Genomic DNA, 55,164 nt, shown 5'->3' on the forward strand with positions numbered 1-55,164 from the left:
CCGGCGCCCCCGCCCCCCCCGCCCTGCCCCGCCCCGCCCCCGCCGTCCCGGCGCCGCCCACCCGTCTCCGCGGTCCCGCCTTTCGGCAAGATCCGCGCAACATCAGGGATGTTGCTGTCTGTCGGTCGCCGGAGGCAGCAACATCCCTGAACTTGCGCGGATCTTGGCCCCCGGCGGCGCGGTGGGGTGTGGGTTGGACACGCGAGAGCCCCCGGTCCCACGAGGGACCGGGGGCTCCGGACGTCGTCAGCTCAGCCGGCCTGCTCGGCGAGTTGCAGGAACTGCCGCTTGGAGGCGAGGGCCTGCTCAGCCTCCTTGATCCGGCGTGCGTCCCCGGCGCTCTGCGCCCGGGCCAGCCGGTCCTCGGCCTCCGCCACCTGCGCCCGCATCTGGGCGAGCAGCGGGTTGTCCTCCTTGGTGGTGCGACGCCACGCCGAGTCCATCACGTCACGGACCTTGTCGTCGATGGCGCGTAGACGCCGCTCCAGCCCGGCGGCCGCCTCGCGGGGCACCCGACCGGCCTCGTGCCACTGGGCCTGGATCTCCCGCAGCTTGGCCTGGGCGCCCTTCGGGTCGGCGTCGATGTCCAACGCCTCGGCCTCGGCGAGCAGGGCCTGCTTGCGCTCCAGGTTGCCGCGCTGCTCGTTGTCGCGGGCGGAGAAGACCTCGCTGCGTCGGCTGAAGAAGGCGTCCTGGGCACCCCGGAACCGTTCCCAGAGCTTCTGCTCGGCCTCCTTGGAGGCGCGCGGGGCGGCCTTCCACTGGGTCATCAGGTCCTTGAGCTGGTTTGCCGTGGCGGCCCAGTCGGTGGAGTCCTGAAGCTTCTCCGCTTCGGCGACCAGCTCCTCCTTGACGGTCTGCGCCTGCTTGCGCTGCGAGTCCAGGGAGGCGAAGTGGGCGCCACGGCGGCGGGTGAAGCCGTCCCGGGCGGCGGCGAACCGCTTCCACAGCTCACCGTCGGCCTTCTTGTCGACCCCACGGATGGTCTTCCACTCGTCGAGGATCTCCTTGAGCCGGTCCCCGGCGGTCTTCCACCCGGTGGACTCGGCGGCCAGCTTCTCGGCCTCCTCGACCAGGGCGGTCTTGCGGGCCAGGGCCTCGACGCGCGCGGCGTCCCGGGCGGCGCGCGCCTCGCCGGCCTTCTCCTCGGCGAACGTCGCCAGCTTGTCCAGGCGTGCGGCGAGCGCGTCGATGTCGCCGACCACGTTGGCCTCGGGCAGCGTGGCGCGGATCCGCCGGATCGTGCTCAACGAGTGCCCGGCATCAGCCGCACCCGACTTGAGCCGTGCCTCGGTCAGGTCCACCTCGGTGACCAGATCGGCGAAGCGGCGCGCGAAGTGTGCCAGACCTTCCTCCGGCGCACCCGCCTGCCAGGATCCGACCACCCGCTCGCCCTCGGTGGTCTTGACGTACACGGTGCCGTCCGCGTCCACCCGTCCGAAGGCAGTCCAGTCGCTCATGTGCCCATCCTCGTTCTCCCGGCGTCGAGGGAACGAACCCCCGTCGCCGCCACGGCGCAGCCAAGTTACTTCCGGCATTGTCACAGGTCTCACCCGGTCCGCGTCGAGCGCCTATCGCCGACCGTGACCATACGGTGTCCTAGGGGCCGAATGACCGGATCGGCGCGGAGACGCACCGGGGATTCCCGCTACGGTGACAGGGTGCCACTGGTCGCCGCCGCCGTCTGCCCGCATCCGCCCCTGCTCGTGCCCGAGGTGGCCGGGTCAGCGGCCCCCGAGCTGGACGATCTGCGGGCGGCCTGTGACACCGCCGTACGCCGGCTGTTGGCCACCGATCCGGACATCGTGGTGCTGCTGGGCACCGGCCCGGTGACCGGCCCGATCCGCACCCCGGCGACCGGGTCCCTCCAGCCCTGGGGCGTCGACCTGGACGTGCCGCTGGTGCCCGGCCAGCCCGACCGGGGCGCGGTGCTGCCGTTGAGCCTGACCATCGGCGCGTGGCTGCTGAGTCGCCACAACCCTCGGGTCCCGGTGACCGCCGTGCAGGTGGCCACCGACGCCGGCCCGGCCGAGCTGGCCGCGCTCGCCGAGCAGGTCGACGCCGCGGGTGACCGGGTGGCGGCGCTGGTGCTGGGGGACGGGTCGGCCTGCCGGGGAGAGAAGGCACCCGGGTACGACGACGCGCGTGCCCTCCCGTACGACCAGGGGGTTGCCGCGGCGCTGGCCGTCGCGGACCTGGACGCCCTGGTCGACCTCGACCCGGTGGTGTCGGCGGAGCTGAAGGCCGCCGGTCGCGCCTCCTGGCAGGTGCTGGCCGGCGCGGCCCGCGCGGCCGGCTCACCGTGGCGCGGCGAGTTGCTGCACGACTCCGTCCCCTACGGTGTGGCCTACTTCGTGGCGTCCTGGGAGCGGGCGTGACCAGCGGCACGGTCGTCGCGGTGGTCGGCCCGACGGCGGCCGGCAAGTCGGCGCTGAGCATCGCGTTGGCGCACGCCCTGGACGGGGAGGTGGTCAACGCCGACTCGATGCAGCTCTACCGGGGCATGGACATCGGCACCGCCAAGCTGACAGTCGCCGAGCGGGACGGTGTACCGCATCACCTGCTGGACATCTGGGAGGTCACCGAGCCGGCGAGCGTGGCGGAGTACCAGCGGCTGGCGCGCGCGGCGGTGGACGACATCCTGTCCCGGGGGCGGGTGCCGCTGCTCGTCGGTGGCTCCGGGCTGTACGTGCGGGCGGTGCTGGAGCGCTTCGAGTTCCCGGGCACCGACGCGGCGTTGCGGGAGCGGCTGGAACGGGAGTTGGCAGAGGTCGGCCCGGCCCCGCTGTACGCGCGGCTGCGCGCCGCCGACCCGGCCGCCGCCGAGAGCATCCTGCCGGGTAACGGGCGTCGGATCGTGCGGGCCCTGGAGGTGATCGAGTTGACCGGCGCGCCGTTCGCCGCGTCGCTGCCGCAGCCCACGCCGTACTACCCGTCGGTGCAGCTCGGCGTCGACCTGGACACCGGGCTGCTGGACGAGCGGATCGCGCTGCGGGTGGACCGGATGTGGGCCGACGGCCTGGTGCCCGAGACCCGTGAGCTGGTCGGGCACGGGCTGCCCGAGGGGCGCACGGCGAGTCGGGCGCTCGGCTACCAGCAGGTGCTGCGCATGCTGGCCGGCGAGTTGACCGAGGCGCAGGCGCACGACGAGACGGTCCGGGCCACCCGGCGCTTCGTCCGCCGGCAGCGGTCCTGGTTCCGGCGCGACCCGCGCATCCACTGGCTGGACTCGACGACCCCGGACCTGATCGGGGCCGCCCTGCGCCTGGTGCCGGCCGAGACGCGATAATGGTGCGGTGGAGTTCACCAAGGGCCACGGCACCGGCAACGACTTCGTCCTCCTTCCCGACCCGGACGGTCAGCTCGACCTGACCCCGGAGCTGGTCGCGGCGCTCTGCGACCGGCGTCGGGGCATCGGCGCGGACGGCGTACTACGGGTGGTCCGCGCGGCCAAGCATCCGGACGGCGCGGGGTTGGCCGGCGAAGCCGAGTGGTTCATGGACTACTGGAACGCCGACGGCTCGTTCGCCGAGATGTGCGGCAACGGCGCCCGGGTCTTCGTGCGCTACCTGCTCGACACCGGGCTGGCCACGCCCGCCGGCGCGGCGCTGCCGGTGGCCACCCGGGCCGGCGTCGTGCGCGCGCTCGTCGAGGGCGACGCCGTCTCCGTCGAGATGCGCCGACCCCGGGTGTACGACGAGTCGGCCGCCACCCTCGGCGGGCTGACCCTGACCGGCGCGATGGTGGACGTCGGCAACCCGCACCTGGTCTGCGTCCTGCCGGCCGGCGTGGAGCTGTCGACGCTGGACCTCACCAGGGCCCCCGGGTACGACCCGGCGGTCTTCCCGAGCGGGGTGAACGTGGAGTTCATCGTGGCGGGCGACCCGGTCGACGGCACCGACGGGCACACGGTGATGCGGGTGTACGAGCGCGGCAGCGCCGAGACGCTGTCCTGCGGCACGGGTGCCTGCGCGGTGGGCGCGGTGGCCCTGCGCGACCTCGGCCGGGATACCGGAGTGGTAGCTGTCGACGTGCCCGGCGGCCGCCTCACGGTGACCGTCACCGAGAACTCGTGCTGGCTCTCCGGCCCGGCCGTGCTGGTAGCCACCGGCGACATCAACCCCACCGCCCTGCACCCCTAACGCCAACACGCCTCACCTGACGCCGGTCCTGCCCCACCGTTGTTGATCAAGAGGTTTGCGTCGGATTTCGCGTCGTTCCTGACGCAAATCTCTTGATCACCAGCGTGGGTGGGGGTGGGTGCGGGGTTAGGGGGTGGCGCTGGCGTTGGCGGCGATCTCGGGGAGGTCGGCGGGGCCGGGGTCGGCGGCGGGGAGCGGGCTGGGGTTGTGCGCGGCGGCGCGGACGGCGGCGGCGACCGCCGGGGCGACCCGGGAGTCGAAGACGCTCGGCACGATCACCGTCGGGTTGATCTTGTCCTCGCCGACGACGTCCGCGATGGCCTGGGCCGCCGCGATGGCCATCTCCTCGGTGAACTCCTCGGCGTGCGCGTCCAGCATGCCGCGGAACACCCCGGGGAACGCGAGCACGTTGTTGATCTGGTTCGGCTGGTCCGAGCGGCCGGTGGCGACCACTGCGGCGTGCTTGCGCGCCTCCCGGGGGTCGACCTCCGGGTCCGGGTTCGCGAGGGCGAAGACGATCGAGTCCTTCGCCATCTGGGCGATGTCGTCGCCGGTGAGCAGGTTCGGCGCGCTGACCCCGATGAACACGTCGGCACCCCGGATCGCGCCGGGCAGGTCGCCGGAGTAGTTCTCCTTGTTGGTGTTCTCCGCCAGCCACTGCCAGGCCGAGTTGAGCCCGGTGAGCCCACGGTGCAGGGCGCCCTCCCGGTCGTACGCGATGATGTCGCCGACGCCCTGGCGCAGCAGCAGCTTCATGATCGCGGTGCCGGCCGCGCCGGCCCCGGAGACGACCACCCGGACGTCCTGGAGCTGCTTGCCCACCACCCGCAGCGCGTTGGTGAGCGCGGCCAGCACGCAGATCGCGGTGCCGTGCTGGTCGTCGTGGAAGACCGGGATGTCCAGCGCCTCGCGCAGCCGGGCCTCGATCTCGAAGCAGCGCGGCGCGGCGATGTCCTCCAGGTTGATACCGCCGTACGCCGGCGCGATCGCCTTGACGATCTGCACGATCTCGTCGGTGTCCTGGGTGTCCAGCACCACCGGCCAGGCGTCCACCCCGCCGAAGCGCTTGAACAGCGCCGCCTTGCCCTCCATCACCGGCAGCGACGCGGCCGGGCCGAGGTTGCCCAGGCCGAGCACCGCCGAGCCGTCGCTGACCACCGCGACGGTGTTGCGCTTGATGGTCAGTCGCCGGGCGTCGGCCGGGTTCTCGGCGATCGCCATGCAGACCCGGGCCACCCCCGGCGTGTACGCGCGGGACAACTCGTCGCGGTTGCGCAGCGCGACCTTCGAGGTCACCTCGATCTTGCCGCCCAGGTGCAGCAGGAACGTCCGGTCCGACACCTTGCGCACGTCCACGCCGTCCAGCGCGGTCAGCGCGTCGACCACCTGGTCGGCGTGACCGGCGTCGGCGGTGTCGCAGGTCAGGTCGACGATCACGTTGGTCGGGTCCGAGTCCACCACGTCCAGCGCCGTGACGATCGCCCCGGCCTCGCCGACGGAGGTGGTGAGCCGGCCGATCGAGGACGCGTCCGCGGTCACGGCGATCCGGATGGTGATCGAAAATCCGGCGCTGGGCAGTCGGGTGATGGCCACGGGATCCCTCCGTAACGGCTGTGCGGCCGATCGGCCGCCGCCCGCATTTCTACCGGGTTGTCGGTGCCGACCAGCATTCGCCCCCACTTTTGGCGACCTTCACCATGGGCATATAGCAGGTGCGTTCGGCGTTGTGTCATGTCAGGATTACGTTCTACTTATCAAAACGGACAGGAGAACCGCTTGCGAGACCAGGAGAGCTTTGTCCCCGTCGAGGACGAGCTCGACGACGTCACCACCGGCGAGATGGAGCTGTCGGAGCGGCAGTCACTCCGACGCGTCCCGGGCCTGTCAACCGAGCTCACCGACGTCACCGAGGTGGAATACCGCCAGCTGCGGTTGGAGCGGGTCGTCCTGGTGGGCGTCTGGACCGAAGGCACAGTCACCGACGCGGAGAATTCCCTGACCGAGCTGGCCGCGCTGGCCGAGACCGCCGGTTCGCAGGTGCTCGAAGGGCTCATCCAGCGGCGGACCCGACCCGACCCGGCCACGTACATCGGCCGCGGCAAGGTCGACGACCTGGGCGCTGTGGTGCTCTCCACCGGCGCCGACACCGTCATCTGTGACGGTGAGTTGTCCCCGTCGCAGCTGCGCAACCTGGAGCAGCGCACCAAGGTCAAGGTTGTCGACCGAACGGCGCTGATTCTGGACATCTTCGCCCAGCACGCCAAGAGCAAGGAAGGTAAGGCGCAGGTCGAGCTGGCCCAGCTCGAATACCTGCTGCCCCGACTTCGCGGTTGGGGTGAGACGCTCTCCCGCCAGACCGGTGGTTCCGGCCGGGGCGGCGGCGCCGGCGGCGGTGTGGGTGTTCGTGGTCCCGGTGAGACCAAGCTGGAGACCGACCGGCGGCGCATCCGTCACCGCATCTCCCGGCTGCGTCGCGAGATCAAGAGCATGAAGACGGTACGCGTGACCAAGCGCGCCCGGCGTTCCCGCAACGCCGTTCCCGCGGTCGCCATCGCCGGCTACACCAACGCCGGCAAGTCCAGCCTGCTCAACCGCCTGACCGGCGCGGGCGTCCTGGTGGAGAACGCGCTGTTCGCCACGCTGGACCCGACGACCCGAAAGGCCACCGCCTCGGACGGTCGGCTCTACACCCTCTCCGACACTGTCGGCTTCGTCCGGCACCTGCCGCACCAGATCGTCGAGGCGTTCCGCTCGACGCTGGAGGAGGTCGCCGAGGCGGATCTGGTGGTGCACGTCGTCGACGGCACCCACCCGGATCCGGAGGAGCAGGTCCGGGCGGTGCACGAGGTGCTCGCCGAGGTGGGCGCGGACCGGCTGCCCGAGCTGTTGGTGGTCAACAAGACCGACGCCGCCGACGAGGACACGCTGCTGCGGCTCAAGCGGCTGTGGCCGGACGCGATCTTCGTGTCCGCGTACTCCGGTCGGGGCATGGACGAGCTGCGCGCGGCGATCGAGGAGCGGCTGCCGAGCCCGGCCGTGGAGGTCCGGGCCGTGCTGCCGTACGACCGGGGTGACCTGGTGGCTCGGGCGCACCGCACGGGTGAGGTGCTCAGCACTGCGCACCTGCCGGAGGGCACCCTGCTGCATGTGCGTGTCGGCGCGGAGTTGGCGGCGGAGCTGGCGGCGTTCGACGTGGAACGGCAGGAGCAGGTGGCCGGCAGCCGGTCCTGACCGGCCACGGCGTCATCCACTGGAAACGCGCGGCATGCGACACTGGCCGAATGCGCCGCGTTGTTTCCTCGGTCACGGTTGCCCTCGGCCTGCTCGGGGCAACCGTGGCGCTTGCCGGAGTCGCCGCGGCGGCTCCCGCCCCCGGGGCGTCCGGGCCGCCCGCCGCCAATCCTGGCCAGAAGCGATGCACGATCACCGACGAGCGCCTTCGGGAGCTGTCCGGGCTGGTCGCCACCAAGACCGGCTTCATCGTCATCAACGACGGCACCGAGGTCGCGGCACGCAAGCGGATCTTCTTCCTCGACAGCAAGTGCAAGATCGCGAAGGAGCCGGTCCGCTACTCGGGGCAGGGTCCGTCGGACACCGAGGATCTCGCCCTGTCCAAGGACGGCAAGACCCTCTGGATCGCCGACACCGGTGACAATCCCGACTCGAAGGAGCGCCGCAGCCGCATCGCGCTCTGGTCGATGCCGGTCGCGGGTTCCAGGCTGCCGACGCTGCACCGGCTCTCCTACCCCGAGTCGAAGCCGCACGATGCCGAGGCGCTGCTCATCGGCGACGACGGAAAGCCGCTGATCATCACCAAGGTGACCAGCGGCAAGGCCGAGATCTACACGCCGTCGGCGGCCCTGAAGAGCGGGGACACCGACCCGGTGCCGCTGCAGAAGGCCGGCGAGTTCACGCTGCCGAAGACCCAGACGGAAAACCCCCTCAACACGTTCGGCCGGATCGCCATCACCGGCGCGTCCCGGACCGTTGACGGTTCTCGGGTGGTCCTGCGCACCTACGCGGACGCCTTCGAATTCGACGTGACCGATGGTGACATCGTTGCCGCGCTCACCACCGGCAAGCCGCGGGTGACGCCGCTGGCCGACCCGTTCGGTGAGGCCATCAGCTACACCTCGGACGGGAAGTCGTTCCTCACCGTCTCCGATGCGGCCCGGTTCACCGAGGACGAGCCGCTCGACATCCTCAGCTACACCCCGTCCACCTCCACCGCGGTGCCACTGGCCCCTGAGGAAGGTGGCAAGCCGGCCGCCTCGAAGTCCTGGACGGACGGGCTGAGCCTCGACGACATCACGTACATGGTCGGCGCGGTCGGGCTGATCGGCCTGCTGTTGGTCGCCGCTGGCATCTTCGGCATCGTTCGCGCGCGGCGTCGTCCGCCGACCGCCGACCCGTCCGACACCTCGGATCCCGATGACGACCCGTTAGGCCCGCGTGGCGGCCGTGCTGACGACGACCGCAGGGGCGGTGTCTACGGTGGCGGCGCGCCGGCCGGCGGCGCGGTCTACGGCGGGGGCGCGGGTCGCGGCGGCCCGGCCTCGGCCGGTGGCGCCGTGTACGGCGGTGGCCCTCGGCCGGCCCCGGCCGATGGTGGCTACGGTGCGCCAGCACCGGGTGGCGCCGGCGTGTACGGCGGCGGACGTCCCCCGGCCGGTGGCGGCGGTCGGCCCCCTGTCAGTGGTGGCGCTCGCCCACCGGTTGGTGGCGGTCGGCCTCCGGCTGGCGGTGGTCGCCCGCACGGTGGCGGTGGTCGCCCACAGGGCGCGGGCGGTGGTCGTCCCGGCGGTGGCGTGTACGGCGGCGGCGACGGCGGTCAACCCGGTCGCGCGGAGCCGCCCCGACGCGGTGGGCAGGAGCCCGACTACCGGGGTCAGCGGCCCGCTCGCCGACGCGACGACGACGCGCCCAACGACCCGTACCGGCAGTATCCCGGTGGCGGTCGCGGTCACCGGGGCGACCGCTACTGATCAGCGTTGAGGCGCTCACCCGCCCGTGACGAGCGGTGCGGGTGAGCGCCGTCGGCACCCACCCGCCGATCGGTCAGATCCGGCGGAGCACCGCCACGACCCGGCCCATGATGGTGGCGTCATCGCCGGGGATGGGGTCGAAGGCAGGGTTCTGGGGCATCAGCCAGACGTGCCCGTCGCGCCGCCGGTAGGTCTTGACGGTCGCCTCGCCGTCGAGCATCGCGGCCACAATCTCGCCGGAGTCGGCGGTCGGCTGCTGCCGGACGACCACCCAGTCGCCGTCGCAGATCGCCGCGTCGAGCATCGAGTCGCCCTTGACCTGGAGCATGAAGACCTCGCCCTCACCCACCAGCTCGCGGGGGAGCGGGAAGATGTCCTCGACGGCCTGCTCGGCGAGGATCGGCCCACCGGCGGCGATCCGACCGAGCATCGGCACGTACGCCGGGGTGGGTCGTTGTGCCCTCGACAGCTCGTCGTCGATCGCCTCGCTGGGGGCGCGGACGTCCACCGCGCGTGGCCGGTTGGGGTCGCGCCGCAGGAAGCCCTTCTTTTCCAGCTCCTTGAGCTGGTAGGCGACGCTGGACGGCGAGACCAGGCCGACGGCCTCGCCGATCTCCCGGACGCTCGGGGGGTAGCCGTGGCGCTCCACCCAGGTGCGGATGAACTCCAGGATGCGGCGCTGGCGGGCGGTCAGGTCGACCGTCGCCGGGTCGGGGAAGGCGCTGACCACCGGGGTGACCTGGCGCACGGCGGGCTGACCCGTCCGGCTGCGCGCGGCGCTGCGGCGTCGGGTGGCCGGCGGGCCCGCCTCGGTGATCTGCTGCGGGCTCTTCGGCCGGCTGGCCCGGTCCTCGGTCACGTCCGTCCTCCCTGGTCGGCGCTGGGTGCCTCGTCGGCTCGTGGTGCGTGCGGTGGTGCCACGTTGTTCATGACCGTATAGGTGAGATCAGTCATTTTCAAACATCTGTACGACCTCTCACCGGCGTGTCGGGGTGAAAAAGCGCTCCGCTCGTACGGATGTTCTGATAAATGGTACGTCAGGTAGAACTGGTGTTCGATCGTCGGCTGTTTTCCGGCCCGGTTCTGGCTCCCTGGCCGATAACCCGGGCGGGGTCGTGGCGTTGGGTCTTCGGGCGCGTTGCTGGGCGTGGATGGCCGGATGGTCCGTGACGCGCCGGACACGCCGGCCAACTTGACCCGGCTTCCTTGGCGACATACGGTCGACCCCTAGATGTAGTAGTGACACGGGCGTAAGTTGCCTACAGGTTGGGTTCGACTACCGACCGCACTCCCGTAACGTCGATCACGGCGGGCGTCATCCGAGGATGGCACCGTCGCGGTGAGGCGTGCCCGGAAGTGTCCGGAGTGCTCGCAGTTGATCATTTTTTTAGGAGGTGGGCGATGCGGTGTCCGTACTGCCGACACGCTGACTCCCGGGTGGTCGACTCGCGGGAGGCCGACGACGGCCAGCTCATCCGACGGCGGCGGTCCTGCCCGGAGTGCGGCAAGCGGTTCACCACCGTCGAGGAGGCGGTCCTCGCGGTCGTCAAGCGCAGCGGGGTGACCGAGCCGTTCAGTCGTACGAAGATCATCGGCGGGGTGCGTAAGGCGTGCCAGGGCCGGCCGGTGGACGACGACTCCCTCGCGCTGCTCGCGCAGCGGGTGGAGGAGACGGTCCGGGCCAAGGGAGCCGCCGAGATCCCCAGTCACGAGGTGGGCCTGGCGATCCTGGGTCCGCTGCGCGACCTGGACGAGATCGCCTACCTGCGGTTCGCCAGCGTCTACCGCTCGTTCGACTCGCTCGCCGACTTCGAGCGCGAGATCGAGACGTTGCGGGCCGCGGCGCGAGCCCGGGAGCAGGGCCGGGCCGATGCGGTTGAGGCCGCCGGCCGTACCAACTGAGTCTTCACGGTTTTTCGAGAGATTGGGACGCGCGGTGGGGCACCGCGCAGACGAGGGGGGCGACGGCGTGACAACTAGCCGTTCACGAAGCAAGGCAGGCGCGGGGCTGAAGATCGACCGGGTGTGGACGACGGAGGGGGTCCACCCGTACGACGAGGTCTCCTGGGAGCGCCGTGACGTCGTGATGACGAACTGGCGGGACGGCTCGATCAACTTCGAGCAGCGGGGGGTCGAGTTCCCGGAGTCGTGGAGCGTCAACGCGGCGAACATCGTCACCACCAAGTACTTCCGGGGCGCGGTGGGGACCCCGGAGCGGGAGTGGTCGCTGCGGCAGCTGATCGACCGGGTGGTCAACACCTACCGCACCGCCGGTGAGGAGTACGGCTACTTCGCCAGCCCGGCCGACGCCGAGGTCTTCGCGCACGAGCTGACCTGGATGCTGCTGCACCAGGTGTTCAGCTTCAACTCGCCGGTCTGGTTCAACGTCGGCACGCCGTCGCCGCAGCAGGTCAGCGCCTGCTTCATCCTGGCCGTCGACGACTCGATGGACTCGATCCTCGACTGGTACAAGGAGGAGGGGCTGATCTTCAAGGGCGGCTCCGGCTCCGGGGTCAACCTGTCGCGCATCCGTTCGTCCCGTGAGCTGCTCTCCTCCGGCGGCAACGCTTCCGGCCCGGTCAGCTTCATGCGCGGCGCGGACGCCTCGGCCGGCACCATCAAGTCCGGCGGCGCGACCCGCCGGGCGGCCAAGATGGTCATCCTCGACGTCGACCACCCGGACATCCAGGAGTTCGTGGTCACCAAGGCGCGCGAGGAGGACAAGATCCGCGCGCTGCGCGACGCCGGGTTCGACATGGACCTCGGCGGCTCCGACATCGTCAGCGTGCAGTACCAGAACGCCAACAACTCGGTCCGCGTCTCCGACGAGTTCATGACGGCGGTGGAGAACGACGGCGGGTTCGACCTGCGGGGTCGGCTCGACGGCTCGACCATCGAGACGATCGAGGCGAAGAAGCTCTTCCGTTCCATCGCCCAGGCCGCTTGGGAGTGCGCCGACCCGGGCCTGCAGTACGACGACACGATCAACGACTGGCACACCTGCCCGGAGACCGGCCGGATCACCGCGTCGAACCCGTGCTCGGAGTACCTGCACCTGGACAACTCCTCGTGCAACCTCGCCTCGCTCAACCTGATGAAGTTCCTCCGCGCCGACGGTGGCTTCGAGGTGGAGAAGTTCGTCAAGTCCGTCGAGTTCGTCATCACCGCGATGGACATCTCGATCTGCTTCGCGGACTTCCCGACCGACAAGATCGGTGAGACGTCCCGCGCCTACCGGCAGCTCGGCATCGGCTACGCCAACCTCGGCGCCCTGCTGATGGCCACCGGCCTGCCGTACGACTCGGACCAGGGCCGCTCGGTCGCCGCGGCGATCACCTCGCTGATGACCGGCACCGCCTACCGCCGCTCGGCCGAGCTGGCCGGCGTCGTCGGCCCGTACGACGGCTACGCCCGCAACGCCGAGCCGCACAAGCGGGTCATGCGCAAGCACGCGGCGGCCAACGACGAGATCAAGCCGACCAGCCCGGTGGCCACCGCGATCGTCCGCGAGGCGACCAAGCAGTGGACCCAGGGCAACAAGATCGGTGACAAGTTCGGTTGGCGCAACGCGCAGGCGAGCGTCCTGGCCCCGACCGGCACCATCGGCTTCATGATGGACTGCGACACGACCGGCGTGGAGCCGGACCTGGCGCTGGTCAAGTTCAAGAAGCTCGTCGGCGGCGGCTCGATGCAGATCGTCAACCAGACGGTGCCGCGCGCCCTGCGCAGCCTCGGCTACCCCGAGGAGCAGGTCGAGGCGATCGTCGAGCACATCGCCGACCACGGCCACGTGGTGGACGCCCCCGGCCTCAAGCCGGAGCACTACGCGGTCTTCGACTGCGCCATGGGCGAGCGGACGATCGCCCCGATGGGTCACGTGCGGATGATGGCGGCCATCCAGCCGTTCGTCTCCGGCGCGATCTCCAAGACGGTCAACATGCCGGAGGCGGCCACCGTCGAGGACGTCGAGAAGATCTACTTCGAGGGCTGGAAGCTCGGCCTGAAGGCGCTGGCGATCTACCGCGACAACTGCAAGGTCGGCCAGCCGCTCTCGGTGGCCAAGAACAACAAGGCCACCGAGCCGGCCGCCGTCGACACCGCAGCCGCCGCGCCGGCCGCGGTCGAGAAGGTCATCGAGTACCGGCCGGTGCGTAAGCGCCTGCCGAAGAAGCGCCCGTCCGAGACGGTCAGCTTCTCCGTCGGTGGCGCCGAGGGTTACCTGACCGCGTCGTCCTACCCGGACGACGGCCTCGGTGAGGTCTTCCTCAAGATGTCCAAGCAGGGCTCCACCCTGGCCGGCGTGATGGACGCCTTCTCGGTGGCCATCAGCATCGGCCTGCAGTACGGCGTGCCGCTGGAGACGTTCGTCAGCAAGTTCACCAACATGCGCTTCGAGCCGGCCGGCATGACCGACGACCCGGACGTGCGGATGGCCGCCTCGGTGATGGACTACATCTTCCGTCGCCTGGCGTTGGACTTCCTGCCCTACGAGCGCCGCGCCGAGCTGGGCATCTTCACCGCCAGCGAGCGGGCCGCCCAGCTGCGGGCCGAAGCCGACGCGGAGGCCGCCGGGGTCACCGGCGCCGAGCTCACCGCGATGGCGTCATCCGCGCCGGTCGAGGCTCCGGCCAAGACTGAGGCTGTCGCCCAGCCGGCCCAGGAGATGGCCGACGTGGCCGTCGCCAAGCCGGCTCCGACAGTGGGTTCCAGCACCGAACTGCTGGAGGCCGTGATCGGCAAGGCCGCCGACGCGCCGCTCTGCTTCACCTGCGGTACGAAGATGCGCCCGGCCGGTAGCTGCTACGTCTGCGAGGGCTGCGGCTCCACCAGCGGCTGCAGCTGACGTAGGCAATAAGCGCTGCCCCGGCTCCCCTTCTGGGAGGCCGGGGCAGCGCCGTTTCCAGGCTCTTCCATCCCCGGGCGCGTGCAGAGGTAAGCGCCCGGCCAGCGGCTATGAGCGTGCATTCTCACCGAGTCTCGAGTGTCGGTGCTCGGGCGTAGGTTCAGCGTCCTTGGTGAGGAGCGCGGTTCCGTCCGTGCTGGTCGATGGCACGAGCTCGTATCCCTCGCTGTGGTAAAGGTTGATGTTCCGCTGGCTATTGGAACCTGTGAACAGGACGATGCGGCGGATGCCCGGGTCGGCGGCGGCTTCGGCGGTGCGCAGGAGCCACCGGCCGAGCCCGTGACCGCGTAGGTCCGGTACGACGGCGAGGCGTCCCACGTGCCAGTCGGTGCCCGCGCGGCGGGTACGCACCATGCCCAGGAGTCGACCGTCCAGCCAGACGCCCGTGGTGTGCTGGTCCGCCAGCCACTCGCGGACCTGCTCCAGCGACTCGTGCAGGGCAGGTATGGCCAAGGTGTCGTTGACGACGGCTTCCTCTACCCAGCAGCACCGCTGCAGCACGGTGACCTCGGGCGCGTCGTCGGGGGTCAGCCGCCGCGCATACGAGCCCGGCACGGGGCCAGCGACCGTCCCGGCGCCTGCCCGTTCGCGCATCGGCCGGAGGGCGTGGGAGACCCGGACCAGTTCGTTCAGGAGGCCTAGGCTCGCCGCATCGCGCGCGGCGTCGGGGCGCAGCCGTCCGTCGTCCAACGCGTCACCGATGCGGATCGCGACCGTGGCGCCCAACGGGACCAGTCGCAGCGTAGTCACGACCTGCTTGGCGTGCTGGACCGACCGCGTGCCGGCCGACGTGTTGCCGTAGCTGACGAAGCCGATCGGCTTCCACGCCCACTCGCGGCCGAGGTAGTCCAGCGCGTTCTTCAGGGTCGCCGGCATCCCGTAGTTGTATTCCGGTGTCACCACGATGAAACCGTCCGCCGCGTCCACGATCGAACTCCACCGACGGGTGTGTTCCTGCCGGTAGATGCCCGACGACGGATGTTCCTCCTCGTCGAGGAACGGCAGATTCAGGTCGGCGAGGGCCACTGGCACCAACTCGACGCCAAGCTCGGCGGCGCAGGGCGTGATCGCGTCGATCAACCACTGCCCGATCACCGGGCCGAGGGCCCCTGGGCGCGTGCTGCATACCAGGACGAGGAGGCGGAGCGGTTTCGTTGACATGGAAACGAAATATAGGGGTAGGTTGTTTACATGTCAACGAGACCTGAGGTAGCGCAGGTGCACTGGTTGAACCCGGACGAGGAGCGGGCGTGGCGCGCGTTTCTGCGGGTGATGGTGACCGTCCAGGCCGGCACCTCGGGTGACCTGGCGGCGATCGGACTCTCGGAGCCCGACTACGAGGTGCTGAGCACCCTGTCGGAAAGACCCGACCACACCAGCACCCTGCACGCGCAGGCCGACAAGATGGGCTGGTCCCGCAGCCGGCTGTCCCGGCACGCCAGCCGGATGGAGGAGCGCGGCCTACTCCGGCGCACTCCCGACCCGGCCGACGGTCGAGGTTGCCTCCTCGTGCTTACCGAAGAGGGCCTGGGCGCCCTCACCACGGCCGCACCCGCCCACGTCGAGTCGGTACGACGCCATTTCATCGACCGGCTCACGCCAGAGGACCTCACCGCCATCGAACAGATCGCCCGGCGCCTGGAGGCCCCCCAACCGGACAGCGGCCGGTAGGCGCACCCCGCGGGCATCGCCATCCGCTGGGCAGCCGGAACGGGCCTCCACTGCTAGGGGTCGGCCGAGGGCACGGCATGCCTGCTGCTCTGGTATTGCGGCCGGGAGCTACCGGATGCTGCGCACGAACTCGGTCCAGGCGCCTCTCGTGAAGCGAAGGGTCGACCCGTTGGGGTCCTTGCTGTCGCGCACCGCGATGCTCGTATGCAGTTCGGCGACCTCGACACAAGCGCCGCCGTTGTTGTCGCTGTGGCTCGACTTGCGCCAGACCAGGCGATCCGAAGTCTCCATGCCCGATCGGATCAGCTCCTGATTTGCGGGATTAGCGGTCTTCGTCGCCCTCAGTTGGGCGTGGTGGGCGATTGTGCTTGGCCCACTCGTCCACCTCGTCCGCGTCCCAGATGGTCGTCCCGATGAGGCGGGCCACCGGCTCGGGGAAGCCGGGTCGGCGGGTGATCTGGAGTACCCGCTGGCGCGACACGTTGAACAGGGCGGCCAACTCGCCAGGCCCGTACAAGCGCGGTCGCTTCACGACCTGAACGTAGGCGCGACTTTCAGCTGACTATTGTCACTTGCAGATTGACAAGACACGGCTGAGTGGTGTGTGGTGAAGTGGTCACGCCAGGCGACGGCGCGACAACTCGCGCGGAGGTCGGGTGCCCAAACACGTGCCGTACGACGACTACCTGCTGGCGGTGGCGCTGACGTTGGCTCGGCGCCATCGGCCGGTCTGGTCGTGGCAGCGGTGGCGGCGGATCTGCCGATGTGGCGCCGACCTGCCGTGCCGAGCCCGGCACCGCATCCCGATCCGCCGAGGCCACTGGCCAGGGGAGGAGCAGGAGTGACCGAGGATCAGGTCGGACGAATCTTGTCCGTGCACCTGCCCGGCGTTGACGGGCTCTGCGCCGGCTGTCGCTGGTGGTGGGCGCGGCTGTCCCCGTACCCCTGTTATCAGGCGGAATGGGCGGTCCGCTGGCACGCCCGGTCGGCCATCCGGCGCTTCCTGGATGGTCGGCCGTGACCACCCACGGCCCGGTCCTTCCGGTGTGGACCTGCGGCGGCTGCGCTGCACCGTGGCCCTGCCGGACCCGGCGCACCGAGCTGGTTGCAGAGTTCGAGGGCACACCTGTGTCGTTGGCCCTCTATATGGGGTCCTACCTGGTCTGGGCGGCCGAGGATCTGACCTGGGTGCCCGCCGGGCTGCTGCACCGGCGTTTCCTGGGCTGGGTCCGGTGAGTCTGATCCGGCGGGGCGATGAGCGGTTCCACTACAGCGACAACTCGCACAAGTGGATCCCGCCGGACCCGGACTACGACCAGGAGGCCTGGGACGAGATGGTCCGGCAGCACCAGCTCCAGCACCTGGAGGAGATATCCAACCGTAGAAAGCCGGTTGGATCACCTGATGCCGAGTAGCTGTGGACGACCGGGCTGCTCAGCATCAGGCGATCTCGGCGACCGGGTTACTGGCTGGCGCGTTCGGCGGCACGTACCGCGTTGCGGAACAGCATCGCGACGGTGGTCGGGCCGACCCCGCCGACCCGGGGCGTGATGGCGCCGGCGACCTCGGCGCACGCTTCGTCCACATCGGGCAGGAGCCGCCGACCGTCGTAGCGGACGCCGGCGCCGATGACGACCGCGCCGGGCTTGACGTGCTCAGGCCGCACGATGCCGGGTACGCCGGCGGCGGCGACGAGGATGTCGGCGCGGCGGGTGTAGCGGTCCCAGTCGGGCACGCCGGTGTGCACGACGGTGACGGCGGCGTTGGCGGTCGGGCGCTTCTGGGCGAGCAGCATGGCCAGGGGGCGGCCCAGGGTGGCGCCCCGGCCGAGGATGACGACCTCGCGACCGGCGACGGGGATCTCGTGGTACGCCAGGAGGGCTTCGATGCCGGCGGGGGTGCACGGCAGCGGGCCGGGCAGCCCGACGGCGAGGCGTCCCATGTTGAGCGGGTGCATGCCGTCGACGTCCTTGTCCGGGTCGATGGTCTGCAGCGCGGCGTCGTAGTCCAGGTGCCCCGGAACGGGGTACTGCACGAGCAGTCCGTGCACGGCCGGGTCGTTGTTGAACCGGGCGATGGCCTGGTGCAGCTCCGCCTGGGTGGCGGTGGCCGGCAGGTGCGCGTGCGGGGAGTCGAACCCGAGCGCGGCGGCCTGACGCTGCTTGATGGCGATGTAACCGGCGCTGGCGTCGTCGTCGCCGACGAGGATGGTGGCGAGGCTCGGTGTGATGCCGCGCTCGCGCAGACGGGTGGCGGCAGCTGCGGTTTCGGCCAGGACGGCTGCGGCGACTGGTGCGCCCGGCAGGAGTCGGGCCGTGCCCGACGGGTTGCGGTTGTCGACGGATGGGCTGGTCGTGGTCACGATGGTCCCTCGACGCAGGCGCCCAGGCGGTCGACGCCCGCGAGAGGCTCCCCGATGGTTTCACCATCCCCGTGCCGCCAGTCGCCGGTGCTTCGATAATGCCGCATCACCAGGGCGGTTGCCCAACTGGACCGGCAGCGCCGCGTTCCGCGCCGGGCGGGAAGCGGCATTACGGCGTAACACCCGCGCTCCGCCGTACGAAGAAGGGGTGTGAAGGCGCGAGAGAGGACGGCCCGTGAGTGAGCCCGACCGAGCCGATGACGACATTTCCGGCATCGGCACCGATCCGGTGGCCTTCGAGGTCTTCTACCGGCGGCACCTGGAGGCGGTGGGCCGGTTCGTGGCGCGGCGGGTCGACGATCCACACCTCGCCGCCGACCTCACCGCCGACGTGTTCCTGGCGGTGATCGAGTCGGCGGCCGGCTACCGGCCGGACCGGGGTAGCCAGATCGGCTGGCTGTACGGGGTGGCCCGCAACGTCATCGGCGACGAGCGGCGTCGGGCAGCCCAACGGCTGCGGGTCGCCGGTCGTCTGGCCGGACGGCGGGACCTGGGCCCCGATGACATCGCCCGGATCGAGGAGCGGATCGACGCCGAGGAGGCCGCCCGCCGCACGTATCGGGCGCTGGGCGACCTCCCCGAGGGCACCCGGACGCTTGTCGAACTCGTCGCCGTGGACGGCCTCACCGTCGCGGAGGCGGCGACAGTGCTCGGGATGTCGCCGGTCGCCGCCCGGGTCCGCCTGCATCGCGCCCGTCGGCTCGTCCGCGCCGTGCTCGCCCGCCCTGCCACCACCCTCGCCTGAGGAGACGGAGATGACGATGAACGAGACCGAACGGTCGCCGCAGGGTTTCGAGGAGCAACTTCTCAGGGATCTGACCGCACACGTGGCCCATCGGGGCGAGGCGGCGTCGGAGGCCCGTCCCACCGGTCGCCGTACCCGGTTTCTCAGCGGTTGGCGCCTCGCCGGAGCGTTCGGGCTGGCGGTGACGTTGACCGCCGGTGCGCTGGTGGTCCAGACGATCAGACTGGGTGATCAGCCGCCGCCGACGGCCAGCGCGTCGGAGATCTTCCACCTGGCGGCCGACGCCGCCCGGCAACAACCGGAGCTCACCGCCCGTCCCGACCAGTACGTCTTCACGGAGATCCTGGCGACGACCCGGGAGTTGCCGGACAGCGGCCCGTACCTGACGATCCGGAACCAACTGTGGCAGTCGGCCGGCGGAGTCGCGTACACCCAGGGGCGGTACCGACCCGAGGCCGATCCGAACGGGTGGAGCGGGCTGAGGGAGCTCCGTATGAACGATGCCGGCGATCCCGAGAAGAAGCTTGACGCGTTCCAGCCGCCCGCGTACCACGGCGGCCTGCCCACCGACCCGGACGCGCTGCTGCGATACCTCCGGGAGCACCCGGTCGACCTGCACCTTCCCGAAGGCGCCGACGAGGAGGCCGTGTACGGGGACGAGAGCATGGCGTACACCACAGCGCGGTCGATGCTTCGCGGCTACGTGCCACCCCGAGCGCTGGCGGCGCTGTACGAGGTGCTGGCACGGGAGCCCGGGGCGGTCGTCATCTCCGGCGACGTGGTGGACGCCGCCGGCCGGCACGGGGTGGCGATTCGGATGCCCGGTGTGATCGGTGGCAACGTGGACCTCATCTTCGATAGGGACTCCCACGTCTACCTCGGCACCCGCAACTCGGTGATACGCAACGGCAAGGAGTCACTGGAGTCGGCCGCCGCCGTCCTGCGGGTCGCCATCGTCGACCGGCCGGGCCAGGTGCCGTGAGCAGCGCCGGTCAGGGCTGGGCGAACAGCGGCCCGTAGTTCGAGCGGAACATCTGCTCGCCGAGGCGGCGCATCACCAGGTCGCGCAGCGCGGGCGGGAGCCCGGTGGCCTTGTCCCGGCGGTGGGTCTGACTGAGCACCCAGTTCGTCCGTGGCCGCCGCCGCGCCTCGAAATCACGCAGCGCGTCGGCGACGGAATCGGCGACGGCCAACGACGAGGCGAGCACGACAGCGTCCTCCAACGCCATCGCCGCACCCTGGGCCATGTTCGGCGAGGTGGCGTGGGCGGCGTCGCCGACCAGCAGCACCGGCCCCCGGGCCCAGGAGTCGAGCACCACCTCCTGGTTCGGCCCGGCGTGCAGGGTGCTGTCGTCGTAGTCCAGGGCCTTGAGCATGGTGGCCACCGGCTCGCTGTACGTCGCACCCAGTTCGTCGCGCCAGCCCTGCCGCTCGGCCACCGGACCGTCGTTGTAGTAGCAGTACGTCTGCTCGGCGCTGATCGGGATCGTCAGGAACTGCCTCCCGCGCCCCAACTGCACCGACCAGACCGGCTCGTCGTCGATCCGCGGAGCGACCCACCGGTACGCGTACTGCCCGAGGTCGCGGGCGGCCTGGCCGTCGAAGGCGAGCCGGCGGACGGTCGAGTGCACCCCGTCCGCGCCGATCACCAGGTCGTACCGGTCGGTGCTGGTGTCGTCGAACTCGACGGCGACCTGGCCGCCCTCCTGCAACAGTGCGACCGGCTGGCGGCCCCAGCGGATCGGGGCGTCGCCGACGCCGTCGAGCAGCGCCCGGTGCAGCTGCGCGCGGGGCAATGACACGCACGGCCCGACGCCCCGCCAGAGCGCTGCCACGTCGATGTCGAAGAGGCGACGCCCGCGCTGGTTGGCGCTGCGCTGCCGGGTGATCTCCACGGCGACGTCGGCGACCGGCTCGCGCAGACCGAGGACGTCGAGCATCCGCGTCGCGTTGCCGGTGAGGTAGATCCCGGTGCCGGAGCCGGTCGGCCCGGACGCCCGCTCGACCACGTCGATCGTCGCGCCCCACTCGCGCAGCGCGGCCACCGTCGCCAGTCCGGCGACACCTCCGCCGACGATCAGTACCCGGACACCCGCACCCCGCACGACCCGTTCCTCCCGTTGCCCCTGCCCGCTGAGCTGCTGATCAACGGTCCGGCCGCCGCAGAACTCTACGGTGCCGGCGGGCCGGTGCGGGCCAGGGGGCGGGCTCAGGACGTGACGGCCGGGAAGCTTTCCACCAGCGCGGTCACGGTGTGCCGGATGCGTGCGTGCGCCACCTCGTCGGTCGCGTCGATGAGGGCGACGTGGTGCAGCACGCCCACCACGGCCAGCGCCAGCGCCTCGGTGTCGACGCCCGCTGGTAGCCGTCCGCGCTGTCGTTCGGCGTTCAGGTAGTCGACGACGGCGCGTTCGAGGCTCTGCAGCACGGTGCTGCCGGTGCCCAGTACCGCCTCGACCTGTGCGGCCAACACCGGCCGGCAGGCCGTCAGCCGGGTGACACCGCGCAGGACGATCAGCGGGGTCGCGAGGATCGTCGCGCTGAGGTTCGCGGCGATCGTGCCGGTGCCGGCGCGGGCGGGAAGGCCGGCCGCGGTGCCGGCGATCTGGAAGCTGCGGTCGACGGCGTAACCCACCAGGAAGTCGTCGAAGTTCGCGAAGTGGGCGAAGAGCAGCCCGGTGGCGACGCCGGCCTCGCCGGTGACGGCTCGGCTGGTGAGCTGGCCGGGACCTGCGGCGGCGATCAGGCGCTCGGCGGCGGCGAAGAGGTGCTGCCGGGGCTCAGCGATGGGAACTCCGCGTGGCATTCCCTGAGTCTAGGCGGGTTGTGCGGGGATGAGCATCTGCTCATAATGTTTGAGCATATGCTCATTCTGGTCTTGGGGAGTGCTGATGAAACGAGCGGTGATCGTCGGGGCCGGCATAGCTGGTCTCGCGACGGCCCTACGTCTGGCGCAGGACGGGTGGCATCCGCTCGTCGTCGAGCGATCTCCGACCCGGCGCAGCAGTGGCTACCTGGTCAACCTGCTCGGTGCCGGCTACGACGCGGCCGAGCGGCTCGGGCTGGTTCCGGCGCTGTCCGCCCACGCGTTGGGCCCGTTCACCACAGTGCTGGTCCGGGCGGACGGTCGCCCGAAGCTCACGGTGCCCGCCGCGGTCGCCGAGGCGGCGCTGGGTCCCCGAACCATGACGGTGTTCCGCGGCGACCTCGAAACCGCACTGTACGAGGCGGTACGCGACCAGGTGGAGATCCGCTTCGGCACCACCGTGTCCACAATCGACGCCACCGCCGATCGGGTGCGGATCAGCCTCAGCGACGGCACCACGCAGGACGTCGACCTGCTCGTCGGTGCCGACGGCGTGCACTCCACGACCCGGGCGACGATCCTCGGCCCGGACCATCGGGTCGACCTGCCGTACGTCGTGGCGGCCTTCCCGCTGGCGCACCCGGTGCCGGATGTGCCCGAGTCGTCGGCGACGACCTTCATCGGCCCCGGGCGCACCGCGGCGATCGTCAACCTCGGGCCCGGCCGCTCGTCGGCCTTCTTCACCTACCGGTGCGCCGACCCCGCTCGCGAGTTGGCACGCGGACCGGTGGACGCGATCCGCGCGACGTTCGGAGACCTGGCCGGGGGAGTGCCCGAGGCGATCGGTCACCTCCAGACCGACCCGGCCGGGGCGTACTTCGACCGGGTCAGCCAGGTGGACAGCCCACGGTGGAGCACCGGCCGCGCCGTCCTGCTCGGCGACGCGGCCTGGTGCGTCACCCTCTTCGCCGGGCACGGCGCGGGACTGGCGCTCGCCGGCGCCGACCAACTCGGTGCCGCCCTGCGCCGGCACGGCGACGACATCCCGTCCGCCCTGGCCGGCTGGGAGACCGGCCTGCGCCCCGAGGTGACCAGGCGGCAGGCGCTCGCCCGCCGGGGCATGTACCAGTACGCGCCACCGAGCCGGCTGCACGTCTGGATGAACGACCTCACGATCCGAGCGGTCACCCTCCCCGGCATCCGCGGACTCGTCCGACGCGGCATCGAACGGCAGAACCGCTGACCAGCGCCGCGAACCGGGTGCTGGCCGTCATCCCGGGTGCGGTCGCCGCAGCAGCGGACGGTCCGGCCATCGGGCAGGTGCCATCATCGGGCCATGACGATCAGCGAGCAGTACGTCGACTTCGCCGTCCGGGAGGCGCGCGGGGTGTCGCCCACGTACGAGCGCCTGTCGCAGGCAGTCGCCCACGACGAGGACCTGCTGGCCCTGCTCGACGGGCTACCGCCGGCCAAACGGCAGCCGAACCTGCTGTTCGGCGTCGTCCGCTGGCTCGGCGGCCCGGTCGACGACCCGGTCACCTTCCACGACTACGTGCTGACGCACTGGCCGGCCATCGAGGCGCAGATGCTCACCCGGGCCACCCAGACGAACGAGGCGGGCCGGTGCGCGGTCCTGCTGCCGCTGCTCGCCGCGTTGCCACAGCCAGTGGCCCTGCTGGAGGTCGGCGCGTCGGCCGGGCTCTGCCTCTACCCCGACCGGTACGGGTACCGCTACGGCGATCACCAGGTCGGCTCCGGTGAGCCGATCCTCGACTGCGCTGCCGACGGGTTGGTGCCGCCGGCACGCCTACCCCAGGTGGTGTGGCGGGCCGGCCTGGACCTCAACCCGCTCGACGTGACCGACCCTGACGACGTGTCCTGGTTGGACGCCCTGATCTGGCCGGAACACGCCCACCGGCGGGTCCGGCTGCGCGCCGCGGCGGCGATCGCCGCGGCCGACCCGCCGCTGCTGGTCCGCGGCGACCTGGTGGACGACCTGCCGGCGCTGGCCGCGCGGGCACCGGCCGACGCGACGCTCGTGGTCTTCCATACGTCAGTGCTCTACCAGGTGCCGCCCCCGCGCCGGGAGGCGTTCGTCCGGTTGGTCCGCGAACTGCCGGGGCACTGGGTGGCGGCCGAGGGGCCGGAGGTGCTCCGGTACGACGCGTTGCCCGCGCCGCCGAACGACGCGCTGCACAACGTTCTCGCGCTCGACGGGAAGCCGCTGGCCTGGGCCAGAGGCCACGGCCAGGCGATGACCTGGTTCGGCTGACGGGCGGGTCAACGAGCCGGCTCGGGCATCCGGGCGCGCAGGGCCCGGATGAACCAGTCCACCGCCGGCGCTGTCGCGGTGCCGGTCGACCAGCCGTTGAGCACCGCCAACAGGTCGAGGTAGCGGTCCCGGCGGGGGTCGTTGGCCGGAACGAGCCGGTCGAGCAACAGCTGGCGCAGGTCGGCGTCGTCCGGGTGACAGCGCAGGCGCGCATACCGGCCGGTGACGGCGGCGACCACCGGGTCGGCGTCCGGGCTGGTCGGGTCGAGACCGGCCGTCAAGGCGGCGACCACCGCGTCCCGGACCACCGCGACGGCGTCCGGGCGGGGCAGTCCCGGGACGTCATGATCGGCGGCGTGCTGCCGTACCAGCAGCCGCATCCGCTCCCGGAACCCGGGGTCCCGGCACAGCTCGACCAGCTCCAGCCACGCCTCGATCTGCGCGCTGGTGGGGTCGTCGGGCAGCTCCGGTGTCATCGAGACGATCACCCCCGGGGACGCGGGCCAATCGCCGAGGTCGGCGAAGACGCCGCCCAGGAAGTCCGCCACCAGCTGCCCGCGCTCGTGCCTGGTGAGCTGGGCCAGCCGATGCAGCTCGTCCACCTCGGCCGCGCTGGACCCGCGCCGCGCCGCCACGGTGAGCACCCCCTGGCGCAGCCGCAGCACCCGGATCTGCACCGCCAACGCCTCGGCGTGCGCGGCGGCCACCTCGGGCAGCGGCACCTCCTTGTTCACCACCCGCCGGATGGTGGCCAGGTCCACGCCCAGCTCCCGCAACGTGCGGACCAGCTCCAGTCGGGCCACGGCCGCCGGGCCGAACCGTCGGTAGCCGGCCGGGCTCCGGTCCGTCGGAGGCACGATCCCGCTGTCGGCGTAGTACCTGATGGTCTTGACGCTCAGGCCCGTCCGTCGCGCCAGCTCGCCGATCGTGTGCCGTGTCTCCCCGCTCATGCCCTCACCCTCGCGTCTCCCCCCGCTGGAGACTCAAGCACCGTCCGAGCCGGCGAGGAACGCCGCGACCGTCGCGGTGAACGCCTCGGCGTCGTCGAGCCACGGATAGTGCCCGGCGTCCGGCTGGACGACCAGCGTGGCGCGGGGAATCAGTTCGGCGAACCGGGCCACCAGGCCCGGCGGCGCGGCCAGGTCGACGGCACCGGCGAGCAGCAGCACCGGGCCCGCGTGCGCGGCGAGTGCCCGACGGGTGACCGGTGGGTCGAACGCGCCGTCCGAGCTGAAGATCGCCGCCAGCTCCTCGTTGTGCTGGCCGGCCTCAGCGGCCTGGTGGGCCTGCGCCGCAGCGTCCCACCGGCCGTAGAGGAAGGGTGCGATCTCCTGCTTGGCGTCGGGCCCGGCCCGACCGGAGAGGACGGCCTCCATCGCCGCGGCCGCCACCGGAAACCACTGCTCGCCGGACCGGGCCTCGGTGACCTCCCGGCGCTGCGCGGCGGTCACCTTCAGCCCGACCGCGCGGACGCTCGGGGCGACCAGCGCCAGCCGGCCCACCCGATCGGGGTGCCCGGTCAGGTATCGCAGGGCCAGGTTGGCGCCGGCGGAGTGCCCGAGCAGATCCAGCCGGTCGAGGCCCAGGTGTCCGCGCAGCGCCTCCACATCGTCGACCATCCGGTCGCAGCGGCAGGTCGAGGCGTCCGCCGGGACCGCCGAGCGGCCGGTGCCTCGCGGATCGAGGACGAGCAGCGACCGGTGCGCGCCCAGACCGCCGAGGTCACCGAGGTACGCGGAGTCACGCATCGGCCCGCCCGGCAGGCAGACCAGCGGGTCGCCCACCCCGACCGTCCGGTACGCGAGGGCGGTCCCGTCGGTCGCGGCGAAGGTGGTGATCATCGGTCAGCGGGCCCGCTCGTGGCGGAGGAGGACCACGCCGTTGCCGAAGACCCGGCTCTCCACCAGTCGTAGCGCGGCCGGAGTCTCGGCGTCGGGGAAGAGCCGGCGGCCCCGACCCACCAGCACCGGGTGGACGTAGATCCGGTACTCGTCGATCAGGTCGTGCCGGGCGAACGTCGCGGCCAGGTCGGCCCCGCCGAGTGCCAGATCGCCGCCCGGCTCGGCCTTGAGCTTGCGGACCTGCTCGACGTCGACCTCGCGCACCACTGTCGCGTTCCAGTCGGCGTGGTCGAGCGTGCGCGAGTAGACGATCTTCGGCATGTCCCGCCAGATCCGGGCGAACTCGCGTTCCGGGCCGCTGGCGCTCGGGTCCTGATCGGCGGTCGGCCAGTAGGCGGCCATCAACTCGTGGCTGACCCGGCCACTGAGGAACCCGCCCATCGGGGCGATCACATCGTTGAAGTGCTGGTGCAACTCCTCATCGACCTGGTGCCAGCCGATGTCACCCCCCGGGCCCTCGAAGAACCCGTCCAACGACAGGCTCATCTGCACAACGATCTTCCGCATCGCGTCCCCTCCGTATGCGTCGACGGGCGTCGAACCGATCGTCCCCGGACCGTACGACGAAACCACAGCGCACCGCGACGACACCGGGCATGTCGCGCATCCAGCTCGGAGGCCGGGCGGTAGCCGTCCCTAGACTGCTGCGGTGACCGGAGAGCGACGACCACTGGCCGACCGGCCGCTCACCGAGCCGCACCCGTCCCGGCTGCCGCCGGAGCACCCCGACCGGGCCCGGGTCCTCGCCGCGCACGCCGCCGCGCTGGCCGCCGGGGAGGCCGGTTACCTCGACCCGGCGAGCGGGTTGTTCGTGCTGAGCGCCGACTTCCTGGCCCGCCGTGGCACGTGCTGCGGGCGCGGCTGCCGGCACTGCCCGTACGTGGACGACACGCCGTCCGGGTAGTCGTCCGCGGGGGCTTCCGCGCGACACCGACACCCCGTACGGTGTCCGACGGACAACCGGCGGGCGCCTTCCGCCGTCGGTCGGCGAGAGGGTGGGATGTGCGCGGGCGGATCGTGGTCGCCGGGTTGGCCGGGCTGCTGGTGAGTGGCTGCGCCGACGAGGCGCAACCGGTGACGGCACCGCCGCCGGTGCCGACCGCTGTGGACGTGGCGGCGGCCTCCTCGGGCGGCGCCTGCCGACTGCTCGACTTCACGGTGATCGAGCAGGTGGTGAAGACGCGCTTCGACGTGGCGGCGTCCAGCGAACAGGGCGACACCCACACCTGTGTGGTCCGGGCCGCCGGTGCGACCCTGCCGGAGCTGACCCTCAGCGTGACCGAGACCACGATCGACAAGACCAGCTTCGGCGCGGACGTGGTGCCGGACAAGGCGGCGAAGATCACCGGGCTGGGTCAGCAGGCGTACAAGCGGACCACCGCCGCGGCCAGCGGGCGGGGACCCGTCGCCGAGGTGGGCTGGCTGGCCGGCGACGGACGGCTCGCCACGGTGAGCTGGACCGCGGCCCGTGGCAGTGAGCGCTCGGCGGTGGAGAAGCTCACCGGCGACCTTGTCGCACTGGCCAAGAAGGTGGACACCCGGGCGCTGTGACGCCCGGGCCCACGCCCGATCAGCTGGCGGCGACGAAGACCCGGGAGGCGACCTCGCGGGGCAGCCGCACCCGGTCACCGGAGCGGTCGATCGACACCCCGTCACGCTCCTGGGCCACCGTGACCGTGGCGCCCGGGTCGACACCGGCGGCGTGCAGTTGGCGCAGCACGTCGGCGTCCTTCTGCACGCTCTCGCAGATCCGGCGCACCACGACCGGACCGGAGAGGCCCGGGAAGGCCAGGTTGCGCTCGCCCTCGGCGGCCTCGGTGGTCTCCGCCGCCGGCGAACCCAGCTCCTGAAGCCCCGGGATCGGGTTGCCGTACGGGGAACGGGTCGGCCGGTTGAGCAGGTCGTACACCCGCTTCTCCACCGCGTCGCTCATCACGTGCTCCCAGCGGCAGGCCTCCTCGTGGGCCTCCTCGTAGGGCATCCCGATGACGTTGACCAGCAGCAGCTCGGCGAGGCGGTGCTTGCGCATCACCGACACCGCGCTGCCGCGCCCCTGGGGGGTGAGCGTCAGGTGCCGATCTCCCTCGACGGTGAGCAGGCCGTCACGCTCCATCCGGGCGACGGTCTGGCTCACGGTGGGGCCACTCTGCTGCAGCCTTTCGGCGATCCTGGCACGCAGCGGTGGCACCCCCTCCTCTTCCAGTTCAAGGATGGTGCGCAGGTACATTTCGGTCGTGTCGACCAGGTCGTGAGACTTCATAAGGTCAGCGGCCCTCCGGTGCACGATGCTACCTCGGTGGCGGGCCGGCGACCGCCGCCGAACCGCGTGCCGTCTCCGCGAATGGTGTTGGATGGTCGCCATGTCCGGTACCCAGCAGCCGTTGGTCGAGGTCGACACCCTCGTCGCCGAGCTCGACCAGGCCGATCCGCCCACCCTGCTCGACGTGCGCTGGCGGCTCGTCGGCCCGCCCGGCCGCGACGACTACCTCGCCGGTCACCTGCCCGGGGCGGTCTTCGTCGACCTGGACACCGCGCTCTGCGGGCCCCCCGGCGCCGGCGGTCGGCACCCGCTGCCCGACCCGGCCGCGTTGCAGGCGGCGCTGCGGGCCGCCGGCGTCCGCGCCGGTCACCCCGTGGTGGTGTACGACGGCGGCGACGGCCTGGCGGCCGCGCGGGCCTGGTGGACGCTGCGCTGGGCGGGGCACCGTTCGGTGCGCCTGCTGCACGGCGGCTACCCGGCCTGGGTCGTCGCCGGCCGGCCCGTCTCCACCGACGCGCCCGCCGCACGCCCCGGTGACGTCGTGGTGCGCCCCGGTGAGCTCCCGGTGCTGGACGCCGGGCAGGCCGCCGCGCTGGCCGCCGCTGACGACGCCGTGCTGCTCGACGTACGGGCGGCGCCGCGTTACCGGGGCGAGGTCGAACCGATCGACCCGGTGGCCGGGCACGTGCCGGGGGCGGCGAACCTGCCCGCCGGGGTGTACGTCGGGCCGGACGGCCGCTTCCCGGCCGCCGAGGTGTTGAGCGAGCGGTTCGCCGAAGCCGGGGTGACCGAGGGGCGGGCCGTCGGGGCGTACTGCGGCTCGGGGGTGACCGCCGCGCAGGCGGTGCTCGCGTTGCACCTGGCCGGTCGCACGGACGCCGCGCTCTACGTTGGATCGTGGAGCAACTGGGTGGCCGACCCGGCCCGGCCGGTCGCCTCCGGGTCGACACCAGGCCACTGACCAGCGCGTGCGGTGGGCCGGCGCCCGTCCTCGTGCGACGATGGGCTCATGTCCGACGACACGGTGGTGGTGTGGGACGAGTCGCTGCTCGCCTACGACATGGGTGACCATCCGCTCGACCCGGTCCGGGTGGAACTGACCTTCGCGCTCGCCCGCGAGCTGGGCATCCTGAATCGGCCAGGGGTGCGGGTGGTCAAGCCGGAGCCCGCCGACGACGCACTGCTCACCCGGGTGCACGAGCCGGCCTACCTCGCCGCGGTACGCAACGCGCCGCGTGACCCGCTCTTCGCCGGTTACGGGCTGGGCACCTCCGACAACCCGGTCTTCGAGGGGATGCACGAGTCCAGCGCGCTCATCGCCGGCGCGACGGTGGCCGCCGCCGAGGCGGTCTGGCGCGGCGACGCCCGCCGGGCGGTGAACGTGGCCGGCGGGCTGCACCACGCGATGCGCGCCCGCGCCGCCGGCTTCTGCGTCTACAACGACCCGGCGGTGGCCATCGCCCGGCTGCTCGACCTGGGCGCCGAGCGGGTCGCGTACGTGGACGTCGACGTGCACCACGGCGACGGCGTGCAGCAGATCTTCTGGAACGACCCGCGGGTGCTCACGGTCAGCGTGCACGAGACCCCGTTGGCCCTTTTCCCGGGCACGGGTTTCCCGGACGAGACGGGTGGGCCGGGCGCGCAGGGCACCGCTGTCAACATGCCGTTGCCGCCGGGTGTCGACGACAGCGGCTGGCAGCGCGCGTTCCACGCGATCGTGCCGTCGGTGCTGCGCGCGTTCCGCCCGCAGGTGCTGGTCAGTCAGTGCGGCGCCGACGGGCACCGACTGGATCCGCTCGCCGACCTGAACCTGACTGTCGACGGGCAGCGGGCCACCTACCTGGCGATGCGGGCGCTGGCCGACGAGTTGTGTGACGGCCGGTGGGTGGCCACCGGCGGCGGCGGGTACGCCCTCGTCGAGGTGGTGCCCCGGGCCTGGACCCACCTGTTGGCGGTGGCCACCGGTGATCCGATCGACCCGGCCACCCTCACCCCACCCGCGTGGCGGGACCTGGTCGCCTCCCGGCAACTGGGTCGGGAGGTGCCGCTGCGGATGACCGACGACGCCGACCCGTCGTACGAGCCGTGGCAGCCGACCGGCGAGCCGAACGCGGTGGACCGGGCGATCGCGGCCACCCGCAAGACGGTCTTCCCGTTGCTCGGGCTCGACCCGCACGATCCGCGGGACTGAGCCGGGCCGGGGGAGGGCTGTTCCGGTGACGACCGTGGGCCATCCGGTCGACGTGCTGCTCAGCGACGGCAGCACCGTCCAGTTGCGACCGATCGAGCCAGCTGACGCGCCCGGCATCGTGGCGATGCACAGCCGGTTCTCCGAGCGCACCCGCTACCTGCGGTACTTCTCGCCGTACCCGCGCATCCCGGAGCGGGATCTGATCCGTTTCGTCACCGTCGACCACCACGACCGGGAGGCGTTCGTGGTGCTGGCCGCCGACCAGATCGTCGCTGTGGGCCGGTACGAGCGCCTCGGCCCGCAGGCTCCCGAGGCGGAGGTGGCCTTCGTGGTGGAGGACGCCTACCAGGGTCGCGGCATCGGCTCGGTGCTGATGGAGCACCTGGCTGACGCGGCCCGCCGCAACGGCATCATGAGCTTCGTCGCGGAGGTGCTGCCGGCCAACGGGACGATGCTGCGGGTCTTCGCCGACTTCGGCTACCAGGTCCAGCGCGAGTACGCCGACGGCGTGGTCCACCTGAGCTTCCCCATCGCGCCCACCGAGGCCAGCCTGGAGGTGCAGCGCGGCCGGGAACACCGCACCGAGGCCCGATCGATCGCCCGACTGCTCGCCCCGCGCGGCATCGTCGTCTACGGGGCCAGCGCCACCGGTCAGGGCGTCGGCGCGGCGGTGCTCGGGCACCTGCGCGACGGCGGGTTCACCGGTGCGGTGGTGCCGGTGCATCCGAGCGCGTCGACAGTGGCGGGCCTTCCCGCGTACCCCTCAGCGGTGGACGCGGGCGTCCCGGTGGACCTGGCGGTGGTGGCGGTCCCGCCGGAGGCGGCGACAGCGGTGGTCGCCGACGCCGCCGCCGCAGGGGTGCACGGCCTGGTGGTCATCTCGGCCGGCTTCGCCGAGGCCGGCCCGGAGGGCGCGGCCACGCAGCGCGCGCTGGTCCGCGCGGCGCACGCCGCCGGCATGCGGGTCGTCGGCCCGAACTGTCTCGGCGTGGCCAACACCGACCCGACGGTACGCCTCAACGCCACTCTCGCCCCGGCGTTGCCGCCGGCCGGTCGGGTCGGCATCTTCAGTCAGTCCGGTGCGTTCGGGGTGGCGTTGCTCGCCGAGGCGGACCGGCGCGGCCTCGGGCTGTCCAGCTTCGTCTCGGCCGGCAACCGGGCCGACGTCTCCGGCAACGACCTCCTGCAGTACTGGCAGGACGACACCGGCACCGACGTGATCATGCTCTACCTGGAGACCTTCGGAAACCCCCGCAAGTTCGCCCGGCTGGCCCGACGGATCGGCCGCGCCAAACCGGTCGTCGCGCTCGCCTCGCCGGCCCGCCCGCCCGGGGTCGGCGACGCCGCCGGGCCGGACGAGGTGGCGGTGGCAGCGCTCTTCGCCCAGTCCGGGGTGATCCGGGTGGACACCGTGCCGGAGCTGCTCGACGTGGGTGTGCTGCTCGCCAACCAGCCGTTGCCGGCCGGCGGCCGGGTCGGTGTGGTCGGCAACTCCTCCGCCCTCACCGGGCTGGCCGCGACCGCCTGTGTCGGGCAGGGCCTCACCGTCGCCGACGGCTACCCCCGCGACGTGGGGCCGAGCGCGGGTGCCGCCGAGTTCGCCGCCGCGCTCGCCGAGACGGCCGCCGACGACCGGGTGGACGCCCTGGTGGTGGTCTTCGCCCCGCCGCTTCCCGGCCAGCTCACCGCTGTGGACGCCGACGTGACAGCCGCACTGCCGGACGCCCTCGCGCTGGGCAAGCCGACAGTGGCGACGTTCCTGGTCGGGCGGCTGCCGCCGGGGGTGCCGGCGTACGGCGGCGTGGAGGAGGCGGTCCGCGCGCTCGCCCGCGCGCACCGGTACGCCGAGTGGCTTCGTCGCCCGCCCGGGGTGACGCCGGAGCTGCCCGACCTCGACCGCGCCGCCGCGCAGGCCGCTCTGCGGGCCGACGCCGCCGACGCGGGTGCGCTGCTGGCCGCGTACGGCATCGACGTGGTGGCCTCGGTGTCCGTCGACTCGGTCGACGCGGCGGTCGACGCGGCGGCGCGGCTGGGCTTCCCGGTGGCGCTCAAGGCGGCCGCCCCCGGGCTGCGGCACCGGCTGGACCTCGGCGCGGTCCGGCTCGACCTGCCCGACGAGCCGACCCTCCGTCGCGCGTACGCCGACCTGGCGGCGACCTTCGGCGCGGACGCGCTGGTCCAGCCGATGGTCGCGCCCGGGGTGGCCTGCGTGGTGGAGGTGGTGGAAGATCCGGCGTTCGGGCCGGTGGTCGGGTTCGGCCTCGGTGGGGTCGCCACCGAACTGCTCGGCGATCGAGCCTGGCGGGCGGTGCCGCTGACCGACCGGGACGCGGCCGAGCTGGTCGACGAACCCCGGGCCGCGCCGCTGCTGCGCGGGCACCGGGGGGCCGCGCCGGTCGACCGGGCGGCCCTGGTCGACCTGCTGCTGCGGGTGGGTCAGCTCGCCGACGAGCAGCCCCGGGTGCGGTCGCTGACCCTCAACCCGGTGCTCGCCCGCCCGGACGGCCTCTCGGTCCTGCACGCCCAGCTAAGGGTGGGTGGCGTGGTCGCCCGCCCGGACACCGGCCCCCGCCGCCTGTGAGCGTGCCCGCTCAGGCGCGGCTGGAGATCTGCTGGACGCCCCAGGTGTTGCCGTCCGGGTCGGCGAAGAAGACGAAGCCGACATTGTCCAGTGGGTCCGGGACCGGCCGGGGGTTCTGACCGACCACCTGGATGTCGCTGACCTCCACACCTCGCCCGCGCAGTTCCTCGTGGGCCCGCCGCAGGTCGGGCACCACCAGTTGCAGGCCCTTGAGTGAGCCGGGCGGCATCTCCGGGACGACACCCTTACCGATCACGATCGAGCAGCCGGAGCCGGGCGGGGTCAGCTGGACGATGCGTGCCTCGTCGCTGATCACCGTGTCGTGGTCCACCGTGAAGCCGAGCTGGTCGGCGTAGAACTTCTTCGCCCGGTCCACATCGGAGACCGGCACGATCACCACTTCAAGCGTCCAGTTCATCGTTGCTCTCCTCGCCTCGTCGGTCGCGGATCGGTGTCCCAGTCAAACACCCCGACAGCACGAAAGGCCCCGGCGAACCGCCGGGGCCTTTCGTGGGAACCGGGTGCGTCAGCAGGCGTACGCCTCCAGGCGCTGAGCCCGCTCCGGGGCGCGCAGCTTCAACAGCGTGACCTTCTCGATCTGGCGGATCCGCTCCCGGGACAGGCCGAACTCGCGGCCCACCTCGTCCAGGGTGCGCTGCCGGCCGTCGTCCAGGCCGAACCGGAGGCGGATGACCGCCTGCTCCCGCTGGGACAGGGTGGAGAGCACGATGCTGACCTCGTTGCGCAGCTCACCCTGGGCGGCGGCGTCGCCCGGCTCGGTGCGCGGGTCCACCGAGGCCACGAAGTCGCCGAGGGCGCTCTCACCGTCGTCGCCGACGGCCTGGTCCAGGCTGACCGGCTCCCGGTCGTAGGAGATCAGCTCGATGACCTGGATCTCGGGGATCTCCAGCGCCCGGGCGACCTCGGCGACCGTCGGTTCGCGGCCCAGCGTCACCGCCAGTTCGCGGCGGGCCCGGACCATCCGGTTGACCTGCTCGACCATGTGCACCGGGATGCGGATGGTGCGGGCCTGGTCGGCCATTGCTCGGGTGATGGCCTGTCGGATCCACCAGGTGGCGTACGTGGAGAACTTGTAGCCCTTGGCGTAGTCGAACTTCTCGACCGCCCGGATCAGGCCGAGGTTGCCCTCCTGAATCAGGTCGAGAAACGCCATGCCCCGGCCGGTGTAGCGCTTGGCGATGCTGACCACCAGCCGCAGGTTCGCCTCCAACAGGTGGTCCTTGGCCGCCCGACCCTCCGCGACGATCAGCTCCAGGTCGGCTCGCAGCTCCGCGGAGACGGGGATGCAGGTGGCGAGCTTCTCGTCGGCGAACAGGCCGGCCTCGATGCGCCGGGCCAGGTCGACCTCCTGCGCGGCGGTCAGCAGCTTGGTCCGGCCGATCCCGTTGAGGTAGGCCCGGACCAGGTCGGTGGAGATGCCGCGCTCGTCGGTGGCGTCCAGGTCGGCAAGGGTCTCGGGGGCCCCGTCAGTGTCGATCGTGGTGGTCGGGCGCGTCCGGTGTTCCGTCATCTGCAGGACCATCTCTGTCTCCCCGTTTCCACATCTGTGCCGTGTGCCCGGCCCAGTGGTGCCGGTGTGACAACAGCTTGGCGGGCGGGGCGTAAAACGGGAGTGAGGCGATCGGGCACCCGACAGGAATTGGGTCGGATCGCTGGTGCGGTGTGTCGTCCCGCTGTGTGGTTGCCCGGCCCGGCTACGTTGCGGACGGCCGGCCACCGCTGGTCGGCCGAGAACGACAGAGGAGGACGGTGTGGTCTTCAAGCGGCTCATGAAGGCGATGGGCGTCGGCGGTCCGTCGGTGGAGACGGTGCTGGCCAACCCGAACTGCCGCCCCGGCGGCCAGCTGGAGGGCCGCATCCAGGTGCTCGGCGGTGACCATCAGGTCGACATCGACCACGTCACCCTCGGCCTGGTCACCCGGGTCGAGGTCGAGAGCGGCGACAACGACTACGACACCAGTCAGGAGTTCCACCGCCAGCAGGTCACCGGCGCGTTCCGGCTGGAGCCGGGGCAGCGCTACGACATCCCGTTCCGGTTCGACGTGCCGTGGGAGACACCGGTCACCGAGCTGTACGGACAGCACCTGCACGGGATGACGATGGGCCTGCGGACGGAGCTGGAGGTCGCCCGCGCGGTCGACAAGGGTGACCTGGACGCCGTGGTGGTGCACCCGCTGCCGGCACAGGAGCGACTGCTGGACGCGCTGCTGCGACTGGGCTTCCGGTTCGCCCGCGCCGATGTGGAGCGTGGTCACATCTACGGCGTACGCCAGACGTTGCCGTTCTACCAGGAGATCGAGTTCAATCCTGCGCCGCAGTACGCCCGCTCGATCAACCAGTTGGAGGTCACCTTCATCGCCGACGCGCAGCAGATGCAGGTGGTGCTGGAGGTCGACAAGCGCGGCGGTGTCTTCACCGAGGGCCGCGACGCGTTCGGCCGGTTCACTGTCGACCACGCCACCGCCGACCGCACCGACTGGACCGCCGAGCTCGACAACTGGCTCCGCCAGTCCCTGACCCGCCGAGGCCTCTTCTCATAACCACAACCCACCCCCTCCCGGCCGCTTCTCTGCGGTGATCAAGAGGTTTGCGTCAGATTTTGCCCGTGGTTTGACGCAAACCTCTTGATCACCGGGCTCGGCGGGCTGAGGGTGGGGTGCGGGTCAGAGGTCCAGGAGGAGGGTTTGGGGGCCTATGTTGGTGCTCTCGACCAGCATGTGGGTGCGGAAGCGGCCGGTCTCCACCTTGGCGCCGCGTTGCCGTAACGCCTCCACGACCGCCGTGACCAGCGGTTCGGCCACCTCGGCGGGGGCGGCGGCGGTCCAGCTCGGGCGGCGGCCCTTGCGGACGTCGCCGTAGAGGGTGAACTGGCTGACCACCAGGATCGGCGCGCCGGTGTCGGCGGCGGACCGTTCACCGTCCAGGATGCGCACCTCGTGCACCTTGCGGGCCATCGTCTGGGCGGTCTGCTCGGTGTCGGTGTGGGTCACCCCGAGCAGCACCAGCAGACCGTTCTCGATCGCGCCGACCACCTCGCCGTCCACCGTCACGCTGGCCTGCCCGACGGTCTGCACCACCGCGCGCATCAGGCGCTCACCGGCTCAATGAAGCCCCGCTCCACCAGGTGCGCCACGATCGGGCCGGCGGCCTCGGCCATCTCGTCGGGCTCCACGTCGTGTGCGGCGGCGAGCAGGGCGAGCTGGTCACGCAGCGGCAGTCGGCCGTCCGCGCCACCCACCAGCGCCAGCACCAGCGGGTCGATCTCCTCGGTCCAGCGCAGGCCGTGCGGCATCGCCAGGACCTGCCGGTCCACCCCCCAACCCTCGTCGCCCATGGTGGCCTCCTGTCGCAGCTGGAGGCCCTCGGCGGCCCGGTAGCGCTCGGCGAGCAACGCCTCGGTGTCGCGTACCCGGAGAAAGTCCTGGCGGTCGAACCAGGCGGCGACCTGGTCGCCCAGCGGTGGCTGCACCCGCTGGCGCAGGTCCTCCACCCGGACCACCGGGTCGGCGTGTCCGCCCCGGCGCACCGACACGATGCCGAATCCGATCCCCTCCACCTTGTGCGCGTCGAACCAGTCCAGCCAGGCGGCCATCCGCTGCGGGTCGGCGGTCTCGCCGACGTCGGTGAGCCACAGGTCGACGTACGCCATCGGGTCGGCCACCTCGCGCTGGATCACCCAGGCGTCCAGGCCGGTCCCGGCGAACCAGCCGGCCACCCGCTCGTCCCACGCCTCGCCGGCGACGTGCACCCAGTTCGCCAGGTACTGCATGGTGCCGCCCTCGGTGAGCAGGCCCGGGGCGGCGGCGGCCAGTTCGGCGCCGATCGCGTCACCGACCCGCCCGGAGTCGCGGTAGACGTGCGTGGTGGTGCCCGGGCCGACCACGAACGGTGGGTTGCTCACCACCAGGTCGAACCGTCGGCCGGCCACCGGGGCGACCAGGTCGCCGCGGAGCAGCTCCCAGTCCTGACCGTTGAGGGCGGCGGTGGTCGCGGCGAAGCGCAGCGCCCGCTCCGAGAGGTCGGTGGCGGTCACCGACCTGGCGTGGGTGGCCAGGTGCAGGGCCTGGACGCCGGAGCCGGTGCCCAGGTCCAGTGCGGTGTCGACCGGCCGGCGCACGGTCGCGCCGATCAGGGTGTGGGTGGCCCCGCCGATGCCGAGGACGTGCTCGGCGTGCAGCGGGCGACCCGGGCGGGCGCTGGCCGGGACGTCGGCGAGCACCCACCAGTCCTCCCCGTACGGCTCCAGGTCGACGCCGGCGCGCAGGCCGGCGCCGTACCGCTCGACCAGCCCGCCGGCGAGGGCCTCGGCCACGCTCAGCGGTGCGAGCGCGGTGGCCACCGCCGCCTCCGGCTCGGTCTGGTCGCAGATGAACACCCGGATCAGGGTGTCCAGCGGGTCGCCGTCCTCGGTGGCGCGCAGCGCGGCCCGGTAGTCGTTGCGGGAGACCGCGGCGGTCGCCTGCGCGCCGAGCCGCTCGGCGATGCCGTGGCTGGTGAAACCGGTCCGGGTCAGCGCGGTCCGCAGCGCGTCGACGCCGGCGGGGGAGAGCAGCATGTCGTGTTCGTCCACCCCGACATCCTGCCTCCCGGTGCGTCCCGGGTCAGCGTCACCCGCCGGTAGCTGTCGGAGCGTCGGTGTCCACCCGGATCGGTGCGCCGGGCAGGATGGTCCGCATGACGCTCGTACTGCCCATCGACCCGGAGGCCAACCGGCTGCTGGAGCGCAGCCCGCTGGCCCTGCTGGTCGGCATGGTCCTTGATCAACAAGTCTCGATGGAGAAGGCGTTCTCCTCGCCGTACGTGCTGGCGCAGCGGCTCGGTCACGACCTGGACGCGGCGGAGCTGGCCGGGTACGACCCGGAGGCGCTGGTCGCGCTCTTCGCCCAGCCGCCCGCGCTGCACCGGTTCCCGAAGGCCATGGCGGCTCGGGTGCAGGAGGTCTGCCAGGTGCTGGTGGAGCGCTACGACGGTGACGCGGCGCTGCTCTGGGCGGAGGTCACGGACGGGCCGGAGCTGCTGCGCCGGGTCGCCGCGCTGCCCGGCTTCGGCAAGCAGAAGGCGCAGATCTTCGTGGCCCTGCTCGGCAAGCGGTTCGGGGTGACCCCGCAGGACTGGCGGAAGGCGGCCGGGGACTACGGCGACCCGGGCGCGTACCGGTCGGTGGCCGACGTCACCGACGCCGACTCGCTGCGCCGGGTGCGGGAGTTCAAGCAGCAGATGAAGGCGGCGGCCAAGGCTGCGGGGGGATGACCCTCAGGCTGCGGTGGGGTGCGCCAGCGAGGCCAGCGCGCGCCGGACGTCGGCCAGCGAGACGGTCGCCGAGTCGTCCAGGTCGGCCAGGCCGGCCTCGATCCACTGGCGCATCAGCGTGGTGACCCCGATGCCCCGGGCGTCGGCGGCGGCGCGGACCCGCTCGTAGGTGTCCAGCGGCAGCCGCACCGAGCGGCTCACCATCGGCACGTCGGTGTCGGGGGTGGGCAGGTCCACCGCCGGGCTCTCGTCGATCAGGTCGGCGATCCGGTCGTCGCCGCCGTGGAACTGCTTGGTCGCGTCGTTACGGTGCATCGTCACGGCCCCCCTCATCGGCGGTCTCTCCGTACGGCCTCGTCGTAGCGCTTGGACTCGACGTCGCTCAGCTCGCGGGCGGAGAGGATGTCCCAGTCGTTGTCGGTGCCATCGGCTTCGGCGAGCAGCACGGCCAGTCGGCGGCCCCGGCGGGCGGCGGCGTAGACCACCATCACGTCGTCACCCAGATGGCGGATGACCCGTCGGGCGCTGTGCAGCGCCTCCCAGACTTCCCCGGGTGTGACGTCGTAGACCCTCAGGTTGGCCAACGCCTCGTCGGTGAAGCTGAACCTGCTGCCCACGCCGGGAGCGTACCACGCACGTAACACGCGACGGGATGACTCGAAGTTCGCTGATCACGGGCCTGCGGTGACAGGATGAGGCGTAACCCCCTCGAGGAGGTCCATGGTGAAGCGTCAGGCGTACCAGCCGATTCTGATCACCGACGCCTCGCGCAGCCAGGACGATCAGCTCAACAGTCGCCAGCGCCGCTATGTCCTCATGATGGGCATCCGGGTGCTGTGCATCATCGTCGGCGCGATCCTGGTCGGTGCGAACGCCCCACTGCTCTGGCTCTGGCTGCCGCTGTGCGGCCTCGGCATGGTGCTCATCCCCTGGCTGGCCGTGCTGCTGGCCAACGACCGGCCGCCGAAGGAAGAGCACCGGTTGGCCAACCGGTTCCACCCCCGCCAGCAGGACGACACCCCGCCGATGAGCCTCACCGCCGAGGAGCGCCCGCACAAGGTCATCGACGTCGAACCCTGACCCGCGAGCGGGCCAGGGTTCGCCCGGTCCGGGCCGTACCACGCCGGTGGCCGCGCGCCGGCCGTTAGGCCTGTGGCCGGGCGCCGGCTGTGGAGACGGCCAGCGCGCCCAGATCGGTGGCACGGCTCAACGCCGCCGCCGGGGTGGCGCCCGCGAGCCACGCGGTGAGCAGACCGGCCGCGAAGGCGTCGCCCGCGCCCGTGACGTCCACCACCGCCACCCGACGGGCCGGCGCCACACAGACCGGCGTCGTGCGGTCGACCCAGACCGCGCCGGCCGCGCCGCCCTTCACCACCACCCGCCGAGCCGTCGCCGACAGCACCCGCCCCTGCGCCGCCGGTTCCAGCCCGCCGGCCAGCACGGTGGCCTCGTCCGCGTTGACCAGGAGCAGGTCGATGTCGCGTACCCAACTCAGGAACGCCGCCGCACCGACCCGCCGTAACGGCGCCGCGGAGGCCGCGTCGACGCTGATGGTGAGCCCGCGCTCGCGGGCGGCGGCCAACGCCCGCAGCCCGGCGCCGCGCGACTCGGCGTCCAGCAGGGTGTACGCGGACAGGTGCAGATGCCCCGCGTCGGGCGCCGCCGCGAGGGCCCGCTCGACGTGCGCGGCGCTCAACCGCAGGTTCGCGCCCCGCTGGCTGACCATGGTGCGCTCGTCGTCGGCGGCCAACACGATGACCGTGCCGGTCGGAACCCCTTCGACCCGCTCGATCGCGCAGTCGACGCCCGCCCGGTCGAGCTCGGCCACCCGGTCCCGCCCGGCGTCGTCGTCGCCGACAGCGCCGACGAGCGTGACGTCCACCCGCTGCGCGGCGACCCAGGCGGCGGTGTTGGCCGCCTGCCCGCCACCGCCGAGACTGATCTCGGCCCCGGTGTCCGAACCGGCGGCGAGCGGCCCGGACAGCACGGCGACCACATCGGTGATCACGTCCCCGACGACGAGCACCCGGGCCGGTCGGGTCATGCCGGGACGGCGGTGCTGCGGGCCGCCGAGGCGACCGCGATCCGCGCGGCCAGGTCGGCGTTGCGCAGGATGATCCGCACGTTCACCGCCAGGCTCGCGCCCTCGGTCGACGAGTGGAAGTGCGCGAGCAGGTACGGCGTGACGGCCTTGCCGGTGATCCCGTCGCGCTCCAGCAGGGCCAGACCCTCGGTGAGCGTCCGGTCGTGCAGCTCCGGGTCGAGTTGCTCATCGACCGGCAGCGGGTTGGCGATGAGCAGCCCGCCGGTGTGCACGGCGTGCCCGTCGCGGGCGGCGAGCACGGCGGCGACCTGCTCCGGCGAGTCCACCGACCAGTCCAGGTCGAAGCCGGCGTCGGTGAGGTAGAAGCCGGGGAACCGGCGGGTGCGGTAACCGACCACCGCTACCCCGAGGGTCTCCAGGCGCTCCAGCGTCGCGCCCACGTCGAGGATCGACTTGACCCCGGCGCAGACCACGGCGATCGGGGTCTGCGCCAGGGTGACCAGGTCCGCCGACTCGTCGAAGGTGTGCGCGGCCTCCCGGTGCACCCCACCCAGCCCGCCGGTGGCGAACACGCCGATGCCGGCGGCGGCGGCCACCGCGCTGGTCGCGGCCACCGTTGTCGCGCCGTCGGCGCCGGTCGCGGCGGCCACCGCGAGGTCGCGGACGGAGAGCTTGGTCACGCCGTCGACAGTGGCCAGCCGGGTCAGCTGCGCGTCGTCCAGGCCGACCACCAGCTCGCCGGCGATCATCCCGATGGTGGCCGGAACGGCCCCGGCGTCCCGAACGGTCCGCTCGATCTCCCGGGCCACCCGCAGATTCTCCGGCCGGGGCAGACCGTGCGAGACGATGGTGCTCTCCAGGGCGACGACGGGCCGGCCGTCGCGCAGGGCTTCGGCGACGGGGGTGCCGTAGCTGATGCGAAAGTCAGTCACACGGGCACCGTACGGGGTGGTGCCTCGACCGGCCTCAAGTGGACCCGGCCGTGATGACCTGCCAAACTTGACGGTCGGAGGTGCAGACGTGAGCACAGAGGTTCTCGAGCGTCCAGAGCTGAAGGACGCCGACACCGGTCCCGAGATGTTCCACTACGTCCGCAAGGAGAAGATCGCCGAGAGCGCCGTCATGGGCACTTTCGTCGTCGCTCTGTGCGGCGAGACCTTCCCGGTCACCAAGGCGGCCAAGCCCGGTTCCCCGGTCTGCCCGAAGTGCAAGGAGATCTACGACTCGTACCGCGAGTGAACCTCGGCCGGCGCTCCGGCCGGCGACGTAGCCTGCGGCGGTGACCACCTCCACCGCCCTGCTCGTCGCCGACCTGACCGGGGTGGCGGTGTTCGCCGCCTCCGGGGCCTCGGCGGCGGTGGCCAAGCGACTGGACCTGTTCGGCATCGCGTTCGTCGGCTTCGTGGCCGCCCTCGGCGGTGGAATCCTGCGGGACCTGGTCATCGACGAGGTGCCACCGCTGGCCTTCGCCGACTGGCGGTACGCGGCCACCGCCGCGATCACCGCGCTCGCCGTCTTCTGGCTGCACCCCCAGCTGACCCGACTGCGGACGACAGTGCTGGTGCTGGACGCGGCCGGTCTGGCGCTGTTCACCGTCACCGGCACGCTCAAGGCGCTCGACGCCCGGGTGCCGGCGGTCGGAGCCTGCCTGATCGGCATGCTCGCCGCTATCGGCGGCGGGCTCGGCCGGGACCTGCTCACCGCCGAGATCCCGGTCGTGCTGCGCCGCGAGATCTACGCGCTGGCCGCGCTGGCCGGCGCGATCCTGGTGGTGCTGCTGTACGCCACCGGGCAGACCGGACCCGCACCGCTCACCGCCGCCGCCGTCCTGGTCTTCGGGCTGCGCCTGATCGCGCTGCGTCGACGCTGGTCCGCGCCGGTGGCCCGGCTGCGCCCGCCGCGCGCCGACGGGGCGGATCCGCGCACCGACCGGGAGTGGTGAGGCGGTCGAGAGATGTGACCAGCGTGGCGTCGCCTGGGCCGCACCGCCCGCGCTGGTTATGCTGAGTCGGCCTTCGCGGCAGCTTCTGCGCGGAGGCGTTTTCATGGGCGGCGGATACTCGTGGCCCTCGCCCGGGGTCCGCCGTCGTGCGGTCGGAGAGGAGCTTCGCGTGGCAGCCCGGACGCCGGTGCTTGAGACGTTCCCGGCACTTCGCGCCTGGCAGCGCAAGGCCCTGGTGGAGTACCTGCGGCGGCGCAGCGAGGATTTCACGGCGGTCGCCACGCCGGGCGCCGGCAAGACCACCTTCGCCCTGCGGATCGCTGCGGAACTGCTCGGCGACGGCACCGTCGAGGCGGTCACCGTGGTCGCGCCCACCGAGCACCTGAAGAACCAGTGGTCCGAAGCCGCGGCGCGGGTGGGCATCCAGCTCGACGCCGCCTTCCGCAACGCCGACCTGCACTCCGCCGCCGACTTCCACGGCGCGGTGGTCACCTACGCCCAGGTGGGCATGGCGCCGCAGGTGCACCGGCGGCGCACCATGACCCGGCGCACCCTGGTCATCCTCGACGAGATCCACCACGCCGGCGACTCCCGGTCCTGGGGCGACGGGGTGAAGGCCGCCTTCGAACCCGCCGTACGCCGGTTGATGCTCACCGGGACGCCGTTCCGCTCCGACGACAACCCGATCCCGTTCGTCAGCTACGAGCGGGGCGGGGACGGGCTCCTGCGTTCCCGCGCCGACTCGGTGTATGGCTACTCCGACGCCCTGCGCGACGGCGTGGTCCGGCCGGTGCTCTTCCTGGCGTACTCCGGGGAGACCCGCTGGCGTACCAACGCGGGGGAGGAGCTGGCGGCGCGCCTGGGTGAGCCGATGACCCAGGACCTGGTGGCGCAGGCGTGGCGTACCGCCCTGGACCCGGCCGGTGACTGGATGCCGCAGGTGCTGCGGGCCGCCGACGCCCGACTCACCGTGCTGCGCAACGCCGGCATGGCCGACGCCGGTGGTCTGATCATCGCCACCGACCAGCAGACCGCCCGCTCGTACGCCAAGCTGATCGAGCAGGTGACCGGCGAGAAGGCCGCCGTGGTGCTCTCCGACGACCAGGGCGCGTCCGCCCGGATCGCGACGTTCGCGGCGTCCGAGCAGCGCTGGCTGGTCGCGGTGCGGATGGTGTCCGAAGGGGTCGACATCCCGCGACTGGCGGTCGGGGTCTACGCCACGAGCGCCAGTACGCCGCTCTACTTCGCCCAGGCGATCGGCCGGTTCGTGCGGGCCCGTCGGCCGGGGGAGACCGCGTCGGTCTTCCTGCCCAGCGTGCCGCACCTGCTCGGGTTGGCCAGCGAGATGGAGACCGAGCGCGACCACGTCCTCGGCAAACCCAAGGAAGCCGACGGTTTCGACGACGACCTGCTGGAACGTGCCCAGCGCGACGAGCAGGCCAGCGGGGAGTTGGAGAAGCGGTTCGCGGCGCTCTCGGCCACCGCCGAGCTGGACCAGGTGATCTTCGACGGCGCGTCGTTCGGTACCGCTGCCCAGGCCGGCACCCCCGAAGAGGAGGAGTACCTCGGCCTGCCCGGCCTGCTCACCGCCGACCAGGTGTCGCTGCTGCTGACCAAGCGGCAGGCCGCACAGCTGGCCGCCCAACGCCGTCGTACGGCCGACAGGGCCGCTGAGCCGGCCGCTGCGCCCACCGCGGCGCCCCCGGCACCCATGAGCGCCGCCCAGCGTCGGGTGGCGCTCCGGCGTCAACTGAACGCCCTCGTGGCCGCCCGACACCACCGCACCGGCCAGCCGCACGGCAAGATCCATGCCGAACTGCGCCGGCTCTGCGGCGGCCCGCCGAGCGCCCAGGCCACCATCGAGCAGCTCGAGGAACGCATCGCCACCGTGCAGACCCTCTAGCACGCCGGCCGCCGGGCAGGCGCCGGGCTGGGCTGGGCTGGCTGGGGCCGGGCTGGCTGGCGCCGGGCCGGGCTGGCTGCTTGATCAACTCGGTTTCCTGAAAAACGCGGTGTCCGCGCGAGGTGGACAGCGCGACTTCCGTGAAACCGAGTGGATCACCGTGCCCTGCCGCCGCTGAGGATCGCCTGCCCGGATGCCCGACGCACGTTTGGACCGAAAAGCCGGCCGGAGGCACCCTCTGGGTGCCTCCGGCCGGCTATGTCGGTTTGCGGATTTAGTTCGCCATCAGATCGGCGCCACGCCAGCTGAAATCGGGCTCCGTAGCGAACCGCTCGGTGATCTTCACGAGATCCTCCGCGTACTTGTTCGCGTGGTGCCCGCAGAACACCAGCTCGCTCCCACCCGCCAGAGTGATCCGGAGCTTCCCGGCAGCATTGCAGCGGTCGCACCGTTCATCGGCGGCTGGGGGCGCCACCGTCTCGGGCGGCGGCGTGAGGGTCGGGGTCATCGCCTTCCTCCTCTGGTCGTCACCGATGAACAATCTCTTCGGTCGTTGCTCACCTATCGTGCAACACCCTTACTAGGCACTGCCTTCCCTGTGTGCCCGCGGGGGACCGAGGTCACACCTGGAAGGGACAGTGTGCCGTGCACCCAGGGTGCCACGTCAACGATCACATTCGTGCATCCGGACGATCACCATCTGGTGTTGCACACCAGGTGGTCAAAACGACACGTTGGGTTGACGAAACCCGCTCAGTCCAGGTAATCCCTGAGGACCTGCGACCGGGACGGGTGACGCAGCTTCGACATCGTCTTGGACTCGATCTGCCGGATCCGCTCCCGGGTCACCCCGTAGACCTGGCCGATCTCGTCGAGCGTCCGAGGCTGGCCGTCGGTCAGGCCGAAGCGCAGGCGTACCACACCCGCCTCACGCTCGGAGAGCGTCTGCAGCACCTGCTGGAGCTGGTCCTGCAGGAGCGAGAAGGAAACCGCGTCGACCGCAACCACGGCCTCGGAATCCTCGATGAAGTCGCCGAGCTGGCTGTCGCCCTCGTCGCCGATGGTCTGGTCCAGTGAAATGGGCTCCCGAGCGTACTGCTGGATCTCCAGCACCTTCTCGGGTGTGATGTCCATCTCCTTGGCCAGCTCCTCCGGAGTGGGCTCGCGGCCCAGATCCTGGAGCAGCTCACGCTGTATGCGGCCGAGCTTGTTGATGACCTCGACCATGTGCACCGGGATGCGGATGGTACGGGCCTGATCGGCCATTGCTCGGGTGATGGCCTGTCGGATCCACCAGGTGGCGTACGTGGAGAACTTGTAGCCCTTGGTGTAGTCGAACTTCTCGACCGCCCGGATCAGGCCGAGGTTGCCCTCCTGGATCAGGTCGAGGAAGGCCATGCCACGGCCGGTGTAGCGCTTGGCCAGCGACACCACCAGTCGGAGGTTCGCCTCCAGGAGGTGGTTCTTGGCCCGCTCGCCGTCCCGGGAGATCCAGCCCAGGTCACGGACCATCTCCCGGACGAGCTTCTCCTCGCCCTCGTCGGCGGCCCGCAGCCGCTCGGCGGCGTAGAGCCCGGCCTCGATCCGCTTGGCCAGTTCCACCTCCTGCTCGGCGTTGAGCAGCGGAACCTTGCCGATCTGCTTCAGGTACGCCCGCACGGAGTCGGCGGAGGCGGTCAGCTCGGCGTCACGTCGCGCCTGCTTGAGGGCCTCGGACTCCTCGTCGTCCCACTCGAAGTCGTTGTCGGTCGCCGAGGCGGCGGCGTCGGTCTCGGCGGCCTGGGCCAGCTCGGCCGGCTCCTCGACCACCACATCCTCGATCGCGGCGGCCAGCTCCTCCGGGTCGATCTCGCCCTCGGCGCCCTCGCCCTTGGCCTTGCCGGCGGCCTTGGTCGGCTTGGCTCCGGCAGCCGCTGCCACCGTCGCCTTGGTGGCTCGGGTCGACCGGGTCGCCTTCGCCGGCGTCGCCGCGGCGGCCTCGGCGGCGGTGCCGGTCGCCTTGCGGGCGGCCACCTTGCGCGGGCCCGGCGTCGACGGGGCGTCGTCGGCGGCGGGCGCCTGCTTCGGGGCCGGCGCGGCTGCCTTCTTGGTGGTCTTGGCGGTGGTGGCCCGGGACGCCGGCGTGGTCGAGCGGGCCGCGGCGACGCGGCGACGGGTGCTCGCCGAGCCGTCCACCACGACGGTCACTCCCGCCTCGGAGAGCGCCCGCAGGATCTTCTTGGCCTGGGCCGGAGTCACCTCGGCGGACTCGACGGTGCGCGCGAGCTGGGCCGACGTGAGCTGGCCACCGGCGCTCTGCGCGTGGGCGATCAGGGTGTCGGTGAGCGAGCGAACGTCGGCGCCGGGCTGGCGGGGTTCTGTCACGAATGACCTTCCGGAGGCGAAGAGCGGGCACGGCGTGTTCGTCCAGCGCAGCGAGGGTTACCGTGCCGGGCGATGTGGTTGAGGGACCCCCGTGTCACGGTCCGGCCGGTGATCGGCGGTCCGTGCCGCGTGGGCAGGGGTGAATTGTAACGCCGTCTGCGGCGATCATCCTGCTCCGCACCGCGTACCGCCGGTGGGGACCGTCAGCGCGGCGGAGATGTTGGCTTCGCGGTAATGATAGCCGCGTGGCCGGCGAAGGGCGCCCGTCGTCGAGCCCGGCGGTGCGCAGATCGTGTCCGAACCGCCGCCTGAGCAGCGGGTACGCGGTTGGTGCGGTGGTGGCGAGGGTGCCGGCGGGGATCACCGGGACCACCGGCGGCCTGGCCGGTGGTGGCCCCACCAGGTCGCGGTTGGGCAACGGTTGCGAGCTGAGCATGGACAGGGCGGTAAGCACTTAAGCGACATTACCAACCTAAAGGGGCATATTTGCTGAGGTTGGCCCGGTCAGTCCGCGCCTGTGGGCCAGGTGGCCCCGCAGGGGGATGCCCTGCGCAAACATCCCGGTCTGGTGCCGTCGCACCGCGTGGGGAACGATGATCTTCGGAAGCCGGGTCGCCAGTTCCACCCACCTGCACCCGGCGTGCGGAAAGAGGCGAATCATGACCAACTCGGCTACGCCGCCGTCGGAGCTGCTGGCCATCGCGCTGGAGGTCGCCCGGGACGCGGCGGACACCGCGTACCGGATGCGCGCCGAGGGGGTCGTCGTGGCCGCCACCAAGAGCACCGTCACCGACGTGGTCACCGCCGCCGACCGGGCGGTGGAGCGGCAGATCCTCGACGCGCTGGCCGCGCTCCGCCCGGACGACTCGGTGCTCGGCGAGGAGTACGGCGAGGGGACCTCCGACGCGGGGCGCAGCGGGGTGCGCTGGATCGTCGACCCGATCGACGGCACCGTGAACTACCTGTACGGGCTGCCGCACTCGGCGGTCTCGCTGGCTGCCGAGGTGGACGGGGTGGTGGTCGCCGGCGTCGTGCGCAACGTGAGCACCGGCGAGGAGTGGACCGCCACGGCCGGCGGCGGTGCCTGGCGCGACGGCGTCCGGCTGCACTGCTCCGTCGAGGTCGACCTGGGGCAGGCGCTGGTCGGCACCGGCTTCGGCTACGACGCCGCCCGCCGGGCGCACCAGGCGCGGGTGGTGGCCGGGCTGATCGCACACGTGCGGGACATCCGTCGGCTCGGCGCCGCCGCGCTGGACCTCTGCCTGGTCGCCGAGGGGCGCCTCGACGCGTACTTCGAGAAGGGTCTTGCGGCCTGGGACCTGGCGGCGGGCGGGCTGGTGGCCGCCGAGGCGGGGGTTCGGGTCGCCGGCCTGGCCGGTCGACCGCCCGGGCCGGACCTGGTGGTCGCGGCCCCGCCCGCGCTCTTCGCGCCGCTGCACGATCGGCTGGCCGCCCTGGACGCGTCCGGCGGTCCCTGACGCCGGGGCGGTTACGCCGTCACTTGGCGGGTGGGGACGGGCAGGAGCCCTTGGGCGCCACCGGCGGGCCCGAGTCGCCGAGGGACTGGTTGACCTCGGTCGTGGTGGCGAGCTGCTGGAAGCGGTTGCCCAGCACCACGTCCACGGTGTCGTCGGTGCGCTTCGGGTCGTAGCCCGGCACGGCGTTGTTGAGGAAGTACGCCTGGAGCAGGTGCGCGGAACCGACGCCCTTCGGGCCGAACCGCAGCACCGCGACGCTGTCGACCTTCTTTTCGTTCCCGGTCTTCTTGACCTGGAACTGTCGGTTGCTGAACTCGTCGGCGACGGTGTGGGCGAGGCCGGGCTGGTCTGTGGCGTTGAATACGTTGATCTTGACGTCCTTGCGCTCGCGCAGGGTCAGATCCGCCAGTGGCCAACCCTCGGGGCAACCCGCCGCGGTGCCCGCGTTGCCCTGGCTGTCGCGGACCACGGCGACGACGACGAAGACCAGGGCGATGACCGCCAACAGGCCGACGACGACGAGTGCTCGCACGCGCGCAAAACTCATCAGGGCACTCCCCGGACCTCAGGTGGGTGGTGACGGCCAGGAACGATCGCTCAGGCCGCCGGCCGTCGAATACGCCGCTGAGGTTAACGGTTGTCCGGCCGTCGCGTGGAAACAGCCCGACATGCCGGCGCGGCGACCGCGAACCGGGTACTACTACCCCTATCTTCGTGTCGCCTGAATCACATTGGGAACAACTTCGCGTGCGGGGGCGTACATCTCAGCCGCAAGGGCGGTATACATGCCTCGCCCAAGGGGGGGTAAGGTTCCGCGCTCGCAGGGGAGTCGCCCCAGCGAGCTCGACCCGTTCGGTCCTCGGGTCGGGTGCCCGACACAAGTGGTGGCCGGCCAGCGGAACCGAAACAGCGTCGTCCGGCGTTACAACCGGAAGCGACAACATCGATATGGGAGAGTGAAACCGATGGCCACCGACTACGACGCCCCGCGTCGCGACGAGGTCGACCTCGGCGAGGACAGCCTGGAAGAGCTCAAGGCACGGCGCGTCGACTCACAGTCGGGCGCGGTGGATGTCGACGAGGCCGAGGTGGCCGAGAGCTTCGAGCTGCCCGGTGCCGATCTGGCCGACGAGGAGCTCACGGTCAAGGTGCTTCCGATGCAGCAGGACGAGTTCAGGTGCGCCCGCTGCTTCCTGGTCCACCACCGTAGCCAGCTGGCGGTCGAGCGCAACGGCGAGCTGATCTGCCGCGAGTGCGTCTGACAACCACGACACGGCGGCGGCCTCCGGAACGGGGCCGCCGCTGCCGGTGTAGGCATGCGTCAGCGGTGGGTACCTGCTTGACTCGTAGCGGGTAGCCACAGCACCGGGAGGTCCGATGAGCGATCGAGGCGGCACCACCGATGGCGGCACGGACGGCCTCGGCGCCACCGGTGGTGCGAGTGACGTCAGGGCCCCTGGTGGCGCGGGTGATCCTGGCGCCGACGGCGATGCGAGCGGCCTCGGTACTGACGGCGGCGCGAGCGACCTTGGTGCCACCGTCGCGGCGTTGACAGCTGACGACATCGAGCCGGCCCGTCGCCGCCAACTGCTGACCCGGATGGTCGGGCAGGCCCGCGCACGAGGCGTCTCCGACCTGTTCAAGCCCCGCGCCGCCGTGCGGTGGATGGTCGACACCGTCGCCGAGATCGCCCCGCACGTGCCGGTACGGGACCTGGACGCCCTGCGCCGGCACTTCCCCGGCCTGGACGACGCCGCCCTGGCCGACAGGCTCATCCGCAACGCGTCGAGGACCACCGCAGCGATCGGCGCGGCCGGCGGGGGTGTCGCCGCCGTCGAGTGGACTGTCGCCCCGACCCTGCTCTCCGCGCCGGTGCTGCTCGCCGCCGAGACCGTGGCTGTGGTGGCGGTGGAGCTGAAACTGGTGGGCGAGCTGCACGAGATCCACGGGGTGGCGCTGCCGACCGGCGGCAGCCAACGGGCGGTCGCCCTGGTGCATTCCTGGGCCACCCAGCGGGGCGTCAACCCGATGGTGCCCGGCGTGGGTGTGGGAGCGATCCTCGGCACCGCCGCCCGCAAGGAACTCCGCGACATGCTGCTGCGGCGGTTCGGTCGCAACCTCACCACGCTCGGGCCGTTCCTGACCGGCGCTGCGGTGGCCAGCTTCCTCAACCGCCGGGCCACTCAGCAGATGGCCGAACAACTCCAGGTCGACCTGCGTCGGCGGGGCATCGCCCGGCCCGCGCCACCGACGGCCCTCCCGGGCCCGCCAACCGGCACCTGAGCCCGCCTTCGCCGTCCGGGGCGGGACCCTGAGCCCGCCTTCGCCGTCCGGTCTGAGCGGGGCCTTCCGGCCGTCGGGTCAGGCCGGTTTCCGGCGTCGGGTCAGGCCGGCTCGCCCGCCGTCGGGTGGGACTGCGTCAGGGCGTCCCGCGCGGCCAGCACCGCCTCGGCCAGCTCGACCGGGTGGCGGGTGCTGACCACCCAGAACGGGGTCGGGTCCGCCGGATCGTTGAGGATCACCTGCACGGCGCCACCGATCCATGGTCGCTGTACCACGAAGGCGAGCGGGTCCGCGCCGACGCCGAGCACCTCACGTCGGCCGGCCACGTCCAGCGGCACCACGTCGGCCACGAAACGTACCGGCAGGCGGGCGTCGTCCACCCGCAGCTCGCCATCGGCCACCCCGACCCGGATCCGGCCCAGCCACCACAGCCCGGCCGCGGTGAGCGGCACCAGCACGACGAACGGCAGCCAGGCGCGGACGCCGGAGGCGCCCATCCAGATCTCGACGGCCAGCAACGCGGCGGCCACCAGCCCGGCCAGCCACAGCCACCAGGGCAGATCCAGCCGCTCGGCGTACGCCGCACGGGCGGCGACGGGCGGCTGATCGGCGGACGGGGAGGACGACATGCTCACTCCTGCGAGGGTACGGCGCACGGCGGCGCGACGAACCGGCAGGATGGCAGGGTCACCCCGCGAACCGGACGGAAGAGGGGACCCGTGACCGACGTCGTACCCGTGCCCGTGCAGCTGCTCGACAGCGAGCTGCCGCTGCCCACGTACGCCCATCCCGGCGACGCCGGGGCCGACCTGGTGGCGGCCGCGGACGTGGAGCTGCCGCCCGGTGGTCGTGCCCTGGTGCCCACCGGGGTGGCCATCGCGTTGCCCGAGGGGTACGTGGGCCTGGTCCATCCGCGCTCCGGTCTGGCGGCCAGGCTCGGCGTGACGGTGCTCAACGCGCCCGGTACGGTCGACGCCGGCTACCGGGGTGAGATCCTGGTCAACCTGATCAATCATGATCGGGATGTGCCGGCGAAGATCTCCCGCGGCGACCGGATCGCGCAGCTCGTGGTCCAGCAGGTCGCACGGGCGCGGTTCGAGCCGGTGGTCGAGCTGCCCGCGTCCCGGCGTGGGACCGGTGGGCACGGGTCCACCGGTGGGCACGCCGGGCTGGTGCCGTCGCCGACGGGTCAGGACCGGGTCGAGCGGCGGCCGAGCGAGCCGGGCCGCGGGCAGACGGAAGAGGTGGCAGGGTGAGTGTGAACAGCGGAGGGCAGGCGCAGTGATCTTCTCCCGAAAGCGGGCCGACGCCGAGCGGCAGACCCGTGACGAGCGGGTTACCCAGGTCCCGGACCAGGGCGATGCGGCGCCGACGCTGGAGCGCGGCCCGTACGACATCTCCGAGAGCTACGACGACGTGCAGCGCCTCGACCTCGGCAGCCTGCACATCCCGGCGATCGCCGACGTCGAGGTGCGGGTGCAGGCCGACCCGCAGGGTGTGATCCAGCAGGTGGTGCTGGTGCACGGCGACAACGCGCTCCAGCTGGGCGTCTTCGCCGCCCCCCGGTCCGAGGGGATCTGGGACGAGGTGCGCGAGGAGATCCGGCAGTCGCTGCTCCGCGACGGCGCGAGCGCGCAGGAGGTCGCCGGCGAGTACGGCCCGGAGCTGCACGCCCAGGTGCGTACCCCGGACGGCACCACGAACCTGCGGTTCGTCGGAATCGACGGGCCGCGCTGGATGGTCCGTGGCGTGTTCCAGGGCCCGGTGGCCACCGACCCGGCCCTGGGCGGGCCGCTCGTCGAGTGCCTGGACGGCCTGGTGGTCGACCGTGGGCAGGAGGCGAAGCCGGTCCGCGAGCCGCTGCCGCTGCGGTTGCCCCGGGAGGTCGCCGACCAGGCCGCGGCCGAGGCGGACGACGCCGCCGCCGCACCGCGTCAGGTCTGACCCGCGCGCACCGGCCCGCCGGAACCAGCCCCGTCGGCGTACGCTGGCGGGACGGTTCCGGCGCCGCCGGGGCCGGCCGGGAACGGCGAGCGTGGAGAGGGTGACGCGGAGGTCATGACGGCCGACGAGAGCCGGGTGTCGCTGCGGCGCATCCTGCAGAGGTTCACCGCCAGCGAGGCCGAGATCGAGGCGCAGGAGCTGCGTCGGGAGAGCGCCGAGTGTGGCGGGATCCCCGCCCAGCAGTGCTCCCGGGGGCAGATGGTCTCGGTCGCCGGTCGGTTGCGCACCGTGGTCTACACCCCGCGCACCAACCTGCCCACCCTTGAGGCCGACCTGTACGACGGCAGTGACGTGGTCACTCTCGTCTGGCTGGGTCGGCGGCACATCGCCGGGATCGAGCCGGGCCGGCACCTGACCGCCCGTGGCCGGGTGGCGGTGCGCGACGACCGCAAGGTCATCTACAACCCCTACTACGAGCTGGACTCGCCCAAGTGACGACACTGCGGACGAAAGGCCGGCGATGACGACGGGACAGGACCGGGCGGCACAGCCCGAGACGGGCCCTCAGGACGAGGAGCGGCTGCCGACGATCGCCGAGCAGATGGCCGACCAGCTCGGCGGCTGGCGCGGGTTGGTCGAGTCGAGCATCCCGGTCGTCGTCTTCGTCCTCGCCAACATCATCGGCGAGCTGCGGCCGGCGGTGATCGCCTCGGTCTCCGTCGCGGTGCTGATCGCCGGGGTGCGGTTGGCTCAACGCCGGCCCGTCCGGCACGCCGTCAACGGGCTCTTCGGTGTCGGTGTCGGCGCGGCCATCGCGTGGCGCACCGGCAACGAACGTGACTTCTACCTCCCCGGCATCCTCTACGGCATCGGGTACGGCGTGGCCCTGCTGATCTCGGCCGCGATCCGGCAGCCGCTGGTGGGCTGGATCTGGTCGGTGCTGGTCGCCAAGGGCCGTTCGGAGTGGCGCAGCGACCCGAAGCTGGTCCGCACCTTCACCCAGCTGACAGTGCTCTGGGGTGTGGTCTGGCTGGCCAAGGTGGGCGTGCAGGCCGGGCTCTACCTGGCCCACCAGGACACCGCGCTGGGTGTGGCCCGGCTGGCGCTGGGCTACCCGCCGTACGCGCTGCTGCTGCTGATCACGGTCTGGACGGTTCGCCGGGTCACCCGGGAGTCGTCGCCGGCCCCGCTGCCCAGCGCCTGAGCGAGGCCGGGCCACCCGGCCGCTCACTGCGGCCCTGCGGTCAGCGGGAGCCGCGGGTCCGTTCGACGCTGTCCGCCCCGAGGATCACCGCGCGAACGTCGTCCTCCACCTCGGCGGTGCAGACGAAGATCAGCTCGTCGCCGGCCTCGATCGGGTCGTCCGGGCTCGGCACCAGGACCCGCTTGCCGCGCAGGATCGCCACCAGCGCGGAGTCACGGGGCAGCGGCACCGCGTGGATCGGTTGACCCACGTACGGGGCGGTCGGCGGCAGGGTGATCTCGACCAGGTTCGCCTCACCCTGCCGGAAGGTCATCAGCCGGACCAGGTCGCCGACGGTGACCGCCTCCTCGACCAGTGCGGCCATCACCCGCGGCTTGCTCACCGCGACGTCCACGCCCCACTGCTCGGTGAACAGCCACTCGTTCTCGGCCCGGTTGACCCGGGCGACCACCCGGGGCACCGCGAACTCGGTCTTGGCCAACAGCGACAGCACCAAATTGGTCTTGTCGTCGCCGGTCGCCGCGACCACGACGTCGCACCCGGCGACGTCGGCCTCCTCCAGGCTGGTCAGCTCGCACGCGTCGGCCAGCACCCACTCGGCGTCCGGCACCCGGTCCGGGCGCAGCATCTTGGGCTGGCGCTCGATCAGCATCACCTGGTGGCCGTTGTCGATCAACTCCTGGGCGATCGAGCGGCCCACGTTGCCCGCGCCAGCGATGGCGACTCGCATGGTCAGTGCCCTCCTTCCGGCGCCGTCGCCGCCACCGACGTGACCGTCGCCACGATGTCGTCGCTGACCAGCATGAACACCTGGTCACCCTCTTGCAGGACGGTGGAGCCGGTGGGCAGCGTGCCGATGCCGAAGCGGATCAGGTAGGCCACCCGCGCTCCGGCCGCCTCCTCCAGGGTCCGCACCGGTCGACCGATCCAGTCCTTGTGCACCGGCACCTCGACGATCGACACGGTGCTCGTGGGGTCGCGGAAGATCTCCACGTTGCCCTCCGGCACCAGGTGTCGCAGCATCCGGTCCGCCGTCCACCGCACCGTCGCCACGGTGGGGATGCCCAGCCGCTCGTAGACCTGTGCCCGGCGCTGGTCGTAGATGCGGGCGGCGACCCGGGACACGCCGAACGTCTCGCGGGCCAGCCGGGCCGAGATGATGTTGGAGTTGTCGCCGCTCGACACCGCCGCGAAGGCGTCAGCGCGTTCGATGCCGGCCTGCCGGAGCACCTCGCCGTCGAAACCGGCACCGGTCACCGTGATCCCGGCGAAGTCGGGGCCGAGCCGGCGGAAGGCGTCGGCGTCCTGGTCGATCACCGATACCGAGTGCCCTCGGGACTCCAGGCTGTGGGCGAGGGTCGACCCGACCCGACCACACCCCATGATCACGACGTGCACGCTGTCCCTCCCAAGGTGCGCACCACTCCCGCTGCCGGTGGCCTTCCGAGTGCGAGCCTGCCACGTCCCGGTCGCGAGCGGGGACCGACCGTACCCCGCCGTGCTGAACGGCCGTGATCGCCCACCCCCGCGCCCCCGCCGTGGTGGTCGTACCCTTGGCGTTCGTGGCCAGTCCCACCTCGCTGCTGAAGCGGCTTCTGCTCGGTCGACCGTTCCGGTCCGACCGGCTGCAGCACACCCTCCTGCCGAAGCGCATCGCGCTTCCCGTCTTCGCCTCCGACGCGCTGTCCAGCGTCGCGTACGCGCCCGACGAGATCCTGTTGACCCTGTCCATCGCCGGTGCCTCCGCGTACGTCTTCTCGCCGTGGATCGCCCTGGCCGTGGTCGTGGTCATGCTCACCGTGGTGGCCAGCTACCGGCAGAACGTGCACGCCTACCCGTCCGGTGGTGGTGA

General features: G+C 72.0%; 58 protein-coding genes, 1 pseudogene and 1 riboswitch (1 of these 60 only partly in view). Of the genes and pseudogenes, 32 read left to right on the forward strand and 27 right to left on the reverse strand.

Annotated elements, in window-relative coordinates:
• Positions 1-251: 251 nt before the first annotated feature.
• The gene (locus IF22_RS0128645) at positions 252-1,460 is read right to left on the reverse strand and encodes a DUF349 domain-containing protein (protein WP_030337360.1); all 1,209 of its coding nucleotides are present in this window, start codon (positions 1,458-1,460) and stop codon (positions 252-254) included.
• Positions 1,461-1,610: 150 nt separating this feature from the next.
• Between IF22_RS0128645 and IF22_RS0128650 the strand changes: the two genes are divergently transcribed.
• Genes IF22_RS0128650 through dapF form a run of 3 tightly spaced genes read left to right on the forward strand, consistent with a single transcriptional unit; the run spans position 1,611 to position 4,142 of the window.
• On the forward strand, positions 1,611-2,378 hold the full coding sequence (locus IF22_RS0128650) for a class III extradiol dioxygenase subunit B-like domain-containing protein (RefSeq protein ID WP_051708845.1): 768 nt from the start codon (positions 1,611-1,613) through the stop codon (positions 2,376-2,378).
• Positions 2,363-3,289: a tRNA (adenosine(37)-N6)-dimethylallyltransferase MiaA gene (gene miaA / locus IF22_RS0128655; protein WP_425339859.1), complete on the forward strand. Its 927-nt coding sequence runs from the start codon at positions 2,363-2,365 to the stop codon at positions 3,287-3,289. The genes IF22_RS0128650 and miaA overlap by 16 nt, the downstream gene beginning before the upstream one ends.
• Positions 3,290-3,296: 7 nt before the next feature.
• The gene (gene dapF / locus IF22_RS0128660; RefSeq protein WP_030337366.1) at positions 3,297-4,142 is read left to right on the forward strand and encodes a diaminopimelate epimerase; all 846 of its coding nucleotides are present in this window, start codon (positions 3,297-3,299) and stop codon (positions 4,140-4,142) included.
• A gap of 126 nt (positions 4,143-4,268) precedes the next feature.
• On the opposite strand, the gene IF22_RS0128665 is transcribed toward dapF, so the two are convergent.
• Complete coding sequence (locus IF22_RS0128665) at positions 4,269-5,735, reverse strand: NAD-dependent malic enzyme (protein WP_030337368.1); 1,467 nt, start codon at positions 5,733-5,735, stop codon at positions 4,269-4,271.
• Positions 5,736-5,918: 183 nt separating this feature from the next.
• Here IF22_RS0128665 and hflX point away from each other — a divergent pair, with 183 nt between their 5' ends.
• Positions 5,919-7,373 carry a GTPase HflX gene (hflX, locus tag IF22_RS0128670; protein ID WP_030337369.1) on the forward strand — a complete coding sequence of 485 codons (1,455 nt, stop codon included), beginning with the start codon at positions 5,919-5,921 and terminating at the stop codon, positions 7,371-7,373.
• Between the two features lie 50 nt (positions 7,374-7,423).
• The gene (locus tag IF22_RS0128675; RefSeq protein ID WP_030337370.1) at positions 7,424-9,127 is read left to right on the forward strand and encodes a hypothetical protein; all 1,704 of its coding nucleotides are present in this window, start codon (positions 7,424-7,426) and stop codon (positions 9,125-9,127) included.
• A 73-nt stretch (positions 9,128-9,200) separates the two neighbouring features.
• Here the strand turns inward: IF22_RS0128675 and lexA are convergent, their stop codons facing one another.
• Complete coding sequence (lexA, locus tag IF22_RS0128680; RefSeq protein WP_030337371.1) at positions 9,201-9,986, reverse strand: transcriptional repressor LexA; 786 nt, start codon at positions 9,984-9,986, stop codon at positions 9,201-9,203.
• A 542-nt stretch (positions 9,987-10,528) separates the two neighbouring features.
• Between lexA and nrdR the strand changes: the two genes are divergently transcribed.
• Together nrdR and IF22_RS0128690 are read left to right on the forward strand one after the other, a co-directional pair.
• Positions 10,529-11,029 (forward strand): transcriptional regulator NrdR, encoded by a 501-nt coding sequence (gene nrdR / locus IF22_RS0128685; RefSeq protein ID WP_030337372.1) that lies wholly within the window; start codon positions 10,529-10,531, stop codon positions 11,027-11,029.
• A gap of 67 nt (positions 11,030-11,096) precedes the next feature.
• Complete coding sequence (locus IF22_RS0128690; protein ID WP_400447338.1) at positions 11,097-13,970, forward strand: vitamin B12-dependent ribonucleotide reductase; 2,874 nt, start codon at positions 11,097-11,099, stop codon at positions 13,968-13,970.
• 108 nt (positions 13,971-14,078) lie between these two features.
• Here the strand turns inward: IF22_RS0128690 and IF22_RS0128695 are convergent, their stop codons facing one another.
• Entirely contained in the window at positions 14,079-15,122 is a 1,044-nt protein-coding gene (locus IF22_RS0128695; protein WP_030337375.1) for a GNAT family N-acetyltransferase, read from the reverse strand.
• A 99-nt stretch (positions 15,123-15,221) separates the two neighbouring features.
• On the opposite strand from IF22_RS0128695, the gene IF22_RS0128700 reads away from it, so the two are divergent.
• On the forward strand, positions 15,222-15,701 hold the full coding sequence (locus IF22_RS0128700; RefSeq protein ID WP_030337378.1) for a MarR family winged helix-turn-helix transcriptional regulator: 480 nt from the start codon (positions 15,222-15,224) through the stop codon (positions 15,699-15,701).
• Between the two features lie 108 nt (positions 15,702-15,809).
• On the opposite strand, the gene IF22_RS0128705 is transcribed toward IF22_RS0128700, so the two are convergent.
• Both IF22_RS0128705 and IF22_RS0128710 read right to left on the reverse strand, forming a co-directional pair.
• A complete protein-coding gene (locus tag IF22_RS0128705; RefSeq protein WP_030337385.1) occupies positions 15,810-15,992 on the reverse strand; it encodes a DUF397 domain-containing protein in 183 nt (60 codons plus the stop codon).
• A 31-nt stretch (positions 15,993-16,023) separates the two neighbouring features.
• Positions 16,024-16,233, reverse strand: a complete 210-nt coding sequence (locus IF22_RS0128710) for a helix-turn-helix transcriptional regulator (protein WP_030337386.1) — start codon at positions 16,231-16,233, stop codon at positions 16,024-16,026.
• A 124-nt stretch (positions 16,234-16,357) separates the two neighbouring features.
• Between IF22_RS0128710 and IF22_RS0128715 the strand changes: the two genes are divergently transcribed.
• Positions 16,358-16,546, forward strand: a complete 189-nt coding sequence (locus IF22_RS0128715; RefSeq protein ID WP_030337387.1) for a hypothetical protein — start codon at positions 16,358-16,360, stop codon at positions 16,544-16,546.
• A gap of 617 nt (positions 16,547-17,163) precedes the next feature.
• On the opposite strand, the gene IF22_RS0128730 is transcribed toward IF22_RS0128715, so the two are convergent.
• The gene (locus IF22_RS0128730) at positions 17,164-18,063 is read right to left on the reverse strand and encodes a bifunctional 5,10-methylenetetrahydrofolate dehydrogenase/5,10-methenyltetrahydrofolate cyclohydrolase (RefSeq protein ID WP_051708847.1); all 900 of its coding nucleotides are present in this window, start codon (positions 18,061-18,063) and stop codon (positions 17,164-17,166) included.
• 13 nt (positions 18,064-18,076) lie between these two features.
• A riboswitch (ZMP/ZTP riboswitch) is annotated at positions 18,077-18,158 on the reverse strand.
• Positions 18,159-18,298: 140 nt separating this feature from the next.
• Here IF22_RS0128730 and IF22_RS0128735 point away from each other — a divergent pair.
• Both IF22_RS0128735 and IF22_RS0128740 read left to right on the forward strand, forming a co-directional pair.
• The gene (locus tag IF22_RS0128735; RefSeq protein ID WP_051708848.1) at positions 18,299-18,868 is read left to right on the forward strand and encodes an RNA polymerase sigma factor; all 570 of its coding nucleotides are present in this window, start codon (positions 18,299-18,301) and stop codon (positions 18,866-18,868) included.
• 10 nt (positions 18,869-18,878) lie between these two features.
• Positions 18,879-19,850, forward strand: coding sequence for a CU044_5270 family protein (locus IF22_RS0128740; protein WP_030337391.1), 972 nt, complete (start codon positions 18,879-18,881; stop codon positions 19,848-19,850).
• 10 nt (positions 19,851-19,860) lie between these two features.
• Here the strand turns inward: IF22_RS0128740 and IF22_RS0128745 are convergent, their stop codons facing one another.
• Both IF22_RS0128745 and IF22_RS0128750 read right to left on the reverse strand, forming a co-directional pair.
• On the reverse strand, positions 19,861-20,973 hold the full coding sequence (locus tag IF22_RS0128745) for an FAD-dependent monooxygenase (protein WP_036412530.1): 1,113 nt from the start codon (positions 20,971-20,973) through the stop codon (positions 19,861-19,863).
• A gap of 104 nt (positions 20,974-21,077) precedes the next feature.
• Positions 21,078-21,674, reverse strand: coding sequence for a TetR family transcriptional regulator (locus IF22_RS0128750; protein ID WP_030337394.1), 597 nt, complete (start codon positions 21,672-21,674; stop codon positions 21,078-21,080).
• 85 nt (positions 21,675-21,759) lie between these two features.
• Here IF22_RS0128750 and IF22_RS0128755 point away from each other — a divergent pair, with 85 nt between their 5' ends.
• A complete protein-coding gene (locus IF22_RS0128755) occupies positions 21,760-22,917 on the forward strand; it encodes an FAD-dependent oxidoreductase (RefSeq protein ID WP_030337395.1) in 1,158 nt (385 codons plus the stop codon).
• A 93-nt stretch (positions 22,918-23,010) separates the two neighbouring features.
• Positions 23,011-23,946, forward strand: a complete 936-nt coding sequence (locus IF22_RS0128760) for a DUF2332 domain-containing protein (protein WP_030337396.1) — start codon at positions 23,011-23,013, stop codon at positions 23,944-23,946.
• An 8-nt stretch (positions 23,947-23,954) separates the two neighbouring features.
• On the opposite strand, the gene IF22_RS0128765 is transcribed toward IF22_RS0128760, so the two are convergent.
• The 3 genes from IF22_RS0128765 to IF22_RS0128775 are packed head-to-tail and all read right to left on the reverse strand — an operon-like array spanning position 23,955 to position 26,354.
• Entirely contained in the window at positions 23,955-24,896 is a 942-nt protein-coding gene (locus IF22_RS0128765; RefSeq protein ID WP_030337397.1) for a MerR family transcriptional regulator, read from the reverse strand.
• A 33-nt stretch (positions 24,897-24,929) separates the two neighbouring features.
• Positions 24,930-25,787 carry an alpha/beta fold hydrolase gene (locus IF22_RS0128770; protein ID WP_030337398.1) on the reverse strand — a complete coding sequence of 286 codons (858 nt, stop codon included), beginning with the start codon at positions 25,785-25,787 and terminating at the stop codon, positions 24,930-24,932.
• A 3-nt stretch (positions 25,788-25,790) separates the two neighbouring features.
• A complete protein-coding gene (locus tag IF22_RS0128775; RefSeq protein WP_030337399.1) occupies positions 25,791-26,354 on the reverse strand; it encodes a dihydrofolate reductase family protein in 564 nt (187 codons plus the stop codon).
• A 142-nt stretch (positions 26,355-26,496) separates the two neighbouring features.
• On the opposite strand from IF22_RS0128775, the gene IF22_RS0128780 reads away from it, so the two are divergent.
• Positions 26,497-26,751 carry a DUF5522 domain-containing protein gene (locus IF22_RS0128780; protein ID WP_030337400.1) on the forward strand — a complete coding sequence of 85 codons (255 nt, stop codon included), beginning with the start codon at positions 26,497-26,499 and terminating at the stop codon, positions 26,749-26,751.
• A 98-nt stretch (positions 26,752-26,849) separates the two neighbouring features.
• Positions 26,850-27,398 carry a hypothetical protein gene (locus tag IF22_RS0128785; protein ID WP_030337402.1) on the forward strand — a complete coding sequence of 183 codons (549 nt, stop codon included), beginning with the start codon at positions 26,850-26,852 and terminating at the stop codon, positions 27,396-27,398.
• Positions 27,399-27,417: 19 nt separating this feature from the next.
• On the opposite strand, the gene IF22_RS0128790 is transcribed toward IF22_RS0128785, so the two are convergent.
• On the reverse strand, positions 27,418-28,107 hold the full coding sequence (locus IF22_RS0128790; protein WP_030337404.1) for an iron-dependent transcriptional repressor DtxR: 690 nt from the start codon (positions 28,105-28,107) through the stop codon (positions 27,418-27,420).
• 100 nt (positions 28,108-28,207) lie between these two features.
• On the opposite strand from IF22_RS0128790, the gene IF22_RS0128795 reads away from it, so the two are divergent.
• From IF22_RS0128795 to IF22_RS0128805, 3 genes and pseudogenes are all read left to right on the forward strand, one after another.
• Positions 28,208-29,068 (forward strand): sulfurtransferase, encoded by an 861-nt coding sequence (locus IF22_RS0128795; protein WP_030337406.1) that lies wholly within the window; start codon positions 28,208-28,210, stop codon positions 29,066-29,068.
• A gap of 48 nt (positions 29,069-29,116) precedes the next feature.
• On the forward strand, positions 29,117-30,298 hold the full coding sequence (locus IF22_RS0128800; RefSeq protein WP_030337408.1) for an acetoin utilization protein AcuC: 1,182 nt from the start codon (positions 29,117-29,119) through the stop codon (positions 30,296-30,298).
• Positions 30,295-32,879: pseudogene (locus IF22_RS0128805) on the forward strand (bifunctional acetate--CoA ligase family protein/GNAT family N-acetyltransferase). The gene IF22_RS0128800 and the pseudogene IF22_RS0128805 overlap by 4 nt, the downstream one beginning before the upstream one ends.
• A gap of 10 nt (positions 32,880-32,889) precedes the next feature.
• On the opposite strand, the gene IF22_RS0128810 reads toward IF22_RS0128805, so the two are convergent.
• Together IF22_RS0128810 and sigB are read right to left on the reverse strand one after the other, a co-directional pair.
• Positions 32,890-33,297 carry a VOC family protein gene (locus IF22_RS0128810; protein ID WP_030337411.1) on the reverse strand — a complete coding sequence of 136 codons (408 nt, stop codon included), beginning with the start codon at positions 33,295-33,297 and terminating at the stop codon, positions 32,890-32,892.
• Positions 33,298-33,405: 108 nt separating this feature from the next.
• Positions 33,406-34,422, reverse strand: a complete 1,017-nt coding sequence (sigB, locus tag IF22_RS0128815; RefSeq protein WP_030337412.1) for an RNA polymerase sigma factor SigB — start codon at positions 34,420-34,422, stop codon at positions 33,406-33,408.
• Positions 34,423-34,651: 229 nt separating this feature from the next.
• On the opposite strand from sigB, the gene IF22_RS0128820 reads away from it, so the two are divergent.
• Positions 34,652-35,440 (forward strand): sporulation protein, encoded by a 789-nt coding sequence (locus IF22_RS0128820; protein ID WP_030337414.1) that lies wholly within the window; start codon positions 34,652-34,654, stop codon positions 35,438-35,440.
• A gap of 123 nt (positions 35,441-35,563) precedes the next feature.
• Here the strand turns inward: IF22_RS0128820 and dtd are convergent, their stop codons facing one another.
• Entirely contained in the window at positions 35,564-35,986 is a 423-nt protein-coding gene (dtd, locus tag IF22_RS0128825) for a D-aminoacyl-tRNA deacylase (RefSeq protein WP_030337416.1), read from the reverse strand.
• Complete coding sequence (locus IF22_RS0128830) at positions 35,986-37,470, reverse strand: DUF7782 domain-containing protein (protein ID WP_030337418.1); 1,485 nt, start codon at positions 37,468-37,470, stop codon at positions 35,986-35,988. The genes dtd and IF22_RS0128830 overlap by 1 nt, the downstream gene beginning before the upstream one ends.
• A 95-nt stretch (positions 37,471-37,565) precedes the next feature.
• Here IF22_RS0128830 and IF22_RS0128835 point away from each other — a divergent pair, with 95 nt between their 5' ends.
• Positions 37,566-38,150, forward strand: coding sequence for an HhH-GPD-type base excision DNA repair protein (locus IF22_RS0128835; RefSeq protein ID WP_030337419.1), 585 nt, complete (start codon positions 37,566-37,568; stop codon positions 38,148-38,150).
• 3 nt (positions 38,151-38,153) lie between these two features.
• On the opposite strand, the gene IF22_RS0128840 is transcribed toward IF22_RS0128835, so the two are convergent.
• Both IF22_RS0128840 and IF22_RS0128845 read right to left on the reverse strand, forming a co-directional pair.
• Positions 38,154-38,465 carry a hypothetical protein gene (locus tag IF22_RS0128840; protein ID WP_030337420.1) on the reverse strand — a complete coding sequence of 104 codons (312 nt, stop codon included), beginning with the start codon at positions 38,463-38,465 and terminating at the stop codon, positions 38,154-38,156.
• 14 nt (positions 38,466-38,479) lie between these two features.
• Complete coding sequence (locus tag IF22_RS0128845; protein ID WP_124771959.1) at positions 38,480-38,767, reverse strand: hypothetical protein; 288 nt, start codon at positions 38,765-38,767, stop codon at positions 38,480-38,482.
• A 103-nt stretch (positions 38,768-38,870) separates the two neighbouring features.
• On the opposite strand from IF22_RS0128845, the gene IF22_RS0128850 reads away from it, so the two are divergent.
• Entirely contained in the window at positions 38,871-39,230 is a 360-nt protein-coding gene (locus IF22_RS0128850) for a DUF3099 domain-containing protein (protein ID WP_030337423.1), read from the forward strand.
• Between the two features lie 64 nt (positions 39,231-39,294).
• Here IF22_RS0128850 and IF22_RS0128855 read toward each other — a convergent pair whose 3' ends face one another.
• Positions 39,295-40,194 (reverse strand): carbohydrate kinase family protein, encoded by a 900-nt coding sequence (locus IF22_RS0128855; protein ID WP_030337425.1) that lies wholly within the window; start codon positions 40,192-40,194, stop codon positions 39,295-39,297.
• Entirely contained in the window at positions 40,191-41,126 is a 936-nt protein-coding gene (locus IF22_RS0128860; protein WP_030337427.1) for a pseudouridine-5'-phosphate glycosidase, read from the reverse strand. The genes IF22_RS0128855 and IF22_RS0128860 overlap by 4 nt, the downstream gene beginning before the upstream one ends.
• A gap of 88 nt (positions 41,127-41,214) precedes the next feature.
• Between IF22_RS0128860 and IF22_RS0128865 the strand changes: the two genes are divergently transcribed.
• From IF22_RS0128865 to IF22_RS0128875, 3 genes are all read left to right on the forward strand, one after another.
• Positions 41,215-41,433, forward strand: coding sequence for a DUF3039 domain-containing protein (locus IF22_RS0128865; protein WP_007456912.1), 219 nt, complete (start codon positions 41,215-41,217; stop codon positions 41,431-41,433).
• A 40-nt stretch (positions 41,434-41,473) separates the two neighbouring features.
• Positions 41,474-42,136, forward strand: coding sequence for a trimeric intracellular cation channel family protein (locus tag IF22_RS0128870; protein WP_030337428.1), 663 nt, complete (start codon positions 41,474-41,476; stop codon positions 42,134-42,136).
• 169 nt (positions 42,137-42,305) lie between these two features.
• A complete protein-coding gene (locus IF22_RS0128875) occupies positions 42,306-44,039 on the forward strand; it encodes a DEAD/DEAH box helicase (protein WP_030337429.1) in 1,734 nt (577 codons plus the stop codon).
• Positions 44,040-44,313: 274 nt separating this feature from the next.
• Here IF22_RS0128875 and IF22_RS0128880 read toward each other — a convergent pair whose 3' ends face one another.
• Together IF22_RS0128880 and IF22_RS0128885 are read right to left on the reverse strand one after the other, a co-directional pair.
• A complete protein-coding gene (locus tag IF22_RS0128880; protein WP_030337431.1) occupies positions 44,314-44,547 on the reverse strand; it encodes a DUF7455 domain-containing protein in 234 nt (77 codons plus the stop codon).
• 245 nt (positions 44,548-44,792) lie between these two features.
• Complete coding sequence (locus IF22_RS0128885) at positions 44,793-46,403, reverse strand: RNA polymerase sigma factor (RefSeq protein WP_030337433.1); 1,611 nt, start codon at positions 46,401-46,403, stop codon at positions 44,793-44,795.
• Between the two features lie 659 nt (positions 46,404-47,062).
• Here IF22_RS0128885 and IF22_RS0128890 point away from each other — a divergent pair.
• A complete protein-coding gene (locus tag IF22_RS0128890; RefSeq protein WP_030337435.1) occupies positions 47,063-47,881 on the forward strand; it encodes an inositol monophosphatase family protein in 819 nt (272 codons plus the stop codon).
• A gap of 19 nt (positions 47,882-47,900) precedes the next feature.
• Here the strand turns inward: IF22_RS0128890 and IF22_RS0128895 are convergent, their stop codons facing one another.
• Positions 47,901-48,413: a LytR C-terminal domain-containing protein gene (locus IF22_RS0128895; RefSeq protein ID WP_030337437.1), complete on the reverse strand. Its 513-nt coding sequence runs from the start codon at positions 48,411-48,413 to the stop codon at positions 47,901-47,903.
• A gap of 433 nt (positions 48,414-48,846) precedes the next feature.
• On the opposite strand from IF22_RS0128895, the gene IF22_RS0128900 reads away from it, so the two are divergent.
• Together IF22_RS0128900 and IF22_RS0128905 are read left to right on the forward strand one after the other, a co-directional pair.
• Entirely contained in the window at positions 48,847-49,143 is a 297-nt protein-coding gene (locus tag IF22_RS0128900; protein WP_007075406.1) for a DUF4193 domain-containing protein, read from the forward strand.
• A 115-nt stretch (positions 49,144-49,258) separates the two neighbouring features.
• Positions 49,259-50,164, forward strand: a complete 906-nt coding sequence (locus IF22_RS0128905) for a hypothetical protein (protein WP_081884135.1) — start codon at positions 49,259-49,261, stop codon at positions 50,162-50,164.
• Between the two features lie 101 nt (positions 50,165-50,265).
• Here the strand turns inward: IF22_RS0128905 and IF22_RS0128910 are convergent, their stop codons facing one another.
• Positions 50,266-50,799, reverse strand: a complete 534-nt coding sequence (locus tag IF22_RS0128910; RefSeq protein WP_400447366.1) for a DUF3093 domain-containing protein — start codon at positions 50,797-50,799, stop codon at positions 50,266-50,268.
• 84 nt (positions 50,800-50,883) lie between these two features.
• On the opposite strand from IF22_RS0128910, the gene dut reads away from it, so the two are divergent.
• The 4 genes from dut (at position 50,884) to IF22_RS0128930 (ending at position 53,312) form a co-directional block, all read left to right on the forward strand.
• Positions 50,884-51,420, forward strand: coding sequence for a dUTP diphosphatase (gene dut / locus IF22_RS0128915; protein ID WP_036412536.1), 537 nt, complete (start codon positions 50,884-50,886; stop codon positions 51,418-51,420).
• Positions 51,421-51,445: 25 nt separating this feature from the next.
• Positions 51,446-52,108, forward strand: coding sequence for a DUF3710 domain-containing protein (locus tag IF22_RS0128920; RefSeq protein WP_030337444.1), 663 nt, complete (start codon positions 51,446-51,448; stop codon positions 52,106-52,108).
• 114 nt (positions 52,109-52,222) lie between these two features.
• The gene (locus IF22_RS0128925) at positions 52,223-52,603 is read left to right on the forward strand and encodes an OB-fold nucleic acid binding domain-containing protein (RefSeq protein ID WP_030337446.1); all 381 of its coding nucleotides are present in this window, start codon (positions 52,223-52,225) and stop codon (positions 52,601-52,603) included.
• A gap of 25 nt (positions 52,604-52,628) precedes the next feature.
• Positions 52,629-53,312 carry a DUF3159 domain-containing protein gene (locus IF22_RS0128930; protein ID WP_030337448.1) on the forward strand — a complete coding sequence of 228 codons (684 nt, stop codon included), beginning with the start codon at positions 52,629-52,631 and terminating at the stop codon, positions 53,310-53,312.
• Between the two features lie 40 nt (positions 53,313-53,352).
• On the opposite strand, the gene IF22_RS0128935 is transcribed toward IF22_RS0128930, so the two are convergent.
• A complete protein-coding gene (locus tag IF22_RS0128935) occupies positions 53,353-54,042 on the reverse strand; it encodes a potassium channel family protein (RefSeq protein WP_030337449.1) in 690 nt (229 codons plus the stop codon).
• A gap of 2 nt (positions 54,043-54,044) precedes the next feature.
• Positions 54,045-54,710 carry a potassium channel family protein gene (locus IF22_RS0128940; RefSeq protein WP_030337451.1) on the reverse strand — a complete coding sequence of 222 codons (666 nt, stop codon included), beginning with the start codon at positions 54,708-54,710 and terminating at the stop codon, positions 54,045-54,047.
• 164 nt (positions 54,711-54,874) lie between these two features.
• Between IF22_RS0128940 and IF22_RS0128945 the strand changes: the two genes are divergently transcribed.
• On the forward strand, positions 54,875-55,164 hold the 5' portion of the coding sequence (locus IF22_RS0128945; RefSeq protein WP_051708850.1) for an APC family permease. The gene runs 1,798 nt beyond the window's last position; only the first 290 of its 2,088 coding nucleotides appear in the window; it begins with the start codon at positions 54,875-54,877; the stop codon falls past the right edge of the window.

This window comes from Micromonospora parva, from assembly GCF_000718515.1.
Lineage (GTDB): Bacteria > Actinomycetota > Actinomycetes > Mycobacteriales > Micromonosporaceae > Micromonospora > Micromonospora parva.

Coding starts and splice junctions, on each gene's coding strand:
- IF22_RS0128645 (WP_030337360.1), bottom strand. CDS start 1,460: ATGAGCGACTGGACTGCCTTCGGACGGGTGGACGCGGACGGCACCGTG.
- IF22_RS0128650 (WP_051708845.1), top strand. CDS start 1,611: ATGACCGGATCGGCGCGGAGACGCACCGGGGATTCCCGCTACGGTGAC.
- IF22_RS0128675 (WP_030337370.1), top strand. CDS start 7,424: ATGCGCCGCGTTGTTTCCTCGGTCACGGTTGCCCTCGGCCTGCTCGGG.
- nrdR (WP_030337372.1), top strand. CDS start 10,529: ATGCGGTGTCCGTACTGCCGACACGCTGACTCCCGGGTGGTCGACTCG.
- IF22_RS0128700 (WP_030337378.1), top strand. CDS start 15,222: ATGTCAACGAGACCTGAGGTAGCGCAGGTGCACTGGTTGAACCCGGAC.
- IF22_RS0128705 (WP_030337385.1), bottom strand. CDS start 15,992: ATGGAGACTTCGGATCGCCTGGTCTGGCGCAAGTCGAGCCACAGCGAC.
- IF22_RS0128740 (WP_030337391.1), top strand. CDS start 18,879: ATGACGATGAACGAGACCGAACGGTCGCCGCAGGGTTTCGAGGAGCAA.
- IF22_RS0128750 (WP_030337394.1), bottom strand. CDS start 21,674: ATGCCACGCGGAGTTCCCATCGCTGAGCCCCGGCAGCACCTCTTCGCC.
- IF22_RS0128755 (WP_030337395.1), top strand. CDS start 21,760: ATGAAACGAGCGGTGATCGTCGGGGCCGGCATAGCTGGTCTCGCGACG.
- IF22_RS0128760 (WP_030337396.1), top strand. CDS start 23,011: ATGACGATCAGCGAGCAGTACGTCGACTTCGCCGTCCGGGAGGCGCGC.
- IF22_RS0128765 (WP_030337397.1), bottom strand. CDS start 24,896: ATGAGCGGGGAGACACGGCACACGATCGGCGAGCTGGCGCGACGGACG.
- IF22_RS0128770 (WP_030337398.1), bottom strand. CDS start 25,787: ATGATCACCACCTTCGCCGCGACCGACGGGACCGCCCTCGCGTACCGG.
- IF22_RS0128775 (WP_030337399.1), bottom strand. CDS start 26,354: ATGCGGAAGATCGTTGTGCAGATGAGCCTGTCGTTGGACGGGTTCTTC.
- IF22_RS0128790 (WP_030337404.1), bottom strand. CDS start 28,107: ATGAAGTCTCACGACCTGGTCGACACGACCGAAATGTACCTGCGCACC.
- IF22_RS0128795 (WP_030337406.1), top strand. CDS start 28,208: ATGTCCGGTACCCAGCAGCCGTTGGTCGAGGTCGACACCCTCGTCGCC.
- IF22_RS0128800 (WP_030337408.1), top strand. CDS start 29,117: ATGTCCGACGACACGGTGGTGGTGTGGGACGAGTCGCTGCTCGCCTAC.
- IF22_RS0128810 (WP_030337411.1), bottom strand. CDS start 33,297: ATGAACTGGACGCTTGAAGTGGTGATCGTGCCGGTCTCCGATGTGGAC.
- sigB (WP_030337412.1), bottom strand. CDS start 34,422: ATGGTCCTGCAGATGACGGAACACCGGACGCGCCCGACCACCACGATC.
- dtd (WP_030337416.1), bottom strand. CDS start 35,986: ATGCGCGCGGTGGTGCAGACCGTCGGGCAGGCCAGCGTGACGGTGGAC.
- IF22_RS0128835 (WP_030337419.1), top strand. CDS start 37,566: ATGGTCCGCATGACGCTCGTACTGCCCATCGACCCGGAGGCCAACCGG.
- IF22_RS0128840 (WP_030337420.1), bottom strand. CDS start 38,465: ATGCACCGTAACGACGCGACCAAGCAGTTCCACGGCGGCGACGACCGG.
- IF22_RS0128850 (WP_030337423.1), top strand. CDS start 38,871: ATGGTGAAGCGTCAGGCGTACCAGCCGATTCTGATCACCGACGCCTCG.
- IF22_RS0128855 (WP_030337425.1), bottom strand. CDS start 40,194: ATGACCCGACCGGCCCGGGTGCTCGTCGTCGGGGACGTGATCACCGAT.
- IF22_RS0128880 (WP_030337431.1), bottom strand. CDS start 44,547: ATGACCCCGACCCTCACGCCGCCGCCCGAGACGGTGGCGCCCCCAGCC.
- IF22_RS0128890 (WP_030337435.1), top strand. CDS start 47,063: ATGACCAACTCGGCTACGCCGCCGTCGGAGCTGCTGGCCATCGCGCTG.
- IF22_RS0128900 (WP_007075406.1), top strand. CDS start 48,847: ATGGCCACCGACTACGACGCCCCGCGTCGCGACGAGGTCGACCTCGGC.
- IF22_RS0128905 (WP_081884135.1), top strand. CDS start 49,259: ATGAGCGATCGAGGCGGCACCACCGATGGCGGCACGGACGGCCTCGGC.
- IF22_RS0128925 (WP_030337446.1), top strand. CDS start 52,223: ATGACGGCCGACGAGAGCCGGGTGTCGCTGCGGCGCATCCTGCAGAGG.
- IF22_RS0128930 (WP_030337448.1), top strand. CDS start 52,629: ATGACGACGGGACAGGACCGGGCGGCACAGCCCGAGACGGGCCCTCAG.
- IF22_RS0128935 (WP_030337449.1), bottom strand. CDS start 54,042: ATGCGAGTCGCCATCGCTGGCGCGGGCAACGTGGGCCGCTCGATCGCC.